The organism is Frisingicoccus sp., from assembly GCF_048388605.1.
Classification (GTDB): domain Bacteria; phylum Bacillota; class Clostridia; order Lachnospirales; family Lachnospiraceae; genus Frisingicoccus.
The window spans coordinates 1-49,128 of the sequence record NZ_DBGCTU010000041.1; the positions used below are offsets into that span (position 1 = coordinate 1).

At 44.9% G+C, this 49,128-nt stretch carries 44 protein-coding genes, 5 tRNA genes and 1 pseudogene; 9 read left to right on the forward strand and 41 right to left on the reverse strand.

Going from position 1 to position 49,128, the window contains the following annotated elements:
- Positions 1-14 precede the first annotated feature (14 nt).
- The 3 genes from ACMN7X_RS11075 to ACMN7X_RS11085 form a co-directional block, all read right to left on the reverse strand.
- Positions 15-1,265, reverse strand: a complete 1,251-nt coding sequence (locus tag ACMN7X_RS11075) for a transposase (protein WP_418747530.1) — start codon at positions 1,263-1,265, stop codon at positions 15-17.
- 5 nt (positions 1,266-1,270) lie between these two features.
- The gene (locus tag ACMN7X_RS11080; RefSeq protein ID WP_418747531.1) at positions 1,271-3,271 is read right to left on the reverse strand and encodes a hypothetical protein; all 2,001 of its coding nucleotides are present in this window, start codon (positions 3,269-3,271) and stop codon (positions 1,271-1,273) included.
- 242 nt (positions 3,272-3,513) lie between these two features.
- Positions 3,514-4,110, reverse strand: a complete 597-nt coding sequence (locus ACMN7X_RS11085; protein WP_418747532.1) for a recombinase family protein — start codon at positions 4,108-4,110, stop codon at positions 3,514-3,516.
- 214 nt (positions 4,111-4,324) lie between these two features.
- On the opposite strand from ACMN7X_RS11085, the gene ACMN7X_RS11090 reads away from it, so the two are divergent.
- Positions 4,325-4,834 (forward strand): helix-turn-helix domain-containing protein, encoded by a 510-nt coding sequence (locus ACMN7X_RS11090; RefSeq protein WP_418747533.1) that lies wholly within the window; start codon positions 4,325-4,327, stop codon positions 4,832-4,834.
- 71 nt (positions 4,835-4,905) lie between these two features.
- Here ACMN7X_RS11090 and ACMN7X_RS11095 read toward each other — a convergent pair whose 3' ends face one another.
- Genes ACMN7X_RS11095 through ACMN7X_RS11105 form a run of 3 tightly spaced genes read right to left on the reverse strand, consistent with a single transcriptional unit; the run spans position 4,906 to position 8,380 of the window.
- Positions 4,906-6,927: a carbohydrate-binding domain-containing protein gene (locus tag ACMN7X_RS11095; RefSeq protein WP_418747534.1), complete on the reverse strand. Its 2,022-nt coding sequence runs from the start codon at positions 6,925-6,927 to the stop codon at positions 4,906-4,908.
- 15 nt (positions 6,928-6,942) lie between these two features.
- Positions 6,943-7,617, reverse strand: coding sequence for a DUF4956 domain-containing protein (locus tag ACMN7X_RS11100; RefSeq protein WP_418747535.1), 675 nt, complete (start codon positions 7,615-7,617; stop codon positions 6,943-6,945).
- On the reverse strand, positions 7,610-8,380 hold the full coding sequence (locus ACMN7X_RS11105; protein ID WP_418747536.1) for a polyphosphate polymerase domain-containing protein: 771 nt from the start codon (positions 8,378-8,380) through the stop codon (positions 7,610-7,612). Before ACMN7X_RS11105 ends, ACMN7X_RS11100 begins: the two co-directional genes overlap by 8 nt.
- Positions 8,381-8,565: 185 nt before the next feature.
- Here ACMN7X_RS11105 and upp point away from each other — a divergent pair, with 185 nt between their 5' ends.
- Entirely contained in the window at positions 8,566-9,198 is a 633-nt protein-coding gene (upp, locus tag ACMN7X_RS11110; RefSeq protein WP_418747537.1) for a uracil phosphoribosyltransferase, read from the forward strand.
- Positions 9,199-9,255: 57 nt separating this feature from the next.
- On the opposite strand, the gene ACMN7X_RS11115 is transcribed toward upp, so the two are convergent.
- From ACMN7X_RS11115 to ACMN7X_RS11160, 10 genes are all read right to left on the reverse strand, one after another.
- Positions 9,256-10,077, reverse strand: coding sequence for an alkaline phosphatase family protein (locus ACMN7X_RS11115; RefSeq protein ID WP_418747538.1), 822 nt, complete (start codon positions 10,075-10,077; stop codon positions 9,256-9,258).
- Between the two features lie 22 nt (positions 10,078-10,099).
- Complete coding sequence (locus ACMN7X_RS11120; protein WP_418747539.1) at positions 10,100-11,050, reverse strand: NAD(P)-dependent oxidoreductase; 951 nt, start codon at positions 11,048-11,050, stop codon at positions 10,100-10,102.
- Positions 11,051-11,063: 13 nt separating this feature from the next.
- Positions 11,064-11,321, reverse strand: coding sequence for a hypothetical protein (locus ACMN7X_RS11125; protein WP_418747540.1), 258 nt, complete (start codon positions 11,319-11,321; stop codon positions 11,064-11,066).
- Positions 11,322-11,384: 63 nt separating this feature from the next.
- Positions 11,385-12,185 (reverse strand): coenzyme F420-0:L-glutamate ligase, encoded by an 801-nt coding sequence (locus ACMN7X_RS11130; protein ID WP_418747541.1) that lies wholly within the window; start codon positions 12,183-12,185, stop codon positions 11,385-11,387.
- A 375-nt stretch (positions 12,186-12,560) separates the two neighbouring features.
- Positions 12,561-14,243 (reverse strand): L-lactate permease, encoded by a 1,683-nt coding sequence (locus ACMN7X_RS11135; protein ID WP_418747542.1) that lies wholly within the window; start codon positions 14,241-14,243, stop codon positions 12,561-12,563.
- A gap of 33 nt (positions 14,244-14,276) precedes the next feature.
- On the reverse strand, positions 14,277-15,404 hold the full coding sequence (locus ACMN7X_RS11140; RefSeq protein WP_418747543.1) for a 2-hydroxyacyl-CoA dehydratase subunit D: 1,128 nt from the start codon (positions 15,402-15,404) through the stop codon (positions 14,277-14,279).
- A gap of 17 nt (positions 15,405-15,421) precedes the next feature.
- On the reverse strand, positions 15,422-16,681 hold the full coding sequence (locus ACMN7X_RS11145) for a 2-hydroxyacyl-CoA dehydratase subunit D (protein WP_418747544.1): 1,260 nt from the start codon (positions 16,679-16,681) through the stop codon (positions 15,422-15,424).
- A gap of 36 nt (positions 16,682-16,717) precedes the next feature.
- Positions 16,718-17,500: an acyl-CoA dehydratase activase gene (locus ACMN7X_RS11150; protein WP_418747545.1), complete on the reverse strand. Its 783-nt coding sequence runs from the start codon at positions 17,498-17,500 to the stop codon at positions 16,718-16,720.
- A 27-nt stretch (positions 17,501-17,527) separates the two neighbouring features.
- Positions 17,528-18,010: a VOC family protein gene (locus tag ACMN7X_RS11155; protein ID WP_132091419.1), complete on the reverse strand. Its 483-nt coding sequence runs from the start codon at positions 18,008-18,010 to the stop codon at positions 17,528-17,530.
- Between the two features lie 107 nt (positions 18,011-18,117).
- Positions 18,118-19,695 carry an acyl CoA:acetate/3-ketoacid CoA transferase gene (locus ACMN7X_RS11160; protein WP_418747546.1) on the reverse strand — a complete coding sequence of 526 codons (1,578 nt, stop codon included), beginning with the start codon at positions 19,693-19,695 and terminating at the stop codon, positions 18,118-18,120.
- 279 nt (positions 19,696-19,974) lie between these two features.
- Between ACMN7X_RS11160 and ACMN7X_RS11165 the strand changes: the two genes are divergently transcribed.
- A complete protein-coding gene (locus tag ACMN7X_RS11165) occupies positions 19,975-21,462 on the forward strand; it encodes a hypothetical protein (RefSeq protein ID WP_418747547.1) in 1,488 nt (495 codons plus the stop codon).
- A 314-nt stretch (positions 21,463-21,776) separates the two neighbouring features.
- Here ACMN7X_RS11165 and ACMN7X_RS11170 read toward each other — a convergent pair whose 3' ends face one another.
- The 5 genes from ACMN7X_RS11170 to ACMN7X_RS11190 form a co-directional block, all read right to left on the reverse strand.
- Positions 21,777-22,436: a 3-oxoacid CoA-transferase subunit B gene (locus tag ACMN7X_RS11170; protein WP_418747548.1), complete on the reverse strand. Its 660-nt coding sequence runs from the start codon at positions 22,434-22,436 to the stop codon at positions 21,777-21,779.
- The gene (locus ACMN7X_RS11175; RefSeq protein WP_418747549.1) at positions 22,436-23,122 is read right to left on the reverse strand and encodes a CoA transferase subunit A; all 687 of its coding nucleotides are present in this window, start codon (positions 23,120-23,122) and stop codon (positions 22,436-22,438) included. The genes ACMN7X_RS11170 and ACMN7X_RS11175 overlap by 1 nt, the downstream gene beginning before the upstream one ends.
- A 156-nt stretch (positions 23,123-23,278) precedes the next feature.
- Positions 23,279-24,658: a GntP family permease gene (locus ACMN7X_RS11180; RefSeq protein WP_418747550.1), complete on the reverse strand. Its 1,380-nt coding sequence runs from the start codon at positions 24,656-24,658 to the stop codon at positions 23,279-23,281.
- A gap of 50 nt (positions 24,659-24,708) precedes the next feature.
- Positions 24,709-25,107: a cupin domain-containing protein gene (locus tag ACMN7X_RS11185; RefSeq protein ID WP_418747551.1), complete on the reverse strand. Its 399-nt coding sequence runs from the start codon at positions 25,105-25,107 to the stop codon at positions 24,709-24,711.
- A gap of 59 nt (positions 25,108-25,166) precedes the next feature.
- Positions 25,167-26,168: a 3-keto-5-aminohexanoate cleavage protein gene (locus tag ACMN7X_RS11190; protein WP_418747552.1), complete on the reverse strand. Its 1,002-nt coding sequence runs from the start codon at positions 26,166-26,168 to the stop codon at positions 25,167-25,169.
- A gap of 313 nt (positions 26,169-26,481) precedes the next feature.
- Here ACMN7X_RS11190 and ACMN7X_RS11195 point away from each other — a divergent pair, with 313 nt between their 5' ends.
- The 3 genes and pseudogenes from ACMN7X_RS11195 to ACMN7X_RS11205 all read left to right on the forward strand — a co-directional run bounded on the left by ACMN7X_RS11195 (position 26,482) and on the right by ACMN7X_RS11205 (position 28,484).
- Positions 26,482-27,918: a sigma-54 interaction domain-containing protein gene (locus ACMN7X_RS11195; protein WP_418747553.1), complete on the forward strand. Its 1,437-nt coding sequence runs from the start codon at positions 26,482-26,484 to the stop codon at positions 27,916-27,918.
- A gap of 94 nt (positions 27,919-28,012) precedes the next feature.
- Positions 28,013-28,135 (forward strand): annotated as a pseudogene (locus tag ACMN7X_RS11200) (toxin HicA); the annotation flags it as partial.
- Entirely contained in the window at positions 28,119-28,484 is a 366-nt protein-coding gene (locus ACMN7X_RS11205; protein WP_418747571.1) for a type II toxin-antitoxin system HicB family antitoxin, read from the forward strand. The pseudogene ACMN7X_RS11200 and the gene ACMN7X_RS11205, both read left to right, overlap by 17 nt.
- Before the next feature lie 260 nt (positions 28,485-28,744).
- Here ACMN7X_RS11205 and ACMN7X_RS11210 read toward each other — a convergent pair.
- The 6 genes from ACMN7X_RS11210 to ACMN7X_RS11235 all read right to left on the reverse strand — a co-directional run bounded on the left by ACMN7X_RS11210 (position 28,745) and on the right by ACMN7X_RS11235 (position 34,297).
- Positions 28,745-28,818, reverse strand: a tRNA-Met gene (locus ACMN7X_RS11210).
- A gap of 58 nt (positions 28,819-28,876) precedes the next feature.
- Positions 28,877-30,025 carry an AI-2E family transporter gene (locus ACMN7X_RS11215; protein ID WP_418747554.1) on the reverse strand — a complete coding sequence of 383 codons (1,149 nt, stop codon included), beginning with the start codon at positions 30,023-30,025 and terminating at the stop codon, positions 28,877-28,879.
- Between the two features lie 68 nt (positions 30,026-30,093).
- The gene (gene nadC / locus ACMN7X_RS11220; RefSeq protein WP_418747555.1) at positions 30,094-30,948 is read right to left on the reverse strand and encodes a carboxylating nicotinate-nucleotide diphosphorylase; all 855 of its coding nucleotides are present in this window, start codon (positions 30,946-30,948) and stop codon (positions 30,094-30,096) included.
- Positions 30,914-32,266, reverse strand: coding sequence for an L-aspartate oxidase (locus tag ACMN7X_RS11225; RefSeq protein WP_418747556.1), 1,353 nt, complete (start codon positions 32,264-32,266; stop codon positions 30,914-30,916). The genes nadC and ACMN7X_RS11225 overlap by 35 nt, the downstream gene beginning before the upstream one ends.
- A gap of 12 nt (positions 32,267-32,278) precedes the next feature.
- Complete coding sequence (gene nadA, locus ACMN7X_RS11230; RefSeq protein WP_418747557.1) at positions 32,279-33,190, reverse strand: quinolinate synthase NadA; 912 nt, start codon at positions 33,188-33,190, stop codon at positions 32,279-32,281.
- A gap of 105 nt (positions 33,191-33,295) precedes the next feature.
- Positions 33,296-34,297, reverse strand: coding sequence for an asparaginase (locus tag ACMN7X_RS11235; protein WP_418747558.1), 1,002 nt, complete (start codon positions 34,295-34,297; stop codon positions 33,296-33,298).
- 153 nt (positions 34,298-34,450) lie between these two features.
- Between ACMN7X_RS11235 and ACMN7X_RS11240 the strand changes: the two genes are divergently transcribed.
- Both ACMN7X_RS11240 and ACMN7X_RS11245 read left to right on the forward strand, forming a co-directional pair.
- A tRNA-Cys gene (locus ACMN7X_RS11240) sits at positions 34,451-34,522 on the forward strand.
- Positions 34,523-34,657: 135 nt separating this feature from the next.
- Entirely contained in the window at positions 34,658-36,478 is a 1,821-nt protein-coding gene (locus ACMN7X_RS11245; protein WP_418747559.1) for a DUF975 family protein, read from the forward strand.
- A gap of 56 nt (positions 36,479-36,534) precedes the next feature.
- On the opposite strand, the gene ACMN7X_RS11250 is transcribed toward ACMN7X_RS11245, so the two are convergent.
- The 13 genes from ACMN7X_RS11250 to ACMN7X_RS11310 all read right to left on the reverse strand — a co-directional run bounded on the left by ACMN7X_RS11250 (position 36,535) and on the right by ACMN7X_RS11310 (position 47,581).
- Positions 36,535-36,606, reverse strand: a tRNA-Cys gene (locus ACMN7X_RS11250).
- Positions 36,607-36,625: 19 nt separating this feature from the next.
- Positions 36,626-36,697: transfer RNA gene (locus ACMN7X_RS11255), tRNA-Glu, on the reverse strand.
- A 59-nt stretch (positions 36,698-36,756) separates the two neighbouring features.
- Positions 36,757-37,809, reverse strand: coding sequence for a sulfate/molybdate ABC transporter ATP-binding protein (locus ACMN7X_RS11260; RefSeq protein WP_418747560.1), 1,053 nt, complete (start codon positions 37,807-37,809; stop codon positions 36,757-36,759).
- A gap of 21 nt (positions 37,810-37,830) precedes the next feature.
- Positions 37,831-38,535: a molybdate ABC transporter permease subunit gene (gene modB, locus ACMN7X_RS11265; protein WP_418747561.1), complete on the reverse strand. Its 705-nt coding sequence runs from the start codon at positions 38,533-38,535 to the stop codon at positions 37,831-37,833.
- Between the two features lie 25 nt (positions 38,536-38,560).
- On the reverse strand, positions 38,561-39,376 hold the full coding sequence (gene modA / locus ACMN7X_RS11270; protein ID WP_418747572.1) for a molybdate ABC transporter substrate-binding protein: 816 nt from the start codon (positions 39,374-39,376) through the stop codon (positions 38,561-38,563).
- Positions 39,377-39,420: 44 nt separating this feature from the next.
- Positions 39,421-40,380, reverse strand: a complete 960-nt coding sequence (locus tag ACMN7X_RS11275; protein ID WP_418747562.1) for a molybdopterin-binding protein — start codon at positions 40,378-40,380, stop codon at positions 39,421-39,423.
- 15 nt (positions 40,381-40,395) lie between these two features.
- Positions 40,396-41,427 carry a molybdopterin-binding protein gene (locus ACMN7X_RS11280; protein ID WP_418747563.1) on the reverse strand — a complete coding sequence of 344 codons (1,032 nt, stop codon included), beginning with the start codon at positions 41,425-41,427 and terminating at the stop codon, positions 40,396-40,398.
- A gap of 80 nt (positions 41,428-41,507) precedes the next feature.
- Entirely contained in the window at positions 41,508-42,104 is a 597-nt protein-coding gene (locus ACMN7X_RS11285) for an AAA family ATPase (RefSeq protein ID WP_418747564.1), read from the reverse strand.
- Positions 42,105-42,133: 29 nt separating this feature from the next.
- The gene (locus ACMN7X_RS11290) at positions 42,134-42,715 is read right to left on the reverse strand and encodes an SIS domain-containing protein (protein WP_418747565.1); all 582 of its coding nucleotides are present in this window, start codon (positions 42,713-42,715) and stop codon (positions 42,134-42,136) included.
- Positions 42,716-42,767: 52 nt separating this feature from the next.
- Positions 42,768-43,847, reverse strand: coding sequence for an ABC transporter ATP-binding protein (locus ACMN7X_RS11295; protein ID WP_418747566.1), 1,080 nt, complete (start codon positions 43,845-43,847; stop codon positions 42,768-42,770).
- 14 nt (positions 43,848-43,861) lie between these two features.
- Positions 43,862-45,535, reverse strand: a complete 1,674-nt coding sequence (locus tag ACMN7X_RS11300; RefSeq protein WP_418747567.1) for an ABC transporter permease — start codon at positions 45,533-45,535, stop codon at positions 43,862-43,864.
- A gap of 81 nt (positions 45,536-45,616) precedes the next feature.
- The gene (locus tag ACMN7X_RS11305) at positions 45,617-46,705 is read right to left on the reverse strand and encodes an ABC transporter substrate-binding protein (RefSeq protein ID WP_418747568.1); all 1,089 of its coding nucleotides are present in this window, start codon (positions 46,703-46,705) and stop codon (positions 45,617-45,619) included.
- Between the two features lie 51 nt (positions 46,706-46,756).
- Positions 46,757-47,581: a class II fructose-bisphosphate aldolase gene (locus ACMN7X_RS11310; RefSeq protein WP_418747569.1), complete on the reverse strand. Its 825-nt coding sequence runs from the start codon at positions 47,579-47,581 to the stop codon at positions 46,757-46,759.
- 207 nt (positions 47,582-47,788) lie between these two features.
- On the opposite strand from ACMN7X_RS11310, the gene ACMN7X_RS11315 reads away from it, so the two are divergent.
- Positions 47,789-49,006 carry an ROK family protein gene (locus ACMN7X_RS11315; protein ID WP_418747570.1) on the forward strand — a complete coding sequence of 406 codons (1,218 nt, stop codon included), beginning with the start codon at positions 47,789-47,791 and terminating at the stop codon, positions 49,004-49,006.
- Between the two features lie 42 nt (positions 49,007-49,048).
- Here ACMN7X_RS11315 and ACMN7X_RS11320 read toward each other — a convergent pair.
- Positions 49,049-49,120 (reverse strand) — tRNA-Asn (locus ACMN7X_RS11320).
- Positions 49,121-49,128 lie beyond the last annotated feature (8 nt).

Genomic DNA, 49,128 nt, shown 5'->3' on the forward strand with positions numbered 1-49,128 from the left:
CGAATGGGTATACCTTATCGTGCGGAGCTTGACGGAGCACGCCCATGCGGAGCATCTGACATACGGGATGCCCGAATGGGTATATTTTTTCCTAAGCTTTCATAAGCCTTCTTTCCCAGATTACAAGCCGAATTGATCCATCGGTTTCCCTGATGGCCATTTTCACACAAGAACAGTTCTCCCCTTCTCTGCACAGACGCACCGCATTTCGCGCAAACTCTTCCAATATCGGAAACCGAAGAGTCCAAAACAAAAATACCCTCCTGCCACGCCTTATACTGAAGCTGCCTGCGTATACTATGGCTTATATACAGCGGCGACCATTTTCCTACTGCTGCCATCACATATTTGCTGTAGGCGCTGTCATATTTGGGAAGTATAATGATTTCCGCCTGGTTTTCTCTGCTAAAATCCACGATTTTTCTGCTGATCTGATGACTGATATCTTCATGGATATTTCTCAGCTTTTTCCAGTATTTTTTATCCGCGTCCTCACTTGTTTCTTTTGGAGACGCTTTCTTTGATTTTTCAATTTTATCCAATATTCCCTGACAACGATTCCTATAGGCTGTTCCGCCCCGAAAAAAATTTACGGCCTCCACCGCATAATCCGGATTCATCACACAGCAAACCGCCACCGAATCTCCATTGGTAAACTGGACTGCGCAGATACGCGGTTCTCTGCCTATCCGCTGTTTCAGAGTCCCCCGATTCAATACATCCTGCCGTATCGGAACATGCAGCTCTATCCGCTTTTCGTGAAATACCATTCTTGGCGACAGACAAAGCGCATCTGCGGGAATCTCACTGCCCGATAAGCGCCCGTGTATCCAGCACCATTTTTCTCCGTTCCACACCTTCACCATAACAGAATGACTGTCCAAATCTTTATACATACCTTTATACAAGGTAATTCCTGATGAAAACTCCTGACTTGGGCAGGTTTGCTCCGACCTCGCGAGATAACTTCTCCCCGCAGCCAAAGCAGAATTTATGGCCGCCCTCCGAAAATAAAGGGGAACGCCCTTCCATGGAAGGGGAACTTCCACCGGCTTTTTATCCCGCCCGACAATACTCATACATTCCAGAGAGCGCATGGCTTTCTGGTTTGTCAGACTATTTAATTCCGGATGCTCCAAAAATAATTTATAATAAAAATAGAGCACATCATTATATAACCTCCGGGTAATTAAAAGCCACTCGTTATGCGATGTCCGCAATGTAAACCGTTTTGTTGTCATCGAATAGTAATTCTTCTCTGACATCACATTCACCGTTTATGGGTATTCAAAATGTAAACACCCATATCTACAGCCACTGCCGCTGCCGCAGCCATAATAACCATCCACAGCATCGGATTTGTATTATCGCCGGTCGCCGGGCTATTGGAAGTGCTATTATTTTGCTGTGTTCCAGTACCTCCGGTTGTGCCGGTTCCGCTGGTTGTGCCGGTTCCGCCCGTTGTTCCAGTGCCTCCCGTTGCCGGAATGGCTTCTGTTTTCAGAATTCTTTCACATACGGTACAGCTATAAGTTTTCACGCCGGCCTCTGTTGCCGTCGCTGCCTTTGTCACTTTTCCGTCATCGCTTACATGGGCCGCCGCATCAGCTTTTTCACTGCAGACACATTCATGCCAGTGGTTTGCTTCATCATTTTTCCAATCACTGCCAAACGCATGCCCTTCAATTGTACAAACAACAGGGGCACTTTCGACCTCATCCGATTTTAATGCACCGTCAAAAGCCGAAACTTTCACCGTATAGCTGCCGCCTTCTGTAACCGTAAGGGTACTTTCCGTTTCATCTTGAAGCAAAACACCATCTTTATACCAGGAATAGGCAAAAGAAACAGTGTCCACTCCATGAGAAACTTCCGCTGTTAAAATGACATTCTTGCCTTCATGAATTGTCGTATTCCCCGCCTTCACGCTGACAACCGGCGGGGCTAACGCCCATACTGAAAAACTTCCATCATCATTTTTCTGTATCGTCATATCTGCCGGAACATAGGTTGACACATCCGTATCAAATTTTCCTCCGGTCACCTCAATCGTAGCATTAGGTTGATTATTTGTCCCCAAAGTTCCTTTCACATTTCCGCCTTGTATCTTTATCGTCGATGTTGCCCCGTAACTTTGGTCAACATCTGCTTCTGCAGCCTTAACATCGCCGCTGATATCGCCATCTTCAACGATAATCGTACCGCCGCTGCTGTACACGTATATGCCATACCCTGTAGAAGAGTAACTTCCGCCTTTAATCGTTGCAATACCGCCCCAGCTTACAGCCACCGCCGTAGTCCGAAAATGCGAATTATCTGTCGTTGCTGTTACATCAAATATACAATCCTCAAAAACGGCATCGCCCCCGCTAAGTTCAATTGCAGGGCCGCTTCCGGCAGTTACCGTCACCCCAGTAAAACTCACCGGGCTGGGCGGTATGATATCCAGTCCAAACCCTTTTCCCTCTGTCGCATAAGTACCGCCATTAACGTAAAGTGTCGGTGTCGAGGCATCGGTGGTAAGTGTATCTGTATTCAAAAAGCCGTTATTTGTCGTTGCCTGCACATTATTCAGAGTAATCGTAGAACCGGAGGCATCGCCAACGTTCTCCCGATTAAATAACTTAATAAAGGATCCATCAGCTGTATTGCCTCTGTATTCACCGCCATTGAGTACAACCTGAGAAGCGGCAATGACTTTTATAAATCCGTAAGAGCCCGTATTTCCTTCCGGAATAATCATACCACTGCCTGTTGTTCCGCCCTCCACCGTAAAAGACGGCGCGGATACGTGGAATAGCCTTTCCCCTGAAACATTATTGGTAATAGTAAAACCATTTAAGTCCAAGACAACGCTTTTCGCAACATCAATAATCTCATTCGCAGCTATGCTTTTCCTTAAAACAATTCGTTCATTCTCATTGGCATTTTCAAATGCCTCCTTTAAAGAAGCATAACCTGTCTCCCCAATCTGGCAGACATCACTTTCGCTGACGCTGAAAAGCATCACTTCATTTGCCAACGCTTCATCAACGGTCTCAACTTCTGTCTGTTCCTCTGGCTCACTCTCCGCTGTTTCTCCGTCCACCGTGGTTTCCTCGCTATCCATCGTTTCAACCTCTCCCTCGGTTGATTCAACTGATTCCAAAGCCACACTTTCACTGTCGAAAACTGTCTCATCTTCCGCAAAAACGGCCATCGACAGAGATATCATCATTGCGAATGTAAGCAAAAATGCCATCCAACGTTTAAATTTCGTCTTTCCTCTCATTAAGCCCTCACCTTTCCATGAATTTTCTTCAAATTATTGCGCAAGATGCTTCGCATGGGCGTGCTCCGTCAAGCTCCGCACGATAAGGTAGGAAAATTCGTTCAAAAAATTTACATAACATATCGAATATTTTTACCATTTTTTATACGAAAAGCCCTCATTTTTACGCAAAAATTCACTTTTCATCATTATAGCATCGGCGAACGATAAAGTCTACATTTTCCATCAAATATTTCTTTAACTTATCTAGTCCGGGCCCATCTTAAAAAGGTATCCTGGGCAACCTGCAGCTGACCGGCCGCCTCTCGTGAAGTGATCTCTTTATTCTCCCAGGCCTCTTTCACCTGCTGAAAATTATCGGGAATCGGTTTCCGAGGCCGTCCGAACTGTACTCCTCTGAGTTTTGCGGCAGCAATTCCTTCCTTTTGCCTTTGTTTGATGTTCTCTCTCTCCGTCTGCGCAACATAGGAAAGAATCTGCAGCACCAGATCAGCCACAAAAGTGCCCGTCAAGTCCCGCCCGGTTTGCCGCGTATCCAGAAGCGGCATGTCCAAAACAACGATATCCGCTCTTTTTTCTTTGGTGATAATCCGCCACTGATTTAAAATTTCTTCATAATTTCTGCCCAGCCTGTCAATAGACTTAATAACGAGAATATCGCCGGTCCGCAGCTTTTTCATAAGCTTCTTATACTGAGGCCGCTCGAAATCCTTTCCACTGAGCTTATCTAAAAAAATACGATTCTCCGCTACAGGAAACTCTGCCAGCGCAATTTTCTGACGGTCCTCATTCTGCTCTTTCGTTGATACTCGAATATAGCCATAAACAATTTTTGACATTTTATTGACCCTCCTTTAATTCCTCTATTCGGGCATCCCATACGGCAAATACTTTGCATGGATGCTCTCCGTCAGCCTTCACGAGATAAAATTATTATTTGTTTCATACACAATTTTAACTATAAAATTTTAAATTCTCACTTTGTGTCCTGTACTTTATCAGACAAACAGGTGTATTTTAAATGTAGAATTTATAGTAAAGAAGGGATATATTATGGACCAAAAGAAAATCGGCCGTTTTTTAAAAAAACTTCGTAATGAAAAGGGGCTCACTCAGGAACAGTTTGCTGAAATCATCAATGTCTCCAACCGAAGTGTTTCCCGATGGGAAAATGGCGTAAATATGCCGGATTTTGATTTGCTCATACAAATCGCTGAATATTTTGATGTTCACATTGAAGAAATATTAGACGGGGAAAGAAAAACTCCTGCGCCGGAACAGGAAACAAAAAACACTTTGCTAAAAGTCGCAGATTACAGCACTAATGAAAATGTAATTTTCTCAAAACGGCTTAACTACATATTTTTAATGGGATTGGCAGCCTATATCGTATATATGATCATCGATATTCAGAATTTGACAGCCCTTCCCCTCTATGATAATATTGCCAGTTTTGCTCTCGGCCTTGTGCTTGGCGTTCTGCTTGTGGGCGCTTTATATACGAGCCGCCATATATCTAAAATCAAAGCCTTTAAAATGCGCCTGCTGAAACGAAATAAGTAAAAATAAAGATATCGCTTGCGGTCACTTATATTGCTCACCGCAAACGATATCTTTTACATTTTCTGTATTCCTTATTGTGCGAAGCCTGACGAAGCACGCCCGACCCCATTCCATGCAGATACACCATCCAGGATTATCTCCATGGATGCGTCATCACCATAAACCAGCGTATAGGTCTCGCCGGATACAAGAGTCGGAGAACTGATCTGAATACAATTAAAGGATTTTGTCGGAGAAACACTAAGGATCTCTTTTCCGGAACTGTCCTTCAATGTCACCATAGTTCCCGACGGCAGCATTGTATCCGTTACGGCATTGATTGAACATTGGGCAGAGGTATCCGAAAAAGCCATCGCCATACCGGAATTTCCCGTGCCGACGAAGGTGCCGCCTGTAATCTCCGCTGTGCCCTCATAGTCCAGCGTGCCGTTCGCTGAATCCTCCGGTCCCTCGACAACAAGCATGCCGCCGTCCATATACAAATTTCCGTTGGAATCAATGCCGTCGCCGGCGGCCTTCACATAAATATCACCGTCGCTGATTCGTATCCAACAATCATTCCCCGATGCAAAACTATTCTGTCCCGGGCGTCCGTCTGATTGTGTATCGCTGCCGCCCGCCGAATTAATCCCGTCATCCTCCGATGTCACTTCGATATTGCCGCCCCGAATTTCCACCGTTAGACCTTCCAGTCCTTCATAGGATTTATTCACCCGAATCTCTCCGCCGTTAATCACCAGCGCATTATCCGCGTGTATCCCGTCATCCCCGGATGTCATCGTATACGCTCCATCGATAATCGTAATATCACCATTGCAATGAATACTGTCATCCGATGAGTCAATGGTAAATTCTCCCCCATTCAAATAGATGGTATTTCCGGCCTTCAGGCCTTTGGCGCTGTCCGAAGAATCATCGGAAGCTGCCCCGGCAGTTTCTGTTATCCCGGCTTCCGGGGCGCCGCCCTCCGGCGGCATCTGCTCCTCTTTCGGTGTTTCTCCCTCCGGCGGCATCTGAGCCTCTTCCGGCATTTCTCCCTCCGGCGGCATCTGCCCCTCTTTCGGCATTTCTCCCTTCGAAGGCGTAGCCCCTTTCATTTGAGGCGGCTGATTCTTATTGCCGCCCCATCGGCCCCATTCTTCCCGAAACTGACCGCTTGCATCATAGCTTGCATTGGAGCTGCCCCCGCCGCTGGATACAGAGCCGGAGCCACCATTTATTTGAAGAATTGTTTCCGCCTGAATACCATCCTGGGCTGCCGTGATCCGATAGGTTCCCCCATCCAGCAGCACATAGCCTTTTTCCGAATCCGTATCATTATTGGCCTTAATGCCGTCGCCGCCCGCATTGACTGTCAATTCGCCATCTTTAACGGAAACCGAGTCCTTACCTTTCATCCCATGTTGTTTGGCCGTAATATTCAGGGCCCCGCCAACGATTTTTAAATCATCCTTGCTGCGAATACCGTCCTGATAATTTCCGTTCACATTAAGCGTTCCCTTCCCGTTGACCGTCAGATCATCCTTGCTGAAAATGCAGGCATTCGGCTCATCCGAAGAAGTATCTTCATATATATATGTTTCGGCATCACTTAAGGTGCTTTCCTGTCCCTTAGCCAGCGTAATAACTATCTTTTTACTCTGCACACCATAAATGACGGAACCGGTCTCCGAACTGGCCGTCAATCCATTCAGGACAATATGGACCACATCCTCTTTCCCAGCATCCACCTGAATCTGTCCATCATCCATCGTACCGCTGAACACATAAGTTCCGGCCCGAGTAATTTTTAATATATTCCCATCCGCCTGAATACCGTCCCCGGAGATTTCCGCGGAAGCTCCGTTACACTTAATGATGGAGGCCTTTCCCTCCGACCAGCTTTCCTCCAAATCCTCCGCATCATAATCTCCCGTCAGCGGCCCTGCCTCTTCCTTTTCATTCTCACTTTCCTGCGCTGTTTCTGTCCCGCTTTCGGACATGACAACTGTTGTTTCCGTCGGCGAAGCGCCGGTGTTGGAACCGCAGCCGCCAAGCATCGACACCAGAAAACTTCCGGCGACTATACAGGCCATATATTTTGAACCTTTCATTTTACATACCTCCTGCTATAATTCTTCTCTTTCCTGCGCCACTCTGCCGCACACAATAGTTAAATTTCCATTACGGCACCGCAGTTCATCCAGGAATTTCTTTTCACTTTTATCGCTACGAAACGATATATGATAATGAAGTTCATAAAGACTCCCCATATTCACTGTCCGCACTCTTAATAATTCACTGCGCGTTGTATACTCCGCAAAAAGATCATCAAATATGCCTTCATAATCGAGATTTTCCGGAATAGTCACCTTCAGATCCCGCAGCATTTGATTCATCCGGCCAACCGGAAGATTCACCACTAAAAGCATAACAAAGCCAACGATAATTACCAGCAGGCCTCCGATGGTCACATAGCCCATACCCGTGGCAAGTCCCACCGCCATAGCAAGAAAAATTGCCGCGATCTCACGGGAATTTCCCGGAACAGAGCGGAATCGTACAAGACTGAAAGCTCCGGCCACAGCCACACCTGTTCCGAGATTTCCATTGACCAGCATGATCACCGTCTGAACAATGAGCGGAAGCAGTATAAGCGTCAAAATAAAATTTCTGGAATACTGGTTTTTATACATATGTACAAGCGCAATCAATACGCCAAAAATGACGGAAAATACCGTACAAAAGACAAATTCCAGCACTGTCAGCCCGGACGAAGAAAAAGATAATACACTGTCAAGCATATAAAAGGCCCTCCCCAAATAAATGTGTCAAATTTTCTTTATAATAAGTACCGTATTTTGAAAATGAAATCGGAAACACTTCCAATTCGGATAATATATGCCCGAACCAAAAAGGAAGGCTTTCCGGAATTTTCACTTCCATCAGTACCATATTTTTCGGAAGCAGAAAAATCCCATGATCCCCATCCGCCAAATGAAGCTGTTCCTCCCGGTAACGAATATTTTCATCGAAAGTCACCCGAAAATCCTCCTGCTCTTTTCCATAATAAGCCCTTCGGTCATAAGCCAGATATACCGACGGCTTCGGATGGTAAAAATCCATAAACCATTGAATTTCCCTGAAAATCTGGGATTGTTCGCTGTCCATATGCTGAAGCAGCCGAACCGCCTCTGCCTGAAAATTCTGCGCACCCAGGGAATCTGCCGCATAGAGATATCGCTCCGCATCCTCCAGCCGTGCAGGAATTCGCCGTTTATAGACCACACCGTCATATTTCTTTTTCAATTCAATAAATACCTGACTGCAATTTTGAGGAACCCCATAACTCCGAAGCCGCAATTTTTCTTTATAGTGAGGTTTTTCCAGCGATGCCCTGATCAACTCATAGTTATCCGTGTCAAAATAAATATTACAGATCGTATGCCACCCGTAGACATCCAATATCAGCCGGTCGCCGACCTGTTTCATCAATGCCTGATGCTGTTCACAGGTCAATAAATATTTCTTCTCATACCGCTTAAAAACTTCCTGAACCTTTTCCACTGCCCACCCTCATTTCCTGCGTTTTAAGTGCTTTTATTATTCCATACAAATATGGCCTAAAAATGGAAAAAGTGTGAACATACATTGAAAAGCCTGTGTAAATTCTGTGACGATATTTTCATTGACCTATCCGCAAATATCTTTTACAATAAAAGAAATGAAATGTACAGGGAGGAAAAAAAATTATGAATGAAAATGTCTTTATTATGGAGCATCCATTAATTCAGCATAAAATATCCATGCTCCGAGATGAACGAACCGGCACGAATGAATTCCGCCGTCTCATTGAAGAAATTACTGTTTTGATGGGTTATGAGGCTCTTCGTGATCTGCCCCTTGAAGATATAGAAATTAAAACGCCGATCGAAACCTGCCAGTCTCCGATGATCGCCGGAAAAAAGCTGGCCATAGTTCCGATTCTCCGTGCCGGTCTTGGCATGGTTAACGGTATTCTGACTCTCGTGCCGTCCGCAAAAGTCGGACATATCGGCCTTTACCGGGATGAAGAAACCCATGAACCTCACGAATATTTCTGCAAACTTCCCGCACCAATCGATCAGCGAACCATCATCGTTCTCGATCCGATGCTGGCAACCGGCGGTTCGGGCGTAGCTGCCGTCAACTTTATTAAAGAACACGGCGGTAAAAACATCAAATTTATGTGTATCATCGCTGCGCCGGAAGGTGTCAAACATTTCCGCGAATGTCATCCGGATGTACCGCTCTATTGCGGACATTTGGACCGTTGTCTCAATGAAAATGCCTACATCTGTCCGGGACTCGGCGATGCCGGCGACCGCATTTTCGGCACAAAGTAAGAATCAAAAAAATGTTCTTCGAGAAAGCTTGTGGAAACGCTTGCTCGAAGAACATTTTTATTTAAAATATATTTTATCCGGGAATATCATCCCATCGGACGGAGAAATTTCCAGCAGACGGCACAGAAGAGGCGCCATATTCCTTTGTCCGATATAATGGTCCTCAAATCTTCCATTCTCCACTTTATCGCTAAAAATATAGAGTGGAACGTCCCTTTGCAGGTCCGTTGGCCCACCATGCAGGCCATTTTCATTCATTCCATGGTCTGCTGAAACCACCACGCTGTATCCGTCTTCCAACCATCCCGGAAGCAGATCTGCAATAAGCACCCCCATATCCGCCACTTTCCAGGCATACTCCCTGCTGTCTGAACCGTAGGTATGGCCCGCCAGATCGATGCTCATCGGATGATACAGCATAAAATCCGGCTGATAGGTTTTCCGGATATACTCACCGTCCATAAACAAATGTGAATCCGGATAAGTATCCTCCCAATAATAAATGCCATAATCGATCAGGCCGTCCCCCGCTCCAAGCCGTATCCTATCGCGATGTTTATCAAAAGGCGCCCGGTTATACAGTTCACTCATCCAAAAATAAGCTGCGGCCCCGGTCACCAGCCCCGCCTCTTTGCACAGCTTAAATACACTTATCTGATCGGATCTGCGAACAATCTCATTGCAGGTAATTCCATGCACATAGGCCGGAACGCCGGTCATCAGAGTTTCATACATCGGCCGGGACATGGACGGAAGTTCACCCCGGATTTTATATTTCGCCCCCAGGCCGTAATCTATCATATGTTCCAAAAACCCCAGATTCTCTGTGGCTATTTTATATCCGCACGCATCCAATAATACAAATATCGTTTTACCCATTTTTCTTTTCCTGTCCTTATCTTTATAGATTGCCATCCAACCGGTTTAACACACCCTGCACCACAGCCATTCCGACCCGCCTGAGTGCTTCCTCCGTATTGGCGCCCAAATGGGGCGCAGCGACAAAGTTATCTAACGCAAGCAGCGGATGACCGGCGCTTATCGGTTCTTCAGCAAATACGTCACAGGCCGCGCCGCCGATCTCCCCTTTTGCCAGGCTTTCATAAAGGGCCTGTTCATCGAGGACAGCCCCCCTTGTCGTATTGATCAGCATAGCTTTCGGATTCATCTGAGCAAACTGCTCTCTGCCGATAAGATGACGGGTTTCCGGAGTCAAAGCCACTCCCACAATAATAACATCCGCTTTTTGAAAAACTTCCGCCATGGAATCCGCATAAGCCATATCCATCCTCCGGGCCTTTTCCTCCGTCAGACTCCTGGACCATCCGATAACTTCCATATCAAAACCCTTCCGGCAAATATCCGCCGTCTGCCGACTGATATCTCCCACGCCGATCAAACCAAGAGTTTTGCCGGCCAATTCCATTCCCTGAAGCTCAGCCATCCTGTCTGTCATTTCAGATTCCGGACTTCCGGTACTTTCCACCGCGGATTGACCTGCCTGCCCCCTCAATATCCGGTCCGCCCGGACAATCTTCCGCCCGAGAGCCAGCATCAAAGCCACATTCATCTCGGCAACAGAGCGGCTGTTCTGATGGGGCACCGAAAACACCTGTATTCCGCGTCGTCCGGCTGCCGCCATATCCACATCGTCGACGCCTGTACCATGAATTCCGATAAGGCGCAGCGACTTTGCCGTTTCCATGATTTCATCCGTAATCTTCAGATTTCGGTCAATCAGGGCTTCCGCCTCAGACAGTCTGTCCCAGTCATGAATGACCTCTGCATGGGCTTTCAAATAAGCGTAGGCCTCCGGATGAATATATTCACATAAAAAAACCTTTCTCATCATTTGAATCCCACTTTCATCGGCCTTCCGGCTCATCGGCAATTGTAACCGTTACCGTAAATACGCTTTCCTCTTCCACGACTGCCTTTACAATGCCCTCCAGATGGCTCAGCCGTTTCGGCGTATTATTTGACATGGCTACGGCATCATTAATTGTGTAATAATACATTGTCCCGGACAATGTTTTCAATATGGATTCTGTCATCGTTACATGTTGTCCCGCCTCAACCAGGCCGGGCCGTTCCATACGAAAATCCATATCCCGCTCCGCCATTTCTATCACCTCTCAGTTTTTTATCATATCATAAAAAGCTGAAAAGCAAAAGACTGTTCCTGACTATTCGGCAGGAATGGCTTTTTTGGGAATATATTTTTCGGGCTCATTCTCTCCAATATCCCTGATCAGCACAAACGGCGTACACTCATCATCCTGTCCGGCCGGATTATCCTGTATATATGCGGCAAGAATGTCTCTTCCCCTATCTCTTAAAGTGCATGATGTTCCCAGAATTGTCACATCAATGTCATTGGCATCCACAATCATTGCCGGGACTCCCGTTTTTCCCTCAATCCGCTCACATACTCTGTCCGGATGTTTTGGTGTCAGCGTGGCCATTTGGTGATAGACATCAAAAGCCGAATGTGCATAAAAGCCATCAATGCCGGCAACCTCCACGCCCAGCATTTTGTAAAACCATCCCCGCCTGCCGATGAGTTTGCCAAAAGCTCCGACAATGGCAGCCAAAAAAACTCTCCCCGCACCGCACATATTAATTGCCAACTGAAGTTTGTGCGGTTCCGTTACACCGATACCGCTTTTTGTTTTGTGGCCGAATCTGCTTAAAATTTTTGCCGTCCACCCTACTTTAACGTCTTCCATATAAACTGTATTTTCCTGACACATGGCAATAACCTTTTCACTGATGGATAACACATCCCCCGGTTCGTACAGGGGAAGCACATAATCCTGTATCAGCCGAATATAAGACTCGCCCTCTTCTACGAAATGGGTATGGATGCCGTATCTCTCCATAGAATGTCCGCAAACTTTCCGAACACCCCTTATATAATAAACAACGCCATTTTTCTCACGTCGGTTTTCATTCTCATTTAAGTTCCCTTCGTACCAATAATTCATAAATGCTACCTCCTGATAATACTCTATTCATCAAACTCCGGGAATACCATCTTATTTTATTGTATTCTTATGACAATTTGGTGTAATATTTATGTTTTTTTTATGTACTTCACGAACTTTTTCAGACAAAAACAGGACCCCCGAAGGAGTCCCGTTTTTAGGATATTCTAGTAATATGAATGATTTTGAACTCTGCCTAAGCCCTCAGACTCTAAGACAAACAGGCAAAGATTTTTAGGGTTGCGACTATTTTATTTTTTATATACAGCAAAGCAGTTTTGTTTTTGTGTACACTACTTTGCCTGTTCGCCTTTGGGAGTTCTTATTTATTTAATCCGGCGGGATGGGATTAGATCCCGCCGAAATTAAATCATATTATGCAATCGGGTTAAATCCTGCAAGGATCAAACCGCCAAGAATCAGAATCGTCAATGCTGCGTAGATCAGGCAAGGGACTACGTTAGAACGCATCAGACGACCTTCCGAACCGATCGTGCCACAGGTTGCGCATGCGGAAACGATATTGTTGACACATACCATGTTACCCATAGCACCACCCATAACCTGCATGGCCAGAATCAACATCGGAGCCAGCCCCAGACGGGCTGCCGCTGCATACTGCAGTGTTGAGAATAATGTACAGGATACGGTCGCGGAACCGGAAATAAATGCTCCGATAACACCGATCACAGGCGCTACGATAATATAAGCTTTACCAAAGAGATCAGCCAGACCGTTGGCCATAACGATCAGCATACTGTCCATACCGCTGTTGTTATACTGGGCGCCGGACATCTTAAAGAGCTGAACCATGGCAATACCGAAAAGTAATGCGATCGCTGCGCCGCTGACCATGGAGAAAGTCGTTTTCCATGCCGCTTTTACCTGCTCGCCCTTCATCTTATGCAATGGAATAATTAACAAAGCAACAAGAATGAATGGCAGAACGCCAGGGTTCCATGCCCATTTCCACGCGAAGTTGACTTCTACGCCGAAAATGTGACTGATGGCAATGGCAAATGGCGCTGTCGTGACATTAAGTATTCCCTTAATACCAATCTGAGGAATACGTGTTACCACAAGGATAATTGCAATAATACCATATGGTACCCATGCCATAACAGGAGACATTGTCGTTTCCACTTTCATGGACTCGTCTTCCTGAACATCAGAGGTCGATTTCCAGTGCTCATCCCACTCGGAATGATCCGGAAATTCAAATTTACTCTTCGGAACAAGGATTCCCTTCTTCGCTGTGACGACACAGATAACCAATGCGATCAACGCACCGATCAGAGACGGGAACTCCGGTCCAAGGAAGGCCGCGCAGATTAAATACGGAACAACGAAAGCCACTGCGGACATCAAAATATATGGGATGATCTCAATCGCATATTTTGTGGACTTATCTTTACCAAACATCTTGATCATCATAAACACAACGATAAAGATGATGATCGGGCAGATAATCGCACTCGGAATGGCAACCCACTTTGTGAGGCCTAATTTCCATGCTTCAGTATTTGTTACACCCGCAGCTCCCAACTCACTGGAAACCATGTTAAATGCGGTGTTTGTCGGCGTACCAACGGCGCCGTAAGCTACCGGAGTACTGTTCATGATCAATGCACACATCGCTGCGCAAAGCGGCGGGAATCCCAGACCGATCAGCAGCGGAGCAGCCAGGGCTGCCGGTGTACCAAAGCCGGCAGCACCCTCGATGAATGCTCCAAACATGAACCCGATGATGATAACCTGAATACGCGGGTCATCGCTAACGCTCGTAAACATACGGTTGATAACGCCCATACCACCGGACTGTTTCAATGTGTTCATGATCAGAATCGCACCAAAGATGATAACAATGGTATCGATGGAGTTCAGGAAACCTGCAATTGTCTGAGCGGCAATGGTAATAATATCCATCTTCCATGCGGCAAAGCAGACAACGGCAGTGATCAGCCATGCCAGAGGCAGGGCAATCTTTGCCGGCCAGTTAAATCCGGCCATGACAATAATTGTAACGATAATTGGAATAAAAGCTATGATTGCATACATGCTGTAATTCCTCCCCTCTTAAATTTTACCGAATTACAGAATTTCTGCAAATGTCTGGATACGTGTCTTAACCTGTTCGAATGCTGTGGACTCCTGATCGATCTCAATCTGGAGATTCCGAACACCTGCAGCTTCGAATTCCTGGATAAGAATTGGGTAATCAAACTCTTCCGGATCACAGAATTTCATCATGCAAACAATGACAGCATCAGCGCCGTACTTGTTTACAGCATCGATAAGCATCTGGCCTTTTGGTTTGTTGGCATCTGTTGCCAGGGAACATCCGTCGAATTCGTTCCATGCTCTTGCAAGAGCCATCAATGGATCCGCATCATCCGGAACATCCTGACGGAAGTTACGTGTTTCCTGAGCAAGGTCATCAGCTACGATAGCAAGACCATTTTCAGCAAAGATATCAAGTACATCGTAAGGCTCAACAAGGATACCAGAAACAACAACTTTCTTTCCTTTGTATTCCGGAGCCGGATTTGCTTTAATAGCTTCGATTAATTCTTTAACTAAAGCTGTATGTTTGGATTTCTCCATAAACCAACGAGCCTTAAGTACTGCGTGACGGTCAGACGGTTTGATCACTGCGGCATATTCAGCAGCTACATCACTGAATTCACGGCAGACTGCGCGGTTTTCATTGTAAACTGCAATACTGTTTTTGATCGCTTTGTTGGAAATACGAACATCCAGCAGATCTTCCAGTTTTTCTTTAACGATCTTGAACTCTTCGCGGGCAAATACATTGGCGGCATCTTTAGCAATCTTACGATTCTGTGGATGTGTAAATGTGATAACCGGAGCTTTTCCGTGCCATTTCTGGCTCATACATTTTAATGTATCGCAAGGTACGGAGAAGATAACCGCATCCAGATCATCATAAACGCCTTCAAGCTGTAATTCCATTACGGACTGCATAACGGAACAGGCAAATGGCGGCAGATATGTACGGGCTTTGGAGATTGCTTTTTTCTGAGCGCCCCACATACCCATTGGAAGGTATCCGGAAGCATGTACGATTTCTTCAGGACAGTATACAGGCATAATACCTACTGCGCCTTTACCGGTTTCTTTTTTATAATCTTCCATTGCTTTTTTCGGATCATCAGCAATAGCTTTCAATTCAGCAATAATTTCTTCAACTGTTCTCATGTTACATTCCCTCCTTATTATTTGTTGTTATCCATCATTTCGGATAATGCCTGAACACGAGTTTCGTACTGAGCCTGGGAGAATACGTTAGGGTCAGTCTGGTCACCATCAAAGCTTACAAATGGGATACCCATCTTAGCATTGACATATTCAGCACCTTCATTGTTAAGGAGACCCATCAGCTTACAGCTGCGGTTAAGGTGAAGAACCATACCGTCGGACTTGGAATTGCTGACAACTTTGTAGAACTCTTCATAACGGTTGGAACCGCATGTGTTGATATATACGTTTGTATAAGCTTCAGCCATGGATTCAAGATCACCAGGTGTATAAACAAGGCTCCAAAGTCCCGGATAAGCAGAACCTGTCATAACAGAACCCTGATTCTTCAAACCTTTGAATGTAGCGCCAAGATATGTCCAAACAGCGATACCTTCCCATGTTACACGATGTTTCTCGTTTTCAGCTGCGCCGAAAGCATACTGTCCTGCAGCATCCTTTGCTTCCAGTTCGTCAGCAAATTTATGGAATGTAATTTCAGCATAATCTCTTGCTCTTGCACAAACGATCAATGCCATATAGTTGAATAAATCGAAACCATTTAATGGAGACGGTTTGCGGAATGCATATGTAGCAACTTTATTCCACCAGTAAACGGAACGCTGTACCTGTTCCTGAACTTTAAGGAATTTGTCATAATCAAATGCACGGCCTGTGATATCTTCCAGCTGTTTGATAGCTGCTCTGTACTGATCGGCGATGTACTCTTTGTTATGACGTGCAACCGGCATTGTATGGTTGAAAGGAACATCGATGATGATACAAGGAATGTTCAGTTCTTTTGCAAGGTTTTCATACCATTTTAACAGTGTGTTACAAATATTGTTACATGTAATAACCAAATCCGGAAGCGGAACATAAGCAGCTTTGGATGTCGCTAATTTTTCAGGTTTTTCACCGGTCATAGCTTCCTGCTTAAGGAGTTCCATATATCCAAGGTTTGTACGCGCATAAGAGCAGATATCAATGTTGTATCCTTTGCTGTGGGCAACATCCAGTAAATCCTGGGAGGCTTTTCTTGCGCCGGCGCCGGCTGCATGTGTTTCCGGATAAACCATTGCGATATCCATAGCTACACAAAATTCCGGCGGAGCTACAGATGCGGACCAACAGACTAATCTGCCTGCTTTTTTTGCTTCCCATGCTTCTTCATCGAGTTTTGCCTGAAAATATCCCAAACAATCTTTTGAGCTTGCTTCGTTGATATTAATCTCCATAATTTTTACCTTCTTTCTTTAAAATTAAACCGACTCTTATTTCTTTAACAGCTCTTCATAAGCTAAGAGTGCGGCCCCAAGGGCTCCTGTAATCTGAGGATTTGGTGCTACGGTGATTTTCTGTCCCAGTTCCTTTTCAATCGCATCGACTGCGCCCGGATTTTGAGCCACGCCACCACACATAACAACTTCGTTCTTCACTTCACCGCAGCGGCGTACCAGGGAACAGGCTTTCGTTGCTACCGATTTATGAACGCCTGCCACAATACTCTCTCTGGTCAACCCCTTGGATAACTGGGAAATAACTTCGGACTCTGCAAATACAGTACAGGTACTGCTGACAGATGCCCATTCTTTCGCCTTGAAATGGGCTTCGCCCATCTTATCAAGCGGAATTTCAAGAACACGTGACATAACATCCAGGAAACGTCCTGTTCCGGCTGCGCATTTATCGTTCATATAAAACTGAGTAATATTTCCCTTGTCATTTAACGCAATTGCCTTTGCATCCTGTCCACCGATATCGATGATCGTTCTTGCCGCAGGAATCAGATAGAAAATACCTTTCGCATGGCAGCTGATCTCGCTGATCTGCTTATCTGCATTATCTACAGAAAAACGTCCATAACCCGTTGCCACTGTAAAATCAATATCCTCCGGTTTAACATCGATGTTTTTAAAAACAGCCTCCATAACTCTGGCAGGACCGGAAGTTCCTGTTCCCACCTGGGCAACAGCGGATGAAACGAGCTCCGCACCATCTTTAAGAATGACCGCTTTACTGGATGAAGAACCAATATCTATACCTAATGTATACACGTTATTTCCTCCTGTATCCCTTTCGAATTATTCAGCGTTTCCCCAACGGCTTGTGAATGTCGCATCGTAGTTGATATCACCAATCTGTTCGATCAACTCAACAAGAATACCCTGTGTGTATTTCGGACGAATGAAGTTAACGATGATATCTTCGGTTCCTTCCTGTGGCTCTGCCTCAAGAAGTTCATAGCCTAAAGCTTTAACATCTTCCATTGTCGCTTTAAGGTCATCAACAAGATATGCTACATGTGCAATTCCGCCTTTACCTTTGTTGAACTCGCAAAGAACGCCGGACTGAGGAATAATAAATTCAACTGCGTCCGCGCCTTCACCGTGTTTTGTAAAGATAAGGTGAGAATCGTAAGCTTTTACATGTCCGCGATAATCTTCCTGAAGCCCAAATGTTTTCATGAATGTTTCAGCCTTCTCTACTGTAGGTAATACGATACCCCAATGATGTGTTCTGATAATGTGTTTACCAATCCCTGTTTCTGCAAATAAATTTGCCATAGTAAAAACTCCCTTTCTTTAATTATATTTTAATTGTTTACAGTTCATGTTTTGGAGTGGTCCCGGGCCTCAAAGGCCCGTGACCTGTATGTAAGTTTGGATATCTCTTATTTATCTGCGAGAGTCATTCCCATAACTTCATCCTTGAAGATTCTTTCATCCATTAATTTCACATTGCCGTTTTCATCACGGTCAACGATCGGCTGGAAATCCATCTCCGCAAGTACCTGTGTTTCAACATCGATGCCAGGAGCAACCTCGATCAAATGTACGCCGTCAGCTTTCAGTGCGAATACGGCACGTTCCGTTACATAAAGGACATCCTTGCCTTTCTTTCCCGCAACAACGCCGGAGAATGTGATTTCTGTAACCTTGTTAACAAATTTATGTTTCTTTCCTTCCTCAAGGATCGTAAGTTTTCCGTCGCCGGTTTTGATCTTCACGCCATTTGTAAATGTTCCGCAGAAAATCGCTTTTTTGGAGTTGGAGGAAATGTTCATAAATCCGCCGCTGCCTGTGATTCTTGTTCCGAGACGGCTGACGTTTACGTTACCGCTTGGGTCAACCTCAGCAAGACCGAGATAGCAAAGGTCAAGGCCGCCGCCATCATAGAAGTCGAACTGATATGGTTCATCCACATAAGCCTGTGCATTTAATGTACCGCCGAAACGAAGGCCGCCGCCCGGCACGCCGCCGATCGGTCCGCACTCTACTGTCAGAGTCATTTCATCAGAAACGCCTTCTTCTGCCGCTACTGCGGATACCCATTCAGGAACGCCGACACCGAGATTAACAACAACATTTTTCTTCAATTCCATCGCCGCACGACGTCCGATGATCTTCTTGGCGTCAAGTTTCTTCGGTTCAAGACCTTCCACTGCAACCTGTGTATTTCCGGCATAAGCAGGGTCATATGGGCAATTAATACTCTGGAACTGATGCGGATCCTCTGCAGGACATACAACAACAGCATCCACATAGATACCAGGAATCTTAACAAGCTTAGGGTCGAGCTGTCCGGCCTTAACAACCTTTTCGACCTGAACAACAACGGTGCCGCCGTTGTTATGAACAGCCATAGCCTGGGCTGTACAATCCAGCGGAGCCATTTCCTTTTCCAGTGTAATATTTCCTAATTCATCGGCATATGTACCGCGAATGAAAGCAACGTCCAATCCTATCCGTGGATAGAATAACTGTTCTTCGCCCTCGATTTCAATCACCTTAACGATATCCTCTGTTGTCTTCTCATTTAAACGGCCACCGCCGAGACGAGGATCAGCAAACGTTCCGATGCCAACCGGTGTAAATGTACCGATCTTATGACCGGCGCTGTCTCTCAACATGGAGGAAATAGCACCCTGAGGAATATTGTATCCTTCGATTTTGTTTGCGTAGAGCATTTCACAAATCTGAGGAACGAAATTGAAATGACCGCCGATGACACGTTTAACCATTCCTTCATGTGCGTAATGATCAGCATGGCTGCCGTCTTTGTTGCCTGTTCCGGCAACATAGAAAAGTGTCAAATCCTTTGGATGACCTGTCTCCAAAAATCTTTCTTCTGCTGCGGCGTTTAATGCCTCCGCAATACCGTTGGCAACGAAACCACTCATTGTCACGGTAGCGCCGTCTTTAATTAAATCTGCTGCTTCTCTGGCTGTTAATACTTTAACTTTTCCCATAGTGACCTCCTTAAAACCTTTCTTGTATAATTTTCATAATTTATTTTTTGCTTTCTTGCATTTATTGTATATTTTTTGTATTCGCATTGCAATGAAATCAATCTGACCTTGTTTTACTCAATTTTCTCGGGTTGAATTCAATTTGATTCAATTTCTACTTGACAATCTGCTAACAAACCACCATACTATATATATAGCATGCTAATAATTTTAGGTTATCATATGATAACCTGTAATTATCGTGTTATAAATCTTATATCTACATGGAGGTGTAACGCAATGAGTGCATACGGATCTTTACTTAAAAACCTGATCAACTTTTCCGGCTCAAAATTGTCCACAGTGGCTGAAGAAGTCGGCTATGATGTGTCCTACATAAGCAAATGGTGTAACAAAGCAAAACTTCCTGCCTCCAAAATGGCTCCAAATATTAATCGGGCGCTTGCAAACCATTTTTCACACGAAATTTTAAAGCACGAGGATTTATCTACTTTTTCAAAAATCTTTTCTGTGGAAGCCACCCCGGAAACATTGAATTCAATTATTTATACCCTTCTCAAGGAGAACTATAAGGAATCCAGCCGGGAAGCCGCCAACGATTTAAATAACAGTGAAGCTTATAAGACAAAAATTCTTTCTCTGGCCAATGACATCTATGAATTTTTCAATCATGAACTGCCTTCCACCATTCTGTCTTATAATGAGCCTCTGGAAGTTTTATGTACCCTGGATATCTGCCGGTTTATCAACATCAATAATGTTGATCTGCCGATTTATCCAACGCCAACCCATGAAGTTAATGTAAAAATGGCGTTAAGCAGCAAAAAGCTTTTTTCTGACAGCCCCTATTATCTGAAGCAATTATATTATTTCATAAACTCTCACAGCTATCTGACCTTTGACTTTTATGATAATACCCTGATGGAATCTCTGAATACCATCATCATAAAGGATCATATGGCCATTTTATGCGCTGTGGACCAGTATAACCGTATACTCACAGCCACTGTGGTCACTGACCCGGAGAAGGTAAATCAGATTTATATCCGAACACTGCCTTCCTTCCGCACGGCCGATCTGCTGATTCATGCCACGGAATCGGAAGAGTTTTATCAGCATGGATATCGGACGGATTTTTATTCGAGAGACAATTTTCAAATTTTCCTTGCCCGCGGCTTCGAATTTCTGCTTCCTGTGGAATGTTGGGAATCTATCACCCGCACTGCGCTGGAACGGGATAATGATGAGTTTATGGCCCATCTGGTCGCTCAGCTCCAGATTACCTGGGAAGAAATATTTGAAAAGAATTCAATGGATTTCTTCGTCCTCAAATCTTCGCTGATGAAGTACATGGAGGACGGAGAAATCATCTTTGCCGACGTCGTCTATAATATGACACCGGAGGAGAGGAAACTGCACATCCAGAAAGTCCTGGAGATTACAAAGAAAAATCCAAATATCCACTTTTATGTTATCGATGATGAGTACCTGCCGAACGTCCAGCATTTGCTTCATACCTCTGTATTTAACAACCGGAAAAAACTTTTCCTGAAAAATCCGGAACGCTACCACACCGATATCGGACCACATCTCTATTCGGTACTTTCGGATCAGTTGATCAAGGAGGTTAACGACTTTTTGGATAATCTGAAATCTCATCCTTACTGCTTCTCCTATGATGCCGAAGGTATCCAGAAGTTTGCCGAGAAGTACGGCTCTCTTATCTATCGTATGATTGATTTAAGCGCTTTTAAAACCAACAAATAAACTTTTTGAAGGCCGCCTGTCTCTTTTGAAGGAGACAGGCTGTTTTTGTATGCTAATAATTAGTATATTAATTTCTAGTGTAGAAAATATTCTTTATGTTGAAATCATACCACGATTTATTTTCTATGTAAATAGTTTGTATGCTAATTATTTACACAAAATATGCTCTGTTTTTTTAGTTAATTTACACAATCTCTCAAAAATATCACAAAAGCCTATTCAGACATTTGACATATAAGATCCCCGAAAAGATACGTAACAAAATCATAACCACCGGCTTAGCCGGTGGTTTGTTCACATCCCGTTGAAGTTTATCAACACATTGGCTTTATATTAGAATCTACAATAAAAGATGCCTCCGTTACGGCACATACATCATCTACCGTGTACTCCGGATTTATTTCAATCATAACTAACCCATTTTCTGTCACGTCAAACACACACATTTCCGTGATGATTCTATGAACGCAGTGAACGGCCGTATAAGGCAATGTACATTTTTTTAGGATTTTAGGTTTTCCTTTCGCAGAATGCTCCATGGCAACAATGACTCTTTTAGCGCCTACCAGCAAATCCATCGCGCCACCCATTCCCGGCATTTTCTTGCCCGGAATAATCCAATTAGACAACGATCCCTCCTGGTCAACTTCCAGACCCCCTAAAATCGAAACATTCACATGTCCACCGCGAATAAACGCAAAAGAATTTCCGGAATCAACATAACTGCCTCCCAATCCCGCCTGAGCTGGTGCGCCTCCGGCATCTATTTTGTACCTGGGTTCAGCCTCTTCGGCATTAGGCTTTGGCCCTGTTCCAATAATGCCATTTTCCGACTGAAGCGTAACTCTTACATTTTCAGGAAGATAAGCCGGAACCATCGTAGGAAGTCCGATTCCCAGATTCACCACATCCCCATCGTTCAATTCCCTGGCAACACGTCTGGCAATAAAACTTTTAATTTCATATTTATCCATCACGCATCTCCTCCATCTACTATATATTTGACATAAGCCCCCGGTGTCACTACATTTTCAGGAGCAATTTCACCGACTTCCACCAAATTATCAGCCTCTGCAATGACAATATCTGCTGCTGTGGCCGCTAATACATTAAAGTTTCGCGCAGTGCCTTTATACCACATATTGCCAGCCTTATCAATCATGTAGGCATTTACCAACGCAAAATCCGCGTGTAACGGCTTCATCAGCAAATACTCTTTGCCGCAAACCGTTTGCTTGCCCAAACAAAGCGGTGAATCCTCTACAATAGTACCTACTCCGGTAGGGGTGAGCACACCGCCCAGGCCTGCACCCCCGGCACGAATCATTTCTGCCAGTGAACCCTGTGGAACCAAATCAACCTCCAATGTTTTATCCGTCATATTCTGAATGCCTACTTCAGGCGTCATTCCGACATGGCTTGCAATAACACGCTTCACTTGCCTGTTATGTATCAATTTGACTGTACCATACATTTCGCCGTCAGATCCATTCTCCATGCCACAGTCATTACCAATAATCGTAAAGTCTCCCTTACCGCTCTCAGCCAATGCCTCAATCAGTTTATGTGCACTGCCGCATCCCAGAAAACCGCCAAACATAATAGTTGCTCCGTTGGGAATCATTGAAACAGCATCTTGGAGAGAAATTATTTTACTCATCGCAATCTCCTCCTTTTTCTTCTCTACAGTACTTTACAAACATAAAATTTCTGGTTTACTTTAGAAACGAACGGAAAGAAATTGGCTTTCCCTCCGTTCGCTATACATAGGTCATGCGGTATTTCACCTGCGCATTAATTCATATAAACACCTGTACTAGCATTGAATACCCAATGTTGCCAGAACAATAAGCACGGCAACAGTAATAAGAGGAATACAGCACGTAGTGACAAACATATCGCCATAAGATTGTTTGTGCGTCAAACCACAAACAGCCAATGTAGTAACAATAGCTCCGTTATGAGGCAGAGAATCCAGACCACATGACGCAATCAATCCAATACGGTGCATAACCGGAAGACTTATATTAACAGACTTTGCCATCTGAATAAACTGTTCTGAAAAAGCTTCCAGAGTTATCCCAATACCGCCGGAGGCAGAGCCGGTAATACCGCTTAATACATTAATAGATATTACTTCAGCTATAAGAGGATTTTTGGATATTCCTAACAGCAAGGAACTGACAATAGCAAACCCGGACAAAGTTTTAATAACACCGCCATATCCGATGACTGCTGCCGTATTGGTAATAGGAAGAACAGCAGATGTAATGCCATCCGCAAACATGTTCAATACCATTCCCTTAAAAGTCGAATAATTCATAATGACGATATAAATACTAGCAATAAGCAATGCCAGAACTAACGACCAAGTACCGGTAACCGCTGACAAAGTTGTGCCATAGTCTTCCAGAAAACTTCCATCAACGGATGGAAACAGAACATAAGTAAAAACAAGGTTCAAAACAAAAAATACGAGAATCGGTGACAATGCTTTTATAAATCCAATATGACTGTCACTGCTGATCGCAGACAGATTTTCTTCGTGGTCACCATAGCCTTCGCCCTTCTCCCATGCCTTTTTTAAACGTCCGTTAAGCCAGAGCATCCCCATACAAAACATGAGAATGGCGCCGATGATACCAAGTACAGGGGCCGCATACAAGTTTGTCTGATAGTAAGGCATAAACATAGCGTTCTGCACCTGCGGAGAGCCAGGCAAAGCATATGCTGCAAATCCAAAAGCACCAAGCCCGATGGCGCCTGGAATCAAACGCTTAGGAATATCTGCTTCTTTACAGATGTTGGCCGCAATCGGATAAATTGTGAAAACCACAACAAAAAGTGACACACCGCCATATACCAGAATGGCCGTAGAAACAACGATAGCCAGCAAACCACGTTTGCTTCCCAATTTCTGGACAATCCATTGAGCCAATGCCTGAGCATAACCGGATTTATCCATAAATAATCCAAATATGGCCCCTACCATGAAAATCGGGAAATTACTGATAATATAATTGCCGAAAGACTGCATATAGGTAATGGTAAATGCGGCCAGCCCATTAACATTACTTAACATGGCAACAGCCACAGCAGCCACAGGCGCAATTAAAATTATCTTAACACCCTTTAAAGCCAGAACAATAACCACAACCAAGCTAATAATAATAGCTACTAAACTCCAATATTGCATATAACATTCCTCCTTTCATAAAACGGTCAATAAATCGTCCGTTTATCAGCTTATTTGTCGGCGTTTGCTTTGCGCGCAAGATCAATGGTCATTTTATCCCCGCCGAACGGAGGTGTTAAAACCCAATATACGGTAAAAATATCATTGCAGTCAGCTAACAACTGATGCTTAGCCCACTTTGGAACATAAACAACACTGCCTTCCTTCAGTTCAATAATCTCATCTTCAATTCGCACGTGTCCTTTACCCTTAACACAGATAAACATTTCTCCTTCTGCATGACCCCGCCAGTCAGATTTACAGCCCGGCTGCATCTCTGTCATTCCAAGAGCAATATCCTGATTAGTCGGATCCAATTCAGGTGAAATAAAGCAGCGGAGGATTCTTTCCTCAGGAGCCGGCATCTGTACAAACGGTGCATTTTCGAAATTACCTACATAATATGACATAATTCATTCATCCTTTCTCTTTTCGTGTTTTTAACAATATCATGATCAGTCCAGCAAGATTAATCATATGCTCTCGGCGCACCAAGGCCAAGCATTTCACGGGCCTGAGCAGGTGTGGCTACTTCTCTGCCAAGAAGCCGCGCCAGCTTAACAATACGTTCCACAAGCTGCGCATTACTCTCTGCTTTCTGGTGCGGTGCATAATATACAGCATCCTCTAAACCAACTCGTACGTGATGTCCGAGAATGATAGCCAATGCGCTAATAGACGGAGCTGTACCTCCAATAGCAATGACACTAAACAGAGATTTCTCAGGAAGAAGATCTGCCGCAAGCATTAAAGACTGGGCACTTGGCTGTACACCATTACCGCCAAAGAGCATCTGAATCCAGTATGGCTCTTCAACGATACCTGTAGCCATCAGACGGTTCAACTGTTTAATATCTGTAATGTTGTACATCTCCCATTCCGGTTTTATTCCATACTGTTTCATCTCATTAAGAATTTCAACAGCGTTGTCATCTGTCATAACATAATCAAAATGTTTGATCCAATCCTCACTGTGGCCACCTGTAAGAGGCGGCTTACGTCCTTTCATTTTAATTCGATTCGTAGTCGTTGCAATATCAATACTGGCAACCTCCGGACATGCAGGAAGTGATACATGAAGCTTGTCGGAAATTGTTCCCTGATCAACATCCAGCAACCGACCGCCAATGCATGTATTATTAATAATGATATCCGGACACTTTTCACGAATTAAATGGTTGACACGCTTATAATCTTCGGAATTACTGGTATCAACAGCAAGATTCTCCGGATTTCGCGCGTGAACATGCACAAGGGAAGCCCCTGCATTATACGCATCATAGGTAGACTGGGCCTGTGCTTCGGCTGTTTCCGGCAGATTCATATTTGCCTCTGCGCCGTGCTGTGCACCTGTTATAGCGCAGGAAATAATCAACGGCGGCAGCTTACTTAACCCATACCGATTGATTTGTTCTGAGTACTTAAGAATACTTCTGTAATCCCCCAACATATAGTTTTTCAGTTCTGACATTTTTTGTACCCCTTTCTTTTAAATAATGGTTTAATGAATTCTTACACCCTTATATATGGCAATTCCCATGCCAAAAAAACAGCCAAACAATTCAGTTTCGCCACTGGCCTGCAAAGAATACAGTTTTTTTTCGAATAAAAATTTTTTTGTGCGAAATCTTAAAGTATTTTATCGACTTTTTCTGCATATTTCATGTGGCATAAATCCTACATATGTGATATAATGGCAACGATATATTGTTGGATTATTCCAACATTTAATCCAATTAATTACAATTATTTGGACAAATATTTTTAATGAAAGGATGGCGAAAATGGGTACAAATACATATTTACCTGAATACAGCGATAAGGTAAAACGAATAATTATAAGCGCATTTAACTGCCTGGATTCACCTAAAATCATTGTGGATACAAAAGGAATTATTCTATATGTCAGTAAATATCATTTAGAATATCTGGGATATGATTCTGAAGATGAGCTAATCGGGCACAAAGTAGATGACGTGATTCCCGGGACACGAATGTCTATGGTTTTGGAAACCCTGACACCGGAATATGGATATCTATTTCATTTTGTGCATCGCATCACCGGTGAAATTACTACAGTTGTCTGCAATCGTTATCCGGTTTATGAGAACGGCGAACTGCTTGGGGTTTTATGTGAGACCACCTTTCCGGATGGCGTGAGTTCCATTCCGGAACTGAGTAATGCCGTACAGAAGCTGAAATCACGAAAAAAAGAAATACGAACAGATGCCCTGCAGACACAAATAGCCAACCTGATTCTGGGTGTATCGCCGACTATTGTCAAGTTGCGAAATCTTATTGCTCAAATTGCAGTTTTTAATTTTCCGGTGTTGATTACAGGTGAAACAGGTGTAGGAAAGGAAGTTTTTGCCAACGCACTTCACCAATTAAGTCCCTTTTCTCATGAAAATTTTGTAAAAATTAATTGTGCGGCCATTCCCGGAGAATTGCTGGAATCCGAACTGTTTGGTTATGAAAAGGGCGCCTTTTCCGGAGCACTTCGCGAAGGAAAGGTCGGTAAATTTGAATACGCGCAAAATGGCTCTGTTTTATTAGATGAAATAGGCGATATGCCTATGGGATTGCAAAGTAAACTGCTGAGAGTTCTTCAAGAAAAAGAGTTTGAAAAGATAGGGAGTGTAAAAACGCAGCCTTTTAATGCCAGAATCATATGTACCACAAATTGTAATATTAACCAGCTTATCGAAGAAAAAAAGTTTCGACAAGATCTTTATTATCGAATCAATGTCATTGAACTGTATATTCCACCACTGCGAGAACGCAAAGAAGATATCCCAATTTTAACTAATTCGTTTATTCACAGTGTGAACAATGAATATGGCTTAAGTATAGCCGGAATCAGTCATGAAGGGCTTCAAAAACTTCAGTCTTATGACTGGCCGGGAAATATAAGGGAATTACGACATGTAATAGAACATGCCTGTGTCATGCAGCGAGCAGGTATACTTCAACCATGTTATATACTTCCTGATACACATAACCCTCTGGCCGAATCGTCACAGCAGAACCCAGCTATACCTTTTGATATTCCTGAAGATGAAGTAATTCCATTGGAAGAGGCACGCAAATTGGCTGAAATTGAGCAGATTCAACGTGCACTCAGAATTGCAGGCGGGAACAAAACACTGGCTGCCAAATATTTGCAAATCGATCGAACAGTGCTTTATGATAAAATCAAACGCTATAAGATTAGTTTCTAATCCGCCCCGCCGCACAGTTGAGGCAAACGCCCTTACAGCTTAACTATACCTATTCAGGCATGTTTCTTAGTATTATACACGAATTCAATAGCATTTTTATAAATCCGGATGCCAGCCGATAACCATACCAAAGCATGAGCCGATTAAGAAAGTGTATGTTGAAATGGTAAAGCAGATTGTGGAAAGCGAGGCGAGTAATGATGAAAACATTGAATGATTATATGGAGTTGTCGTATCGAATGGAAATTGTGGAGGATAAGGATGAAGGCGGTTTTGTAGTTTCTTATCCTGATTTGCCAGGATGTATAACTTGCGGTGAAACAATTGAAACTGCTGTTTCAATTGCGGTAGATGCAAAAAAAGCGTGGATTGAAGCGGCATTAGAAAGTGGAATAGAGATTCATGAGCCAGAGAGTTTGGACGACTATTCAGGACAGTTTAAGCTGCGAATTCCTCGGAGTCTTCACAGAACACTTGCAGAACATTCCAAGAGAGAAGGCATTAGTCTGAATCAGTATTGTCTATATCTTCTCTCAAGAAATGATGCAATGTTGAGTAAATCATAGTTGTCTCCGGCAATGGAGCATCAAAAGGGTGTCACTTTATTATCTGATTTGATGATTTTGTGATACCCTCTTTTTTGAGTTTGTGCGCTGGGTATACCGTATCGTGCGGAGCCTGACGCAGCGCGCCCATGCACAGCATTTGACATACGGGATGCCTGAATAGGTATAGAATGCGGTCCTCGACCGCGAATGGAAATATACATGAAAATACCGCCCCATCAATGATTCATCGAACCACTAATGTGACGGTATCTTAGAAGTTGCGGGGGCAGGATTTGAACCTACGACCTTCGGGTTATGAGCCCGACGAGCTACCGAACTGCTCCACCCCGCGCTGTTAAATTTCGTACTTTATTATTATATACCAATTTTCACCTTTTGTCCAGCATTTTTCATTTTTCTTTGGTATCCCGCTGTTTTTTGGCCTTCTCCTGTGCCTCAAAGTCTTTTTCTCTCCGGGCAACTCCCCGGCCAAGAAGGACGTAGAGGAATGTTGCCGTCGGCACACTCAGCACCATGCCGACAATTCCGCCCAGGCCGCCTCCCACAGTCACTGATGCCAGCACCCACAACCCCGGGAGCCCGGTTCGTCTTCCCACGACTCTTGGATAGATCAAATTATTTTCCACCTGCTGCAGAAGGATAAAGAAAACCAAAAATGTCATCGCTTTTTTTAAAGAAATAAAAAGCAAAAGGGCCACGCCCACACCGCCGCCGATATAGGCCCCCAATATCGGAATAAATGCCGTCAATCCAACGATCAGGCTGACCAGGCCACTGTACTCCAGCCGAAGCACAAACATTCCGATAAAGCAGAGGCTTCCAAGGATCAGTGATTCGATTCCCTGGCCGGCAACAAAATTTTCAAACACTTCAAAACCCGTCAAAAGTATCGACTTCACCGGCTGGTACACTGTCTCCGGCATATACGCCCGATATATCCGTTTCATCTGCCTTTTTAATTTCTCCTTATCAAAAAGAATATAGACGGATAAAACCGTTATAATGCCGAAGGACGCCGCTGTTCGGAGAGCCCCGGTCGTCATTCGGGCCATCTGAGGCAAAAACTCATCCATTGTCCGATCCAGACGCCCCAGATAACCCGAAATGCCTTCCATCAAAGGAGAGATATCGAGATTTTCAATTCCCGCTTTTCTGATCAACATAGCCAGAGACTGCTCAAAGGCCTGTATATAAGCCTCCCTGTTTTCAATAAACTGCTGCACACTGGATAACAATCGAGGCAGCGCAAAACAGAATACTGCCGCAACTGCCCCAACCGCTCCCAGATAAACCGTCAGCAAACTGAAAATCCGGGCAGCTTTCTTAGGTATCTTACCTTTCTCCTCGTAAAATTGTCGTACATACTCATAAGGATGATTCAGCACCAAAGCCAGAATCCCTGCGCCAATTACCGGAAAAAACTGACGTCCCGCAAACGCAAGCCGTCTGCATATATATCCGGAATGAACAATAATTATGATCAAAAAAACCACATAAGTGATTAATACCATCCACTGGCGTACAGGTCTGCGCTCCATTCAAATGCCTCCTCACTTATGAGTATGGCCAGAATACGCTTTTTCAAACCATGCGGCAGATAATATTTTCACTCAATTGGGTGGAGATTTTTAAGGGACACATCAAGGATCGGCGCCGAATGGGTCAGCGCCCCGCTGGACACGTAATCCACGCCGATATCTTTGATCCGCTCGATATTTTCCCTGGTAATATTTCCGGAACACTCGGTCTCTGCCCGGCCCTTCGCCATTGCTGCGGCTTCCTTCATCATGTCCACAGACATGTTGTCCAGCATGATAATATCCGCTCCGGCATCAAGGGCTTCTCGAAACATCTCCAGATTTTCAACTTCGATTTCAATTTTACGCACAAACGGCGCATATTCCCTGGCCAGCGCCACTGCCTGGCGAACGCCTCCGGCAGCCCCGATATGGTTATCCTTGATCAGCACGCCGTCGGACAGGTTATAACGGTGATTATATCCCCCGCCGACCCGAACAGCATATTTTTCGAAAATCCGCATATTGGGCGTTGTCTTCCGGGTATCCAGAAGTTTTATATGGGAACCCTCCAAAAGTTTTGCCACACTGTGCGTATAAGTTGCAATGCCGCTCATCCGTTGAAGATAGTTGAGAGCTGTCCGTTCTCCGGAAAGGATCACCCGCATATCTCCCCGTACCACAGCAAGAATATCTCCTTTTTTCACCTCTGCACCATCGAAAACATATTTTTCAATCTGAATCTCCGGTTCCAGCAGTTCAAAAACCCTATGAAAAACATCCATTCCGGCGATAATGCCGTCCTCTTTGCAGATCAACTGGGCCTCGCCTTTTTTATACGTGCGCATCACCGAATTTGTCGTGACATCTTCATCCGAAATATCCTCCCGAAGTGCCTGCAAAAGCAGGTTATCCACATTTAATCTGGTTGTTATTGGATTCATTGGCAGCTTCCCTCCTGATTTCTTCCCAAATATTTTCTTTGCACCGGAGATGATACATTTCCGGATTTCTGTATTCATCCATATCTATGTTATAAAAATTCTCGATTTTAGAGATATCCATGGCTGACCTAAGCTGAATTCTTCCTTTTGAAGAACAGTCCTGCATGAGTATATGTCTTGCGGCCCGTTCAGCAAACACAAGGCTCTCCAGAAGGGAGTTGCTTGCCAGCCGATTCGCCCCATGGACCCCGTTGCAGCTCGTCTCTCCCGCAGCATATAAATGCTCCATTGACGTCCGACTGTCACTGTCCACCCAAACGCCGCCCATAAAATAGTGCTGTGCCGGAACAACCGGAATCGGCTGCTTCGTGATATCATACCCCTCCTGAAGACACCGTTCATAAATATTGGGAAATCGCTCCCGGACATCCATATCCCTGATCGTTAAAAATGAAAGACGCACATAAGGCATATGATCCTTTTCCATCTGACGGTGAATCGCCTCAGTCACCACATCCCGGGGTAAAAGTTCATCCACAAATCGTTCTCCCTGTTTATTATACAAAACTGCGCCCTCGCCCCGCACCGATTCAGAAATCAGAAAACTGCGCCCCGGGCGGCATGTATACAAGGTTGTCGGATGAATCTGAACATAATCCATATGCTCAACCGCAATACCATGCTTTAAAGAAATCGCCAGCGCATCCCCGGTCAAATGAGGAAAATTTGTTGAGTGCTCATAAATACCGCCGATACCTCCGCAGGCCCAGATCACATTCCCGGCAAACACCGGTGCCAAATTGCCGTCCTCTGTCCGCAGGATCACGCCGTCACACTGATCATCCCTTTCAAGAATATCAACCATCTCTGTCCGCGTCCGAATAGTGACATTTTTCCGCTCTTTGACCCGCGCCAGCAGCGTGCTTGTAATCTCCTTTCCCGTAATATCTTCATGATATAGAATCCGTTTTCTCGAATGGGCGCCCTCCCTCGTATATAGGAGTTTGCCATTCTCTCTGGCAAAATCCACGCCGTAAGCGATCAATTGATCGATGACACCCCTGGAAGAGCGGATCATAATATCTACCGATTCTTTTCTGTTTTCATAATGTCCGGCCCGCATCGTATCTTCAAAAAAGCTGTCATAATCCGCATCATCATGCAGAACGCAGATACCTCCCTGGGCCAGAAAAGAATCGCTCTCCTCCAATTCTGCCTTCGTAATCATCAAAATATCCGCCGTCTCCGGCAAATGCAGCGCCGCGAAACAGCCGGCCACGCCGCAGCCGACAATAATCACATCATACATCCGTTTCATAACCATCGCCGCCTATCTGGACAATTCCAGCATACGCTTTAACGGCGCATTTGCCTTATCCATCAGATCCGCCGCCATTTCAAGTCCTGCCCCGTCCTGCTCCAAAACAGAAATGATCTTATCCAGCGTTATTTTCTTCATATCCTCACAAATCTGGCCTGCCGCTGTGGAATAAAAAGATTTTTCCGGATTCCTTTTTTTCAATTCGTACATAACTCCAAGTTCCGTTACAACAATAAATTCCCGCGCGCTGCTCGCCGTTGCATGATCAATGATTCCCGATGTGCTCCCGATGTAATCAGCCATCTCGATCACTTCTTCCCGACATTCCGGGTGAACAAGAATCTTTGCCCCCGGATGGCAGGCCAGCGCCGACTGAACATCCTCTCTTGTAATCACCGTATGTATCGGACATCCGCCATCATTAAAAATAAACTTTTTTTCCGGTATACGGCGGGAAATATAGGTCCCCAGCTGCCTGTCCGGAATAAAATAAATGACCGGGTTTGGAAGGGCCTTTACAACCTTCAGCGCATTTGAAGACGTGACGCACACATCGGAATGAGCTTTCAATTCCGCCGTCGAATTGACATAACAGACAACCGCCACATCCTCCTTATATGTCGCCCGCACTTCCTCAATCTTCTCAACCGATGCCATGTGGGCCATCGGACAATCCGCCTCCAAATCCGGAAGCAATACCCGTTTTTCAGGATTTAAAAGCTTTGCACTTTCTCCCATAAAAGAAACACCGCAAAGAACAATCGTCTTTTCCTTTACCCTTGTCGCCATTTCACTCAGATAATAAGAATCTCCTACATAATCCGCAATTTCCTGAATATTGTCATCCACATAATAATGTGCCATAATAACCGCATTTTTTTCCTCTTTTAACCGCAGAATCTGCGCTTGTTTTTCATCCATTGCTGCCTCCACCCTTTTCATTTAAACGTTTTCCGTTTCTTAAGGTTTCGTTTCAGTATAGCACATTTGTTTACAGTTGACAAGACACCTGTCCTTTCTCAAAAGTTATAGAAATAATAGATCATGGTTAATTGTCTGATAAAAAAGCTTCTCGAAGGCACCTCTCTCCTTCGTCTGAGCCAGCGCCCACATCATTTTTGTCACCGTGGCCTCCAACGTCATATCATAAGACTCAACGACAGGAAAATGCTCTTTCAATTCTTTTCCCACCTGATATACGGACATATCACTTCCTTCATGGGTTACCTGGGTTGACATAACAATAAATTTCCCGGCCTCCATCCAACGCGCAATGGCATTATAGAAACTGTCATCCCCATAATTCGGAAGCCCGCCGACGCCAAAAGATTCGATGATCACGCCATCATAATCATTAAACAGCGCATCCAATATACTTCCGTTCATCCCCGGCACCAATTTCAAAAGAAAAACTCTCGAATTCATCTCATGACCGAATTTTAGCGGACGCACGGTTTGTTCTTTATCATCAATATAAAAAATAATCCGCTTATCGTGGATTGTCGCAATATCCGGATAATTAATGCTTGAAAAGGCATTGTAACTCTTTGAACGGGTCTTTTTTGCCCGGGTTCCCGCAATCACCTTGCCCCCGAAAACAATAACGACCCCATGGGCCCGGTCATCCGAGGCGAAACGCAGACTGTCCAGAAGATTGGAACGGGCATCGGTTATCGCCAGATCAATGGGTTTCTGCGCACCGGTAATAACTACCGGCTTTCGGTTATTCTGAATCAAATAGGACAAAGCCGCCGCCGTATAAGCCATCGTGTCTGTCCCATGACAAATGACAAAGCCGTCGTAATATTCATATTTCTTTTCAATAAGCTCAGCCAGAATCAACCAATGGCTGCTGTTAATATTTGTGCTGTCCAGATTAAAAGGCGCAACCGTATCTATATGACAGAACTCCTCCGCTGTTGGAATATAGGAAATAATTTCTTCCGCTGAAATCTTCGGCGCCAGCCCATGTTCCGTATATTTTGAGGCGATCGTACCTCCTGTCGCTATCAATAATATCTGTTTCATTTTTCCCTCTCCGTTCTATAATTTCTATAGCGCCAGTATAGCAATTTCAATCAGACACCGTCAAGACCGGCCCCGGACAATTTTTTCAAAAATGTCGGGAGTAAATTCATAGTTGACGCATATAATAAAACACGATATAATATTTTTATGTATGGCGCAGTAGCCAAGTGGTAAGGCAATGGTCTGCAACACCAGTACGCACCGGTTCAAATCCGGTCTGCGCCTTGAAAAGTCTGAGAATTTCACCATTCCCAGACTTTTTCTTTTTATTGCCGTCAGGGCTTGTCCCGGCGAATCCCCACAGAAATATTTGATACCGGGGATATCGGAAACAATACATTACCCGCAAAGGAAAACTCTATGCAAACCAGAAAAGAATTAAAACAGAAAGCCAAACATAATCTCAAAAAGCACTATCTCATATTTGCCGCGCTTTGTCTGATCGCCGGTTTTATAGGGAGTGAATTTAATTCCTCCCTCACTTTTATTACTTCCACAAATGAAGAAGCGGATACAGCCGATATGTCTTCCTCAGCCATTATCGGCCCGAAACTCGGAATAACCGATGTCATAGCCGACGTTTTCTCCGGAAATCTTGAGGAAGGCAATCGAAAGGCCTCCGTCTTAAGGGCAGACATTGTTGAACAGTCCAAAGAATCCGGCGACCCGGTCTTTGGCCGAAGCCGAGGCGTACTTTCATCGCTGATCAACAGTATCACCTCCGGTTCACTCCTGGTCAATATCGCCATGGCCCTCCAATCGATTTTCCGCTCCCACAACGCCATGCTGGCCATTTTAATTGTACTGGGTATGCTGGTTTTCTGCGGCGGATGGTTTCTCACCATTAATGTATATCCGGTGATTTCCAGGCGAATGTTTATGGAAGGCCGCTGCTACGATAATCTCCATGTCCATCGCTCCCTCTTTCTGTTGAAAATTAAACGGTGGATTCATGCGGCTGCAACCATGCTTCTCTCCCGGATTTATTTGTTTTTATGGTCATTTACCATTATCGGCGGTATTATTAAACACTATTCTTACTACATGGTTCCCTACATTGTCGCTGAAAATCCGGATATTCCGTCACGGGCTGCCATAAAACTTTCCCGTCAGATGATGAAAGGCCATAAATTGGAATGTTTTGTTCACACGCTGACTTTTATCGGATGGGATCTGCTCGGCTCCATAACGCTTGGACTGGTGAATATTCTTTTTACGAATCCCTATAAAGTTGCTTTTTTTACAGAATACTATGTACAGCTTCGTCAGCTCGCAAAGGATAATCCGATTGAAAACAGCCATCTGTTAAATGATGATTATCTCTATGTCAGAGCAGAGCGGAAAGATTTGGAAAAGGTCTACTCAGATGTCATTGCCGTGACCTCACAGCCAAAAACAAGCCTCAATGAATTAAAAGGAATTCAGAGGCTTTTCGCTGATGTCTTCGGCGTTACCTTTCGCAGCAGTAAGCAGGAGCAGGCCTACCGCCGGGATCAGGCCCGACGGATCCGTGTGGCCCGTGAGATCGAGGCCCTGGACGGCAAAGTCTATCCAACCCGTCTTTCTCCATTTCCTTCCAGTCAAAAACGAGAATGGATCGGCAGCGTACACTATATACGCCACTATTCTATATGGTCAATCATCATGATTTTTTTCATCCTCGCATTTATCGGTTGGCTGTGGGAAGTCAGTCTGCATTTAATTACTAATGGAGAATTTGTCAACCGCGGAGTTCTTCACGGTCCATGGCTTCCGATCTACGGAACCGGCAGTGTGCTGATCCTGCTGTTGCTGAATAAACTCCGCAAATATCCGCTGCTGGAATTTATCTCAGCCACCGCCCTCTGCGGCTGTGTGGAATACTTTACCGCTTATTATCTGGAAATGACTCATAACGGGCAAAAATGGTGGGACTATACCGGATATTATCTGAATCTGGACGGCCGCATCTGCGCCGAAGGCCTGCTCACCTTTGGTATCGGCGGAATGCTCATTGTCTATGTGCTGGCGCCGATTCTCGACAATCTGATCCAGAAAATATCGCGCAATATCCTTATTCCGCTGTGCGCCGCACTGATCATCCTCTATAGCTGCGACCAGCTCTATTCTTCGGGACATCCGAATACGGGAAAAGGTATTACCGATTACGCATTTTTAATTACCTATTATCTGGAAATATAAAGAAAAGGGCACATGAAAAAAACCTCAAAAGCACTCGACTTTTGAGGTTTTTAAAGAGGCGCAGACCGGATTTGAACCGGTGCGTACTGGTGTTGCAGACCATTGCCTTACCACTTGGCTACTGCGCCATTCTGCACTTTCGTGCGATGACTCCAAGGGGATTTGAACCCCTGTTACCGCCGTGAAAGGGCGGTGTCTTAACCGCTTGACCATGGAGCCTCAGCGATATTTATACTATCATATCTTACGTATTTTGGCAAGAGAAATTTTCATTTTTTTCAGTCTTTTTTCAACAATAATACATCCGCTGCATTCAGATATAAACGCCCCGGCAGGGCGTCCCGCCCGTACTTCCATGTATCCTTCGAAACCTTCCAGTCTACCCGCCCGGAAGCCTCCGTCGATGTTTTAAATGAAACATTATATTCAAATAAATCCTCTGTCACCACCGGCTCGAGCACGGGAAAAACAATCGGATCATCCACCCCGGTTTTATTCATTGAAAACTGATGTGCACGAATTCCAATCGCCTGAATACCGGATTCCGAATCCACAAAAACCGGCAGTTCCATTTTCCATTCCTCACTGTAAATCCCCGCATCCGTCCGGCAAACCTCTGTGATATTTTTGCATCCGGTCAATCGGGCAGCAGTCACATTCCCCGGGGCCGCAAAAATCTGTTTTGTACTGCCCTGGCCCGCGATTTTCCCCGCATCAAGAACAATTAATTCTTCACTCATCCGATAAACTTCATCCCGGTTGTGGGATACTAAAATAACAATTCCTGGATAGGACCGCAGCAAATCCATAAATTCCCGCTGCATCCGATCCTTCAAATAGGCATCCAGCGCCGAAAATGGTTCATCCAGCAACAACACTTCCGGTTCATAGGCCAAAATTCTTGCCAGCGCCACCCTCTGCTGCTGCCCGCCGGAAAGCTCCGACGGAAGCCTCTTTTCCAACCCATTCAAACGGAACCGCTCAATCATTTCTCCAACCCGCTGCACTTTCTGCATCTTTTTGCCTGTCAGTCCGGCAGCAATATTCTGCTCCACTGTCATTGTCGGAAAAAGGGCATAATTTTGAAACAAATATCCCACATTCCGAAGCTGAGGCTTAACATTCAGTCTCCTCGATGAATTAAACACTTCGCGCCCCTGAATAAGAATACGCCCTTCATCCGGCTTTTCAATCCCCGCAATGCTTTTTAAAGTCAGACTTTTACCGCAGCCCGACGCGCCGAGAATTCCTATGCGTCTGCTATGACTTTGAAACGCAATATTCAGTTTAAAAGCACCCAAATCTCTTTTAATAAAAACCTCAATCGACACGCCGCCACCTCATCCGCAATATTACCATCGTCTTACATTTTTCATCCTTTTTCCGATAAACAGATTCATTGCCAACACGATGATAAAAGCAATGATCAGGACAATAATGACCCATACTCCGGCAGTCATATAATCGCCGTCCTGAATGACCATAGCTATTTTCTGGGCAATCGTCCCGGTTTTTCCCGGAATATTCCCTGCCAGCATGGAGGTGGCTCCATACTCTCCCATGGCCCGCGCAAAAGTCAGAATCGTGCCGGCGGCCACTCCCGGTCCGGCCGTTGGAATAACTACCTTCCAGAAAATTTTCCATTCTGACATTCCAAGCGTTCTGGCCGCATAAATCAGATTCACGTCAATCTGCTCAAATGCCGCCCTGGCATTCCGATACATCAGGGGAAACGCGATCACCATCGCCGCGATCACGCAGCCAAGCCAGGACTGAATCACCCGAATCCCAAAAGTATCATAAAGATATGCGCCAAAGGGCCTCCGCGTACTGAAAATCAAAAGAAGAAAAAATCCTGCCGCCGTCGGCGGCAAAACCATCGGCAGCGTTAAAATGCCGTCCAAAAACGCCTTTAGCCCCGGCTTTGCATGCATCACTTTTTTTGCCGCATAAATTCCAAGAAAAAATGCCAGCACCGTTGCGGCGGCCCCGGTTTTTAATGAGATAAATAATGGGTTCCAATCCAGGTCCATTAAAATCTGTCCGATTTTTTCCATCCTTCATCTCCTCTTTCAGCTTCATTTACTCCACATTTGTATCAAAATAATAACTTTCAAATACAGCCTTCGCCTCATCTGAAAGGACAAACTGCATAAAATCTTCAGCGGCCTCTTTCCGGGTTTCATCCGCCCCCTGATTTTCAACAAGGCAGATCGGATAAATCACGTTGCCTGTTAAATCATAACTCACCTTCTCGAGGATCTCCACTTCATCTTCATAGCCGTAAGTATCCGAATAATAGGTCGTTCCAACTTCACAGGCGCCCTCCGTCACCGCGATCAGCACCTTGCTTACGTTGTCCTGTTCGCTGATCTCCACACCGCCGAGGGCATCGGACACTTCCTGTGTCGTAATGAGTGACGCGTCCTCCGAATCCGGCAAAATCCCCCTATTGATCAATGCCTGACGGGTATATCTGCCCGCCGGGACACTTCCCCCTGCCAGCGCAATACTCGAAGCCTTCTCCAGATCCGACAGCCCTGTCACCTTCGTCCCGCTGCCCTTTAATGTCAGAACAACCACCTGATTATTCACCACATCATGGCGCGAGCCTTCAACCACAAGCCCGTCCTCTTCCAGCTGATTCATCTGCTTCTGGGCTGCTGAAAAGAAAATATCACATTCATATCCGGACTCGATTTGAGTCAAAAGTGTCCCTGAACTGTCCGCATTCAATGTGATCTTAACCTCAGGATGCTCTTTCTGATATTTTCCGGCCAGTTCCGTCATCACCGTGTTGAGACTGGCGGCAATAAATACCTGAATCTCCGTCGTCCCGCTTTTTACGGCCTTTGTTGATCCGCCGGGAGCTGCGCAGGCCGCAAAACTCGTAACCATACACAAAATCATTCCCACCGCTGTCATTCGTTTCATCCATTGTCTCATTTTCTTGCACATTCCCCTTCGGTTCCCCGCAAAATTCCAATACCATGCCCCAATTCCGGTAAAATATACGTCAATGCCTCGCGGACGGCCTTTGGACTTCCGGGCAGATTGACGATCAGCGTTTCCTTCCGGATCCCCGACTCCGCCCGACTGAGCATCGCCCGCTTTGTTATTGTCATGGAATAGCTTCGAATCGCCTCCGAGATTCCCCGCGCCATCCGATCGCAGACAGCGATCGTCGCTTCCGGCGTGATATCCCGCTTTGAAAAACCGGTCCCGCCGGTAGTCAAAATCAAATCTACCTGTTTCTGATCTGCCAGCCGGATCAGCTCTTGCTCAAGCATTTTCTGCTCATCAGGAAGGATGAATATTTCCGCAACCTCATAGCCCGCTTCTAAAAGCATTTGCTGCGCCATCGGCCCGCTTTTATCTTCCCTCTCTCCGGCATATCCCTTATCACTCAGCGTGATCACCGCCGCAGTATAGGTCCGTCGGCCCGCTGCGGTATACGTTGATTTTACCGATTCGGCCACTCTCTCAATCTTATCACCCTTTTTGATTTTACCGCCATGCAGAACCCGGGCAAATATCCCCTCTTTGGGCATAATACACTCGCCCATCCGCTCATAAATCTCGCAATGGCTGTGACATTCTTTGCCGATCTGCGTCACTTCCAGCAAAACATCTCCGGCCTGAAGCCGGCTGCCCACCGGCAAAGCGACCAGATCAAATCCCTCGACAACCAGATTTTCCCCGAAGGCTCCATATTCGATATCTGCTCCTCTTGATCTAAATGCATCGATCTTTTCCAGAGAAAGCAGGCTGACCTGCCGGTGCCACTGCCCTGCATGGGCATCGCCGACAATGCCCCATTCCTCTTTAAATTCTGCCTGCGCTATCTCATATTTTTTTGTTCCTCTCTGTTCACTGATACAGATTGCCCGAATCTCACCCATACATCTTCCTCCCGATCATCTCCCGCCGCCTTTTCCAAAACCGCAGTTTGGAAATGTACACACAGGACAGGAGAGGCATAATCCGCCCTCCCCCATTGTAATAATATCTTCCTCAACTAATTTTTCTCCGGCCAAAATTCTTGGAAGCACCAAATCAAAAATTGTTCGTTTTGAATACATCACGCAGCCCGGAAGTCCCAAAATCGGAACTTTTCCTCTATAATAGGCCAGCATAAACATTGCGCCCGGAAGTACCGGCGCCCCATAGGTCACAATCTCTGCACCCGTATTTTTAATCGCCAACGGTGTCCTGTCATCCGGGTCAACGCTCATCCCGCCGGTACAGATGATCATATCCACCCCTGCTTCCAATTGTTTCTGAATAGTTTCCCTGATCTGCTCCGGATCATCACTACATAAGGCATGCTCCGCCGTCCGAACACCGTATTCTTCCAGCTTTTCTGCGATCACGGGAGTAAATGTGTCTGCAATCCGGTTTTTATAAACCTCACTCCCCGTAGTCACCACTCCGGCGGTTTTATACCGATACGGCAAAATTTCAAAAACAGGCTTCTGCCCGGCCGCTTCCCGGGCAGCCTCCATCCTCTCTTTTTCTATAACAAGCGGAATAACTCTCATTCCCGCGATCTTTTCACCCTTTTTTACCGGGAAATTCCCATGTCGAGATGCAATCATCATCTTTCCCAGCGCATTCACTGCCCTGAGTTTCTCCCGCCTTATTTTCAGCACACCGTCCATATCCGCAATCAATTCGATTTTCCCCTCTTTGACTTCGGAACCATGCATATGCTCTCCTTTACATATCCGGTATAAAATATCCGCCGCTTCATTCTCATGAAGCATTGTTTCATCATTTTCCCAGATGTAAACATGCTCTTTCCCCACATCTAAAAGGACCGGAATATCTTCTTTCTGAATCACATGTCCTTTTCGGAATACGGCATCTTTAGTCACCCCCCGGATGATCCGGGTGATATCATGGCATAATACCTGTCCGACGGCATCCTCTACACGCACTAATTTCATTGACTTTTCCCTTCATTTTTTTTACTATTCCCAGTATAATGTTTTAAATTTCCAGTGTCAACCGCAAGAAAAACGGCGCCCTAAAGCGCCGTCTCTATTTCACTGCATATTTTTTCAATGTCAACGCTGCTGACATCCGTCACATCCACCGCAATCGTCTTCCCCAACCGTATATCATAGTCCTTTTCGCGGCACATTCTGACATATTCATCAAAAGACATGGCTTGTATCCAATCTTCCTTCAAAACCGGCTGTCCGCGGTGATAGCGGTTCAGCAAATGCCCGGGATGCCGTTGATCATTATCATCCCTTCGAAGTCCCCGCAGATACAGGCTCCGCATATTCCCGGTCAATAGAACCGTAACCATAGAATATCCGTGTTGTTCTGCAAGCTCTTTCAGCGTATCCGCATGCTTTCTGCAAAATGGATATTCGATTAAAATCGACTTTCCTTTTTCCATCCGACCGTCTAAAATCCGATAAAATTCCTTTAAACTTTTATTGTTCAGGCGTGTTTTCTCCACTGCATTATCGAAGCCATACCGGTCAAAATAACTTTCCTTTATAGTATCGTAAGAAATTAACTCTAATTCCGGAAAACGACTGCATATCCCTCCTGCCAGACATGACTTTCCGCTGCCCGGGCATCCTGTCATAATAATCAGGTTTTTCTTCATAGAATCATCCCTTTCGAGCCTTGATCAAATCAGCAGCAGCCCTCAATCCCAAGTCTCCTCTCGGCCACATACATTATAAGATGATTCATCATCAAGTGCAAGTCTTCAACAACCTTCATGCTGTCCAGCGGCACATAAAACTTATAATCCGCCATCTCTTTCAGTTTTCCTCCGCTGAAGCCGCAGAAACCAACCGTCTTAACGCCCTGTTCCTTTGCATAGGAGACCGCATTGAGAACATTGGCGCTGTTTCCGCTGCCGCTGATCCCGATAACCAAATCATTCGGCTGCAGTTTACCGCGCAGCTGGAACCGGTAAATCTCTTCATAGCTGATATCATTTGCAATGGAGAGCATCGTTGCCACATTATCATTCAAACAGCAAAATCTGAACTTCTTATCAACAAATTCAGAAATGCCTTTATTAAAATCATTAGCCATATGAGAAGCCGTCGAAGCGCTGCCGCCATTGCCAAACACATAAATTGTTCCCTCAGCCTCATAGGTTTCCATAATAAGGTCAACCACAGTCTTCATTTCTTCTCTGTCGATCACATCGAACATTCTTTTTTCCATCTCAAGATATTCTGCTATGTAATTTTCTGTGTTCATATTTCTTCTATCCTTCCTATATTTTACTTGCTAAAACTTAAATTATCTATGGCTAAATAATATGGATGTCTGAAATATCCAACTCTATTTTAGCTCTTTCTCCGATTTCATAAATTCGTTTTGTCTTTGGATTATTTTCGTGAATAGTGAACTTATTTCCAAACAATTCCAATTCATAAAGCTGATAAGAACCCATAAATGTGGACAACGTCACTTCCGCTTCAAAAACACCTGTTTCCCGCACGGAACATGCTTCCGGTCGAATAACAATGGCACATTCACTGCCGATTTCATATACCTTGCCCGACGCAGGCACTTTGTCCAGCAAAATGCCTTCCACTAAAACCTGCACCGTATCATCATCGTTCATTTTCTGCACTTTTCCATGCAAAATGTTTGCAGTTCCGATGAAATTTGCAGAAAACTCGCTGTTTGGCCGATAATATACATCCTTCGGCGTTCCGGCCTGAGCAATTTTGCCGTCCTTTAGAATGACAATCCTGTCGGACATACTCATCGCTTCCGCCTGATCATGAGTTACATAAATTGCCGTGATCCCCACCGCTTTCTGAATACGACGAATTTCTGTACGCATCTGCACTCTCAGTTTCGCATCCAGATTGGAGAGCGGCTCATCAAAAAGCAATACCCCCGGTTCCATGACGAGTGCACGCGCCAGTGCAACACGCTGCTGCTGTCCACCCGAAAGTTCATTCGTGTGTCTGTTTTCATAACCGGTCAGACCTGTTAATTTTAATATCTCAGTTACACGGGCGCGAATCTCGTCGGAGGAGAGTCTTTTTATTTTCAATCCATAAGAGATATTGTCATATACATTCAAATTCGGAAATAAGGCATAAGTCTGGAACACCATCGCCGTATCCCGTTTATCCGGAGTTAAGTGTCTGATAGATTCGCCGCCGAGAAGGATATCTCCCTCAGACGGCTTCTCAAAACCGGCAATCATTCGAAGCGTTGTTGTTTTTCCGCATCCCGAAGGTCCCAACAATGTCACGAATTCACCCGGTTCAATATCCAGTGAAACATCATCTACCGCATGTACATCTTTATTGCCCTTTTTGCCCGGATATATTTTCGAAAGGTTTTTGAGCGTAACACCTTTTGCTTTCATCTGATTTTCCCCCTTTATACCATTAAATTCGTATCACTGCTTCTGCCAAAACGCTGTAAAATAAGATTCATAATACCGACAGCCACAAATACGATCGCCATCAATATAACAGACAGGGCGGCCGCATAACCAAACTGACCTTTATCCACATGCTGCATAACACGAACTGTCAACAAATTGTAGTTTGCAGAAACAAGGAAAATAACTGCACTGATCGCCGTCATACTCTTGACAAAACTGAATACCAGCCCTGTGTAAAAGGCCGGTCGGATCAACGGCAGTGTAATTGACGAAAATACCTTCGCCGTACTTGCCCCCAAATCCGTTGCCGCTTCTTCAATACTCGGGTCAATCTGCCGCAGCGCGGACATTCCCGAACGGACGCCGACCGGCAATCGGGTCATTACCAGCACAATAACCAAAATCCATAATGTATTTGTCAAAATCAACGGTTTCGTATTAAATGTAAGAATATAGCCCAAACCAAATACCGTTCCCGGCACAGCCATGCCAAGCATAGATACATATTCAACCAGCCGCCTTCCGACAAACCGTTTGCGAACGACCAGGAAAGCAACGATCATGGAGAGAATACCGCCGATTGGCGCCGCCAATACGGCGATCAACAATGTATCCGCCACAGGCTTCATGCTATATTTAAATACATAATCAAAGTTCTTCAATACAAATGTATAATCGGCGCCCCAGGTCTTAAAGAAGGCGCTGAGTACAAGGAATACATAGAACAGCAATACCCAGAATGATACAAAAAGGCAAAGACCGTTCGTCACAACAACAATCCCTTTATCATCGATCATTTCCCGGATACGGCTGGCCTTACCGGTCAAAGTGACATAAGACCGTTTATCAAGTACCGCCTTCTGTATAATAAATACAACCAGGGTAACACTCAGCAGGATGGCCGCAATCGCCGTACCTGTCTGCGTATCATAATTGCCGATTGCCTGGATATATATCTGGGATGCCAGTGTCTTATAACCGCCTCCCAAAATCATTGGATTTGAAAAATCAGTCACCGATTCAATAAAAGAAAGCAAAAATACATTGGCAAGACCGGATGCCAGCATTGGCAGCATAACCGATGTAAATACTTTCAGACGATTTGCCCCCAGATTGCGGGCCGCCTCTTCCATGGACACATCGAAATTCTCCAGAAGACCGTCCAGCGTCATGGCTGCAATCGGGAAGAAAGTCATCGTCTGCACGACAACCAAACCCTTAAATCCATAAATGTCAAAGTTAGGAATACCAAGTAATTTATATGTAATAAGTCCTCTCCGCCCCAAAAGGGTAATGGCAGATAAAGCCAATACGAACGGTGGTGAAATAATCGGCAGGATTTCTATAATACTGTATAATTTCTTAAACGGACTCCGGACACACTGCTTCACATAGGCAAATAAAAAGCCTATGATCGTGGATGTCAGTCCGACAACAAGTCCCAAGCGCAATGTATTGCCAAAGGCCGTGATGAAATTTTTGTTTTTAAACAACGCCTTATAGGATTCAAAGGACAGCACTCCGTTTTTATCAAGGAAACTTCCCTTCAGAATTGAAAACAACGGGAGAAGTACAAACAACAACAACACAACAATGACAAAAACAATGACCAGAAGCAATACAGGGTCCTGCAGCATCCCCTTTTTTTTATGAGATTTTGTTTCCATATTCAGTCCCTCCATTTGTCAAAAAGGAGGGTACATTTCTGCACCCTCCATCCTCAGCAAATAACTTTTTCGTCTATCCGTTTAGTTACCTGTCAACTCTGCCCATCTTGTTGTGAAATCAGCTTTGTTTTCGCCGGCCCAAACAGTATCATATTCGATTGTTTTTGCATCGGCAATACTTGCAGCTGCTTCCGGAGCTTCTGCACCTTCAGCGGTAAGGAACTGGAATGCGCCGTATTCTTTGAACATGTTCTGGCAATCTGCTGTCAGAGCCCAATCATAGAAAATTTTAGCTGCTTCCTGATCAGGACCGTCTGCCAGGATAGCCATAGCGCCGGTTTCATAGCCTGTACCTTCGGAAGGAACAGTCACTGTTAACAAATCTTCATAGCCTTCAAGCTGATTCTTGATCGCATCATGGCAGAAGCAAACACCAACGGCAACTTCGCCGGAAATAACAGATGCGATACAGCCTGAACCACGCTCAGTATACTGAAGAACGTTATCATTCAATTTCTGCATGAATTCAAAGCCTTCTTCTTCACCCATAAGCTGAAGTACGGATGCTAAAATAACATAGCCTGTGGAAGATGCCGCCGGGGAAGCCATCATAATTTCTCCCTTAAGTTCATCCTGCAGCAATTCTTCCCATGACTGAGGCGCTTCGATATTTAATTCTGCTAATCGGTCATTATTGCTTACAAAGCCAACATAGCCAATGTAAATACCTGTCCAGTAGTTATCGGCATCTTTATATTTTGCTTCAATCGATGCTGCATTCGGGGATTCATACTGCAGCAATAATCCCTCTTCTTTAGCAGTGATAAACGGGTCTGCCGGGCCGCCGAACCATACGGAAGCTGTCGGGTTATCCTTTTCTGCCTGAACTCTTGCGAGGATCTCGCCGCCGCCTAAAACAACACAATCAGTCTTAATCCCGGTTTCTTCCTGGAATCTCTCACAGATAGCATGGGTCTCATCATCAAATACTGCGGAATAAATTGTCAGCTTCAAATCTGAATGGTCTTCCGCCGCCTCTGATTCACCCGTTGTCTCTGCTGTCGTCTCAGCCTTTGTTTCTGCTGTTGTCTCCTTCTTCTCGGAACCGCATCCGGCCAGAAGACATGTGACAAGTGTCATTGTCATAAGTAAACATACAAATTTTTTCATAGTAAACCTCCTCCTGATATTTACTTAAGATATTTTAAATGCACTGCGCACTTAAAATCGAACTAACTGAATCTTTTTCTGAATCGTTTCTACCATCGCACGATTACATTCAATCATCAGATTTCGCATTGTATCATCCGGTTCCGCTTTCGCAAATACGTCCTTTGCCTTTCGAACCCAGGATACATTCAGCTCTGTACCAAAATTTAACTTGTACATTCCAAGCCGAACGCACTCCCGGACATCCTCATCCCTGACGCCGGTTCCCCCATGAAGTACCAGTGGAATATCCACAGCCTCATGAATCTCTTTTAATATATCCAATCGAATATTTGTCTTCGCCTGATACATACCGTGATGTGTTCCTATGCCGACAGCCAGCGCGTCAACTTCTGTCCGCCGCACAAATTCAGCCGCATCCGCCGGCTCCGTATACGGATATGTCTCAATGATCTTTCCCCGGCCGACAATACCGAGTTCCGCTTCGATCGAAGCCTCCGCCGCCCGGGCCATCTCAACGGCTTTCAGTGTATTCGAAACATTTTCTTCAAAGGAAAGCTTTGAGCCGTCATACATTACTGAAGAAAATCCTCCGTTAAGAGCCTCCTGAATATCTTCAAGGCTGGTCGCATGATCCAAATGAAGCGCTATATCTACTGTCATGTCCTCAGAAACCTTTTTTACAATCGATGCCAACAGGGAATAACCGATATATTTTGCCGTCGAAACGGACACCTGTAAAATAACCGGACATTTCACCGCATCCGCCGCTTTCGCCATCACCGGCACAACTTCCAGTGCATGAATATTAAATGCCGGAACACCCTGTCCATCTGCCATTGCCTGGGCAAGTAATGGTTTCATCGTACAATACATAACTACCCATCCTCCCAACATATTTCAATAAGTTTTTTCTTTTTCGATAAAACTATTATATCTTTTATTAACATTGCCGTCAATATGGCGTAATTACACATTTATCGAAATCGATTTTAGTGAAATTGACTAAAATAACTTTTTTCTTGTCATATTATTTATGGATGTTATATAATTGTTATATAATTGACATCTGGAGGTGTTTGTTTGAAAACTCTGGTTGAATCGCGCAAACAACTAAAACGCAATCACATTTTAGATCTTATCCGAAGGAGTCCCGAACCCCTTTCACGATTTAACATAAAAAAAATGACGGGATACAGCATGACGACTGTCTCTAATACGATCACTGAACTTCTTCAGGAACAGCTTCTGATTGAAGATACTTGTTCAGATACCAGCCGTATGGGGCGAAAGCCCATATTTCTCCACTTAAATGGGGCCGGAGGATATTTTATCGGTATTGAATTTAACATACAGGCCATTCACTATGTTATTATGGACTTTAAATGTACGCCGCTTTTTTCAGGACAGGCCACGATAACTGAACCCATTTCCACTTCGTTTATGCTGGAACTGGTTTTTCAGTATACGGAAGAATGTCTTCGATATCTTGGCAGCCGCCGGGATCGGGTCCTCGGTATAGGCATCGGTCTTCCCGGTTATATTGATACAGCTTCGGGTGTGGCCCTGAATTATCCGCATATGGCAGATTGGGAAAATATTCCTATCGTCAGCATTATGGAAGAACGGTTTCACCTGCCATGTTATATCGGCAATAATGTCGGTGTGATGGGGCTTGTTTTCAAATGGATGAGCGAATATCAGGAATCCTGCGACTTTCTGCTGATTTCAATCCGTACCGGCGCCCGTTGTATTCCTTTTATCAACCAGCAGCCTTACTTTGGGAAAATCAGCAGTACGGGAGAAATCGGCCACTTAAAGGTATCCTCGTCAAACCGGATCTGCGACTGCGGGCAGGTGGGCTGTCTGAATACGGAGATAACCGATTTAAGTATACGGGATAAAATCGAAGAAGGGTTTAAAAAGAACGAGTTTCAAATAGTGCAAAAGATTGCCGACGGCCGTCGGCCGACAGTTAACATGCTTGTCCGGGCCGCAAAAAAGGGCGATACTGATGCCATCCATCTTATTGAAGAATCCGGCTATTATCTTGGCCGGGCCATCGCCCTGGCCGCCAACTTATTTGCTCCGCAAAAAATCATCCTATCCGGACAGTTGATCGGAGCGGGACCGCTCCTTTTTAATCCGCTTCAGGAACAGGTAAACAAGGAGTGTCTTCCGGCAATATCTAACCATATGGAAATCATCCCATCGCCTTTTGGCGGGGAAATCGGTGCCTTCGGTGCTGCCGCGCTGGTGCTTGAAAATGAATTCAATCCAATTGCATCAAATATGCTGTAACATAAAAAAACAGGCTATTCATATCGAATAACCTGTTTTTTACTCCCCGAGCGGGGCTCGAACCTGCAACAACTCGGTTAACAGCCGAGTGCTCTACCATTGAGCTATCGAGGATTATCTTA

Excerpts from the sequence above, each read along its gene's own strand:
- ACMN7X_RS11075 (WP_418747530.1), bottom strand. The coding sequence starts at position 1,265 with ATGTCAGAGAAGAATTACTATTCGATGACAACAAAACGGTTTACATTG.
- ACMN7X_RS11080 (WP_418747531.1), bottom strand. The coding sequence starts at position 3,271 with ATGAGAGGAAAGACGAAATTTAAACGTTGGATGGCATTTTTGCTTACA.
- ACMN7X_RS11085 (WP_418747532.1), bottom strand. The coding sequence starts at position 4,110 with ATGTCAAAAATTGTTTATGGCTATATTCGAGTATCAACGAAAGAGCAG.
- ACMN7X_RS11090 (WP_418747533.1), top strand. The coding sequence starts at position 4,325 with ATGGACCAAAAGAAAATCGGCCGTTTTTTAAAAAAACTTCGTAATGAA.
- ACMN7X_RS11095 (WP_418747534.1), bottom strand. The coding sequence starts at position 6,927 with ATGAAAGGTTCAAAATATATGGCCTGTATAGTCGCCGGAAGTTTTCTG.
- ACMN7X_RS11100 (WP_418747535.1), bottom strand. The coding sequence starts at position 7,617 with ATGCTTGACAGTGTATTATCTTTTTCTTCGTCCGGGCTGACAGTGCTG.
- upp (WP_418747537.1), top strand. The coding sequence starts at position 8,566 with ATGAATGAAAATGTCTTTATTATGGAGCATCCATTAATTCAGCATAAA.
- ACMN7X_RS11115 (WP_418747538.1), bottom strand. The coding sequence starts at position 10,077 with ATGGGTAAAACGATATTTGTATTATTGGATGCGTGCGGATATAAAATA.
- ACMN7X_RS11120 (WP_418747539.1), bottom strand. The coding sequence starts at position 11,050 with ATGATGAGAAAGGTTTTTTTATGTGAATATATTCATCCGGAGGCCTAC.
- ACMN7X_RS11125 (WP_418747540.1), bottom strand. The coding sequence starts at position 11,321 with ATGGCGGAGCGGGATATGGATTTTCGTATGGAACGGCCCGGCCTGGTT.
- ACMN7X_RS11130 (WP_418747541.1), bottom strand. The coding sequence starts at position 12,185 with ATGAATTATTGGTACGAAGGGAACTTAAATGAGAATGAAAACCGACGT.
- ACMN7X_RS11135 (WP_418747542.1), bottom strand. The coding sequence starts at position 14,243 with ATGTATGCAATCATAGCTTTTATTCCAATTATCGTTACAATTATTGTC.
- ACMN7X_RS11140 (WP_418747543.1), bottom strand. The coding sequence starts at position 15,404 with ATGAGAACAGTTGAAGAAATTATTGCTGAATTGAAAGCTATTGCTGAT.
- ACMN7X_RS11145 (WP_418747544.1), bottom strand. The coding sequence starts at position 16,681 with ATGGAGATTAATATCAACGAAGCAAGCTCAAAAGATTGTTTGGGATAT.
- ACMN7X_RS11155 (WP_132091419.1), bottom strand. The coding sequence starts at position 18,010 with ATGGCAAATTTATTTGCAGAAACAGGGATTGGTAAACACATTATCAGA.
- ACMN7X_RS11160 (WP_418747546.1), bottom strand. The coding sequence starts at position 19,695 with ATGGGAAAAGTTAAAGTATTAACAGCCAGAGAAGCAGCAGATTTAATT.
- ACMN7X_RS11165 (WP_418747547.1), top strand. The coding sequence starts at position 19,975 with ATGAGTGCATACGGATCTTTACTTAAAAACCTGATCAACTTTTCCGGC.
- ACMN7X_RS11170 (WP_418747548.1), bottom strand. The coding sequence starts at position 22,436 with ATGGATAAATATGAAATTAAAAGTTTTATTGCCAGACGTGTTGCCAGG.
- ACMN7X_RS11175 (WP_418747549.1), bottom strand. The coding sequence starts at position 23,122 with ATGAGTAAAATAATTTCTCTCCAAGATGCTGTTTCAATGATTCCCAAC.
- ACMN7X_RS11180 (WP_418747550.1), bottom strand. The coding sequence starts at position 24,658 with ATGCAATATTGGAGTTTAGTAGCTATTATTATTAGCTTGGTTGTGGTT.
- ACMN7X_RS11185 (WP_418747551.1), bottom strand. The coding sequence starts at position 25,107 with ATGTCATATTATGTAGGTAATTTCGAAAATGCACCGTTTGTACAGATG.
- ACMN7X_RS11190 (WP_418747552.1), bottom strand. The coding sequence starts at position 26,168 with ATGTCAGAACTGAAAAACTATATGTTGGGGGATTACAGAAGTATTCTT.
- ACMN7X_RS11195 (WP_418747553.1), top strand. The coding sequence starts at position 26,482 with ATGGGTACAAATACATATTTACCTGAATACAGCGATAAGGTAAAACGA.
- ACMN7X_RS11205 (WP_418747571.1), top strand. The coding sequence starts at position 28,119 with ATGAAAACATTGAATGATTATATGGAGTTGTCGTATCGAATGGAAATT.
- ACMN7X_RS11215 (WP_418747554.1), bottom strand. The coding sequence starts at position 30,025 with ATGGAGCGCAGACCTGTACGCCAGTGGATGGTATTAATCACTTATGTG.
- nadC (WP_418747555.1), bottom strand. The coding sequence starts at position 30,948 with ATGAATCCAATAACAACCAGATTAAATGTGGATAACCTGCTTTTGCAG.
- ACMN7X_RS11225 (WP_418747556.1), bottom strand. The coding sequence starts at position 32,266 with ATGAAACGGATGTATGATGTGATTATTGTCGGCTGCGGCGTGGCCGGC.
- nadA (WP_418747557.1), bottom strand. The coding sequence starts at position 33,190 with ATGGATGAAAAACAAGCGCAGATTCTGCGGTTAAAAGAGGAAAAAAAT.
- ACMN7X_RS11235 (WP_418747558.1), bottom strand. The coding sequence starts at position 34,297 with ATGAAACAGATATTATTGATAGCGACAGGAGGTACGATCGCCTCAAAA.
- ACMN7X_RS11245 (WP_418747559.1), top strand. The coding sequence starts at position 34,658 with ATGCAAACCAGAAAAGAATTAAAACAGAAAGCCAAACATAATCTCAAA.
- modB (WP_418747561.1), bottom strand. The coding sequence starts at position 38,535 with ATGGAAAAAATCGGACAGATTTTAATGGACCTGGATTGGAACCCATTA.
- modA (WP_418747572.1), bottom strand. The coding sequence starts at position 39,376 with ATGGTTACGAGTTTTGCGGCCTGCGCAGCTCCCGGCGGATCAACAAAG.
- ACMN7X_RS11275 (WP_418747562.1), bottom strand. The coding sequence starts at position 40,380 with ATGGGTGAGATTCGGGCAATCTGTATCAGTGAACAGAGAGGAACAAAA.
- ACMN7X_RS11280 (WP_418747563.1), bottom strand. The coding sequence starts at position 41,427 with ATGAAATTAGTGCGTGTAGAGGATGCCGTCGGACAGGTATTATGCCAT.
- ACMN7X_RS11285 (WP_418747564.1), bottom strand. The coding sequence starts at position 42,104 with ATGAAGAAAAACCTGATTATTATGACAGGATGCCCGGGCAGCGGAAAG.
- ACMN7X_RS11290 (WP_418747565.1), bottom strand. The coding sequence starts at position 42,715 with ATGAACACAGAAAATTACATAGCAGAATATCTTGAGATGGAAAAAAGA.
- ACMN7X_RS11295 (WP_418747566.1), bottom strand. The coding sequence starts at position 43,847 with ATGAAAGCAAAAGGTGTTACGCTCAAAAACCTTTCGAAAATATATCCG.
- ACMN7X_RS11300 (WP_418747567.1), bottom strand. The coding sequence starts at position 45,535 with ATGGAAACAAAATCTCATAAAAAAAAGGGGATGCTGCAGGACCCTGTA.
- ACMN7X_RS11305 (WP_418747568.1), bottom strand. The coding sequence starts at position 46,705 with ATGAAAAAATTTGTATGTTTACTTATGACAATGACACTTGTCACATGT.
- ACMN7X_RS11310 (WP_418747569.1), bottom strand. The coding sequence starts at position 47,581 with ATGTATTGTACGATGAAACCATTACTTGCCCAGGCAATGGCAGATGGA.